This window comes from Synechococcus sp. MU1642, from assembly GCF_020514115.1.
GTDB lineage: Bacteria > Cyanobacteriota > Cyanobacteriia > PCC-6307 > Cyanobiaceae > Parasynechococcus.
In genome coordinates this window covers 1-56,281 of the sequence record NZ_VTKZ01000001.1, presented here as the reverse complement: position 1 = coordinate 56,281, position 56,281 = coordinate 1, and the positions used below count along the sequence as shown (strand labels likewise).

Annotated in this window: 57 protein-coding genes and 1 pseudogene (1 of these 58 cut by a window edge); 37 read left to right on the top strand and 21 right to left on the bottom strand. The window is 62.2% G+C overall.

The window, feature by feature from the left end; genetic code table 11:
• Both crtL and gyrA read right to left on the bottom strand, forming a co-directional pair.
• On the bottom strand, positions 1–243 hold the beginning of the coding sequence (crtL, locus tag FZZ85_RS00295) for a lycopene beta cyclase (protein ID WP_226411082.1). It extends 996 nt beyond the left edge of the window; 243 of the gene's 1,239 nt are visible here — the first part of the coding sequence; its start codon is at positions 241–243; its stop codon lies off the left edge, out of view.
• Positions 244–245: 2 nt separating this feature from the next.
• Entirely contained in the window at positions 246–2,867 is a 2,622-nt protein-coding gene (gene gyrA / locus FZZ85_RS00290) for a DNA gyrase subunit A (RefSeq protein ID WP_226411080.1), read from the bottom strand.
• A 72-nt stretch (positions 2,868–2,939) separates the two neighbouring features.
• On the opposite strand from gyrA, the gene FZZ85_RS00285 reads away from it, so the two are divergent.
• The 5 genes and pseudogenes from FZZ85_RS00285 to rsmD all read left to right on the top strand — a co-directional run.
• Positions 2,940–3,503: a CAAD domain-containing protein gene (locus tag FZZ85_RS00285; protein WP_226411078.1), complete on the top strand. Its 564-nt coding sequence runs from the start codon at positions 2,940–2,942 to the stop codon at positions 3,501–3,503.
• A gap of 49 nt (positions 3,504–3,552) precedes the next feature.
• Positions 3,553–4,716, top strand: a complete 1,164-nt coding sequence (locus FZZ85_RS00280) for a GuaB3 family IMP dehydrogenase-related protein (protein ID WP_226411076.1) — start codon at positions 3,553–3,555, stop codon at positions 4,714–4,716.
• Positions 4,717–4,896: 180 nt separating this feature from the next.
• The gene (trxA, locus tag FZZ85_RS00275) at positions 4,897–5,220 is read left to right on the top strand and encodes a thioredoxin (RefSeq protein WP_006851354.1); all 324 of its coding nucleotides are present in this window, start codon (positions 4,897–4,899) and stop codon (positions 5,218–5,220) included.
• A 26-nt stretch (positions 5,221–5,246) separates the two neighbouring features.
• Positions 5,247–5,888 carry an imidazole glycerol phosphate synthase subunit HisH gene (gene hisH / locus FZZ85_RS00270; RefSeq protein ID WP_226411074.1) on the top strand — a complete coding sequence of 214 codons (642 nt, stop codon included), beginning with the start codon at positions 5,247–5,249 and terminating at the stop codon, positions 5,886–5,888.
• A pseudogene (rsmD, locus tag FZZ85_RS00265) lies at positions 5,885–6,421 on the top strand (16S rRNA (guanine(966)-N(2))-methyltransferase RsmD); the annotation flags it as partial. The gene hisH and the pseudogene rsmD, both read left to right, overlap by 4 nt.
• A gap of 13 nt (positions 6,422–6,434) precedes the next feature.
• On the opposite strand, the gene petG reads toward rsmD, so the two are convergent.
• Complete coding sequence (petG, locus tag FZZ85_RS00260; protein ID WP_071823076.1) at positions 6,435–6,551, bottom strand: cytochrome b6-f complex subunit V; 117 nt, start codon at positions 6,549–6,551, stop codon at positions 6,435–6,437.
• Between the two features lie 56 nt (positions 6,552–6,607).
• Here petG and FZZ85_RS00255 point away from each other — a divergent pair, with 56 nt between their 5' ends.
• From FZZ85_RS00255 to FZZ85_RS00195, 13 genes are all read left to right on the top strand, one after another.
• On the top strand, positions 6,608–7,021 hold the full coding sequence (locus FZZ85_RS00255; RefSeq protein ID WP_226411072.1) for a c-type cytochrome: 414 nt from the start codon (positions 6,608–6,610) through the stop codon (positions 7,019–7,021).
• Between the two features lie 9 nt (positions 7,022–7,030).
• Positions 7,031–7,777, top strand: a complete 747-nt coding sequence (locus FZZ85_RS00250) for an RNA methyltransferase (RefSeq protein WP_226411070.1) — start codon at positions 7,031–7,033, stop codon at positions 7,775–7,777.
• Positions 7,778–7,805: 28 nt separating this feature from the next.
• Positions 7,806–8,948 carry a serine hydrolase gene (locus FZZ85_RS00245; protein ID WP_226411068.1) on the top strand — a complete coding sequence of 381 codons (1,143 nt, stop codon included), beginning with the start codon at positions 7,806–7,808 and terminating at the stop codon, positions 8,946–8,948.
• A gap of 2 nt (positions 8,949–8,950) precedes the next feature.
• Entirely contained in the window at positions 8,951–10,306 is a 1,356-nt protein-coding gene (locus tag FZZ85_RS00240) for a DUF3370 domain-containing protein (RefSeq protein WP_226411066.1), read from the top strand.
• A 20-nt stretch (positions 10,307–10,326) separates the two neighbouring features.
• Complete coding sequence (gene bchI / locus FZZ85_RS00235; RefSeq protein WP_226411064.1) at positions 10,327–11,415, top strand: magnesium chelatase ATPase subunit I; 1,089 nt, start codon at positions 10,327–10,329, stop codon at positions 11,413–11,415.
• A gap of 18 nt (positions 11,416–11,433) precedes the next feature.
• Positions 11,434–11,898, top strand: a complete 465-nt coding sequence (gene ruvC, locus FZZ85_RS00230; protein WP_226411062.1) for a crossover junction endodeoxyribonuclease RuvC — start codon at positions 11,434–11,436, stop codon at positions 11,896–11,898.
• Positions 11,895–12,443 (top strand): 5-formyltetrahydrofolate cyclo-ligase, encoded by a 549-nt coding sequence (locus tag FZZ85_RS00225; RefSeq protein WP_226411060.1) that lies wholly within the window; start codon positions 11,895–11,897, stop codon positions 12,441–12,443. Before ruvC ends, FZZ85_RS00225 begins: the two co-directional genes overlap by 4 nt.
• Positions 12,444–12,454: 11 nt before the next feature.
• Positions 12,455–12,898, top strand: a complete 444-nt coding sequence (locus tag FZZ85_RS00220; protein ID WP_226411917.1) for a hypothetical protein — start codon at positions 12,455–12,457, stop codon at positions 12,896–12,898.
• A 7-nt stretch (positions 12,899–12,905) separates the two neighbouring features.
• Positions 12,906–13,328, top strand: coding sequence for a SufE family protein (locus FZZ85_RS00215; RefSeq protein WP_226411058.1), 423 nt, complete (start codon positions 12,906–12,908; stop codon positions 13,326–13,328).
• A gap of 75 nt (positions 13,329–13,403) precedes the next feature.
• Positions 13,404–14,711 (top strand): homoserine dehydrogenase, encoded by a 1,308-nt coding sequence (locus FZZ85_RS00210; RefSeq protein WP_226411056.1) that lies wholly within the window; start codon positions 13,404–13,406, stop codon positions 14,709–14,711.
• A gap of 164 nt (positions 14,712–14,875) precedes the next feature.
• Complete coding sequence (locus tag FZZ85_RS00205; RefSeq protein ID WP_370631085.1) at positions 14,876–15,049, top strand: hypothetical protein; 174 nt, start codon at positions 14,876–14,878, stop codon at positions 15,047–15,049.
• 89 nt (positions 15,050–15,138) lie between these two features.
• Entirely contained in the window at positions 15,139–16,698 is a 1,560-nt protein-coding gene (locus tag FZZ85_RS00200; protein ID WP_226411915.1) for an ABC transporter substrate-binding protein, read from the top strand.
• On the top strand, positions 16,698–17,717 hold the full coding sequence (locus FZZ85_RS00195; RefSeq protein ID WP_226411052.1) for an ABC transporter permease: 1,020 nt from the start codon (positions 16,698–16,700) through the stop codon (positions 17,715–17,717). The genes FZZ85_RS00200 and FZZ85_RS00195 overlap by 1 nt, the downstream gene beginning before the upstream one ends.
• Here FZZ85_RS00195 and FZZ85_RS00190 read toward each other — a convergent pair.
• Positions 17,711–19,357, bottom strand: coding sequence for an alpha/beta hydrolase (locus tag FZZ85_RS00190; RefSeq protein WP_226411050.1), 1,647 nt, complete (start codon positions 19,355–19,357; stop codon positions 17,711–17,713). The genes FZZ85_RS00195 and FZZ85_RS00190 overlap by 7 nt on opposite strands.
• Positions 19,358–19,362: 5 nt before the next feature.
• Here FZZ85_RS00190 and FZZ85_RS00185 point away from each other — a divergent pair, with 5 nt between their 5' ends.
• Complete coding sequence (locus FZZ85_RS00185; RefSeq protein WP_255615912.1) at positions 19,363–20,652, top strand: MFS transporter; 1,290 nt, start codon at positions 19,363–19,365, stop codon at positions 20,650–20,652.
• 169 nt (positions 20,653–20,821) lie between these two features.
• On the opposite strand, the gene ychF is transcribed toward FZZ85_RS00185, so the two are convergent.
• On the bottom strand, positions 20,822–21,913 hold the full coding sequence (gene ychF / locus FZZ85_RS00180; protein ID WP_226411048.1) for a redox-regulated ATPase YchF: 1,092 nt from the start codon (positions 21,911–21,913) through the stop codon (positions 20,822–20,824).
• Between the two features lie 51 nt (positions 21,914–21,964).
• Between ychF and FZZ85_RS00175 the strand changes: the two genes are divergently transcribed.
• The 4 genes from FZZ85_RS00175 to FZZ85_RS00160 are packed head-to-tail and all read left to right on the top strand — an operon-like array spanning position 21,965 to position 27,907.
• The gene (locus tag FZZ85_RS00175) at positions 21,965–23,131 is read left to right on the top strand and encodes an efflux RND transporter periplasmic adaptor subunit (RefSeq protein WP_226411046.1); all 1,167 of its coding nucleotides are present in this window, start codon (positions 21,965–21,967) and stop codon (positions 23,129–23,131) included.
• Positions 23,132–23,155: 24 nt separating this feature from the next.
• Positions 23,156–26,116, top strand: coding sequence for a DNA polymerase I (polA, locus tag FZZ85_RS00170; protein ID WP_226411044.1), 2,961 nt, complete (start codon positions 23,156–23,158; stop codon positions 26,114–26,116).
• A gap of 46 nt (positions 26,117–26,162) precedes the next feature.
• Positions 26,163–27,644, top strand: a complete 1,482-nt coding sequence (cysS, locus tag FZZ85_RS00165; protein WP_226411042.1) for a cysteine--tRNA ligase — start codon at positions 26,163–26,165, stop codon at positions 27,642–27,644.
• A 35-nt stretch (positions 27,645–27,679) separates the two neighbouring features.
• Positions 27,680–27,907, top strand: coding sequence for a hypothetical protein (locus FZZ85_RS00160; protein WP_226411040.1), 228 nt, complete (start codon positions 27,680–27,682; stop codon positions 27,905–27,907).
• Between the two features lie 20 nt (positions 27,908–27,927).
• Here FZZ85_RS00160 and FZZ85_RS00155 read toward each other — a convergent pair whose 3' ends face one another.
• Entirely contained in the window at positions 27,928–29,247 is a 1,320-nt protein-coding gene (locus tag FZZ85_RS00155) for a sodium-dependent transporter (protein ID WP_186495848.1), read from the bottom strand.
• A 79-nt stretch (positions 29,248–29,326) separates the two neighbouring features.
• Between FZZ85_RS00155 and FZZ85_RS00150 the strand changes: the two genes are divergently transcribed.
• Together FZZ85_RS00150 and FZZ85_RS00140 are read left to right on the top strand one after the other, a co-directional pair.
• Positions 29,327–30,574: a 1-deoxy-D-xylulose-5-phosphate reductoisomerase gene (locus FZZ85_RS00150; RefSeq protein WP_226411038.1), complete on the top strand. Its 1,248-nt coding sequence runs from the start codon at positions 29,327–29,329 to the stop codon at positions 30,572–30,574.
• A gap of 587 nt (positions 30,575–31,161) precedes the next feature.
• Positions 31,162–32,307, top strand: coding sequence for a fatty acid desaturase (locus FZZ85_RS00140; RefSeq protein ID WP_226411034.1), 1,146 nt, complete (start codon positions 31,162–31,164; stop codon positions 32,305–32,307).
• Between the two features lie 35 nt (positions 32,308–32,342).
• On the opposite strand, the gene FZZ85_RS00135 is transcribed toward FZZ85_RS00140, so the two are convergent.
• Genes FZZ85_RS00135 through FZZ85_RS00120 form a run of 4 tightly spaced genes read right to left on the bottom strand, consistent with a single transcriptional unit; the run spans position 32,343 to position 36,239 of the window.
• Entirely contained in the window at positions 32,343–33,374 is a 1,032-nt protein-coding gene (locus FZZ85_RS00135) for an alpha/beta fold hydrolase (RefSeq protein ID WP_226411032.1), read from the bottom strand.
• Complete coding sequence (locus FZZ85_RS00130) at positions 33,374–34,795, bottom strand: NAD(P)(+) transhydrogenase (Re/Si-specific) subunit beta (RefSeq protein WP_226411030.1); 1,422 nt, start codon at positions 34,793–34,795, stop codon at positions 33,374–33,376. The genes FZZ85_RS00135 and FZZ85_RS00130 overlap by 1 nt, the downstream gene beginning before the upstream one ends.
• Positions 34,795–35,091 (bottom strand): NAD(P) transhydrogenase subunit alpha, encoded by a 297-nt coding sequence (locus tag FZZ85_RS00125; RefSeq protein WP_226411028.1) that lies wholly within the window; start codon positions 35,089–35,091, stop codon positions 34,795–34,797. Before FZZ85_RS00125 ends, FZZ85_RS00130 begins: the two co-directional genes overlap by 1 nt.
• Entirely contained in the window at positions 35,091–36,239 is a 1,149-nt protein-coding gene (locus FZZ85_RS00120; RefSeq protein WP_226411911.1) for a Re/Si-specific NAD(P)(+) transhydrogenase subunit alpha, read from the bottom strand. Before FZZ85_RS00120 ends, FZZ85_RS00125 begins: the two co-directional genes overlap by 1 nt.
• Positions 36,240–36,355: 116 nt before the next feature.
• On the opposite strand from FZZ85_RS00120, the gene FZZ85_RS00115 reads away from it, so the two are divergent.
• Complete coding sequence (locus tag FZZ85_RS00115; RefSeq protein ID WP_226411026.1) at positions 36,356–36,934, top strand: EF-1 guanine nucleotide exchange domain-containing protein; 579 nt, start codon at positions 36,356–36,358, stop codon at positions 36,932–36,934.
• A 33-nt stretch (positions 36,935–36,967) separates the two neighbouring features.
• On the opposite strand, the gene FZZ85_RS00110 is transcribed toward FZZ85_RS00115, so the two are convergent.
• Positions 36,968–37,144, bottom strand: a complete 177-nt coding sequence (locus FZZ85_RS00110) for a hypothetical protein (protein ID WP_226411024.1) — start codon at positions 37,142–37,144, stop codon at positions 36,968–36,970.
• A gap of 198 nt (positions 37,145–37,342) precedes the next feature.
• Here FZZ85_RS00110 and FZZ85_RS00105 point away from each other — a divergent pair, with 198 nt between their 5' ends.
• From FZZ85_RS00105 to trxB, 3 genes are all read left to right on the top strand, one after another.
• Complete coding sequence (locus FZZ85_RS00105; protein ID WP_370631103.1) at positions 37,343–38,698, top strand: DEAD/DEAH box helicase; 1,356 nt, start codon at positions 37,343–37,345, stop codon at positions 38,696–38,698.
• A 30-nt stretch (positions 38,699–38,728) separates the two neighbouring features.
• On the top strand, positions 38,729–39,043 hold the full coding sequence (locus FZZ85_RS00100; RefSeq protein ID WP_226411022.1) for a hypothetical protein: 315 nt from the start codon (positions 38,729–38,731) through the stop codon (positions 39,041–39,043).
• Positions 39,044–39,150: 107 nt separating this feature from the next.
• Entirely contained in the window at positions 39,151–40,533 is a 1,383-nt protein-coding gene (trxB, locus tag FZZ85_RS00095; RefSeq protein ID WP_226411019.1) for a thioredoxin-disulfide reductase, read from the top strand.
• Positions 40,534–40,545: 12 nt separating this feature from the next.
• On the opposite strand, the gene infA is transcribed toward trxB, so the two are convergent.
• A complete protein-coding gene (infA, locus tag FZZ85_RS00090; RefSeq protein WP_006041809.1) occupies positions 40,546–40,815 on the bottom strand; it encodes a translation initiation factor IF-1 in 270 nt (89 codons plus the stop codon).
• A gap of 201 nt (positions 40,816–41,016) precedes the next feature.
• Here infA and FZZ85_RS00085 point away from each other — a divergent pair, with 201 nt between their 5' ends.
• Positions 41,017–41,664: a pseudouridine synthase gene (locus FZZ85_RS00085; RefSeq protein ID WP_226411017.1), complete on the top strand. Its 648-nt coding sequence runs from the start codon at positions 41,017–41,019 to the stop codon at positions 41,662–41,664.
• Here the strand turns inward: FZZ85_RS00085 and FZZ85_RS00080 are convergent.
• Genes FZZ85_RS00080 through FZZ85_RS00060 form a run of 5 tightly spaced genes read right to left on the bottom strand, consistent with a single transcriptional unit; the run spans position 41,612 to position 44,972 of the window.
• Positions 41,612–42,424, bottom strand: coding sequence for a methyltransferase domain-containing protein (locus tag FZZ85_RS00080; RefSeq protein WP_226411015.1), 813 nt, complete (start codon positions 42,422–42,424; stop codon positions 41,612–41,614). The two genes, FZZ85_RS00085 and FZZ85_RS00080, sit on opposite strands and share 53 nt — an antisense overlap.
• Positions 42,424–42,639 (bottom strand): hypothetical protein, encoded by a 216-nt coding sequence (locus FZZ85_RS00075; RefSeq protein ID WP_011364934.1) that lies wholly within the window; start codon positions 42,637–42,639, stop codon positions 42,424–42,426. Before FZZ85_RS00075 ends, FZZ85_RS00080 begins: the two co-directional genes overlap by 1 nt.
• Before the next feature lie 53 nt (positions 42,640–42,692).
• Positions 42,693–43,655, bottom strand: coding sequence for an NAD(P)H-binding protein (locus FZZ85_RS00070; RefSeq protein WP_226411013.1), 963 nt, complete (start codon positions 43,653–43,655; stop codon positions 42,693–42,695).
• A gap of 56 nt (positions 43,656–43,711) precedes the next feature.
• Positions 43,712–43,813: a cytochrome b6-f complex subunit PetM gene (petM, locus tag FZZ85_RS00065; protein ID WP_011364936.1), complete on the bottom strand. Its 102-nt coding sequence runs from the start codon at positions 43,811–43,813 to the stop codon at positions 43,712–43,714.
• A gap of 28 nt (positions 43,814–43,841) precedes the next feature.
• Complete coding sequence (locus FZZ85_RS00060; protein WP_226411011.1) at positions 43,842–44,972, bottom strand: N2,N2-dimethylguanosine tRNA methyltransferase; 1,131 nt, start codon at positions 44,970–44,972, stop codon at positions 43,842–43,844.
• A gap of 37 nt (positions 44,973–45,009) precedes the next feature.
• Between FZZ85_RS00060 and FZZ85_RS00055 the strand changes: the two genes are divergently transcribed.
• Together FZZ85_RS00055 and ilvN are read left to right on the top strand one after the other, a co-directional pair.
• The gene (locus FZZ85_RS00055) at positions 45,010–45,975 is read left to right on the top strand and encodes an alpha/beta fold hydrolase (RefSeq protein ID WP_226411009.1); all 966 of its coding nucleotides are present in this window, start codon (positions 45,010–45,012) and stop codon (positions 45,973–45,975) included.
• Positions 45,947–46,477, top strand: a complete 531-nt coding sequence (gene ilvN, locus FZZ85_RS00050; RefSeq protein WP_226411007.1) for an acetolactate synthase small subunit — start codon at positions 45,947–45,949, stop codon at positions 46,475–46,477. Before FZZ85_RS00055 ends, ilvN begins: the two co-directional genes overlap by 29 nt.
• Positions 46,478–46,479: 2 nt before the next feature.
• On the opposite strand, the gene FZZ85_RS00045 is transcribed toward ilvN, so the two are convergent.
• Positions 46,480–47,151: a peptidylprolyl isomerase gene (locus FZZ85_RS00045; protein ID WP_226411005.1), complete on the bottom strand. Its 672-nt coding sequence runs from the start codon at positions 47,149–47,151 to the stop codon at positions 46,480–46,482.
• A 4-nt stretch (positions 47,152–47,155) separates the two neighbouring features.
• Positions 47,156–47,692, bottom strand: a complete 537-nt coding sequence (locus FZZ85_RS00040; RefSeq protein WP_115009215.1) for a photosystem I assembly protein Ycf4 — start codon at positions 47,690–47,692, stop codon at positions 47,156–47,158.
• Positions 47,693–47,880: 188 nt separating this feature from the next.
• On the opposite strand from FZZ85_RS00040, the gene psbD reads away from it, so the two are divergent.
• The 5 genes from psbD (at position 47,881) to cysK (ending at position 54,094) form a co-directional block, all read left to right on the top strand.
• Positions 47,881–48,936 carry a photosystem II D2 protein (photosystem q(a) protein) gene (psbD, locus tag FZZ85_RS00035; RefSeq protein WP_006851499.1) on the top strand — a complete coding sequence of 352 codons (1,056 nt, stop codon included), beginning with the start codon at positions 47,881–47,883 and terminating at the stop codon, positions 48,934–48,936.
• Positions 48,920–50,308: a photosystem II reaction center protein CP43 gene (gene psbC / locus FZZ85_RS00030; protein ID WP_226411002.1), complete on the top strand. Its 1,389-nt coding sequence runs from the start codon at positions 48,920–48,922 to the stop codon at positions 50,306–50,308. The genes psbD and psbC overlap by 17 nt, the downstream gene beginning before the upstream one ends.
• A gap of 109 nt (positions 50,309–50,417) precedes the next feature.
• Positions 50,418–51,560 (top strand): PLP-dependent aspartate aminotransferase family protein, encoded by a 1,143-nt coding sequence (locus FZZ85_RS00025; RefSeq protein WP_226411000.1) that lies wholly within the window; start codon positions 50,418–50,420, stop codon positions 51,558–51,560.
• A complete protein-coding gene (locus tag FZZ85_RS00020; RefSeq protein ID WP_226410998.1) occupies positions 51,557–53,011 on the top strand; it encodes a PLP-dependent transferase in 1,455 nt (484 codons plus the stop codon). Before FZZ85_RS00025 ends, FZZ85_RS00020 begins: the two co-directional genes overlap by 4 nt.
• Positions 53,012–53,107: 96 nt before the next feature.
• Positions 53,108–54,094, top strand: coding sequence for a cysteine synthase A (cysK, locus tag FZZ85_RS00015; protein WP_226410996.1), 987 nt, complete (start codon positions 53,108–53,110; stop codon positions 54,092–54,094).
• 70 nt (positions 54,095–54,164) lie between these two features.
• Here the strand turns inward: cysK and queA are convergent, their stop codons facing one another.
• Both queA and FZZ85_RS00005 read right to left on the bottom strand, forming a co-directional pair.
• Entirely contained in the window at positions 54,165–55,265 is a 1,101-nt protein-coding gene (gene queA / locus FZZ85_RS00010) for a tRNA preQ1(34) S-adenosylmethionine ribosyltransferase-isomerase QueA (RefSeq protein WP_226410994.1), read from the bottom strand.
• Positions 55,266–55,277: 12 nt separating this feature from the next.
• The coding region (locus tag FZZ85_RS00005) for a dihydrolipoamide acetyltransferase family protein (RefSeq protein ID WP_226410992.1) at positions 55,278–56,281 on the bottom strand (1,004 nt) is incomplete at its 5' end.

Sequence of the window (56,281 nt, the reverse complement as noted above, 5' to 3'; positions counted from 1 at the left end):
CTGAGCCGTTGATCCGCCTTCACCGAAATAACTGACGGTGTCACTCCAGCGGTGCTCCAGCAGCTGCTCGAGACCCAACGCTTTGAGTTCATCGGTCCAGATGCCGTAGGTGTTCGGCCATGAGTTGTCGATCGAATCGGGGGCGATGCCAGCAACAGCCACACCCCGTTGGTTCAGCTCCGAAGCGATGCAGAGGGCAGCAGGACCGCCGCCCAACACCAGCACATCCACCGGCTCAGCCAAGGTCAGCTGTCCTGTGCGCTGCTTTCAGTGTCACTCGAATCGGTGTCGTTTGACGTGTCGTCGTCAGCAGAGTCGTCGTCCGCTTCCGGCGGCACCAGCACCACCTTCAGCAGACGGTCGCCCTTGTCGAGCTTCTGCAGACGCACGCCCGTTGCCGCACGGGATTGCTGTGGAATGGCATCGGCGCTGGTGCGCACGATCACCCCCTTCTCGCTCACCAGCAACAACTCCTCACCGGCACCGAGCACGCTCAGCCCCACCAGCTCATCAGCTTCGGTGCGGAACTTCATCGCCCGCAGGCCCATGCCGGCCCGCTTCTGCAAGCGGAACTGCGTCACTGGCACCCGCTTGCCCAGCCCCGAGGCCGAAGCCACGAGCACCCAGGGGCCTTCACTGGCGGCATCCTCTTCATCGTCGGCGCTGGCGGCCACCTGATCGGCGAGTTCCACGGGCAGCACATCCATGCTCACAAGGGCATCGCCATCGCGCAGGTTCATCGAACGCACGCCGCGGGCGGTGCGGCCCAGGGGCCGCAATTCCTCGTCACTGAGGCGGAAGTGAATGGTCATCCCGGCTTTGGAGCCGATCAAGACGCTGTCGCCAGGCACCGCCAGGCGCACCCAGGTGAGGGCATCGCCTTCCTCCAGGTTGATGGCGATCAGACCATTGGAACGGATGTTGCTGAAGGCCGAAAGCCGGGTGCGCTTGATGAAGCCTCCAGTGGTGAGCATCAACAGATCGGTGTCGTCGCTGAACTCCGACACCGGGATCAAGGATGTGATCGCCTCTTCCCGGGGAATCGGCAACAGCTGCACCACCGGCGTTCCTTTAGCAGCTCGGCTGCACTGGGGCACGCGGTAGGCGGGCAGGGCGTACGACACACCGCGGTCGCTGAACAACACCAAGGTGTCGTGGTCGTTGCAGCTGATGAACAGCTTCACCGCATCTTCACCCTGGCTTCGGGTGCCTGCCTTTCCGCGGGTGCCGCGGCTAGTGGCTTCAAATTCGCTCACCGGCATCCGCTTTAGGTAACCGGTCTCAGTGAGCAGCACCACCGAACGTTCATTAGCGATCAGGTCGATGTCGGATAGGCCACCACCGAGGTCAAGGATTTCGGTGCGGCGAGGCGTCTGGTAGCGATCCTGCAGTTGACCGAGCTCGTCCTGGATGATTCCGAAGACCCGCTCACGCCGGCCAAGGATGTCCTTGTAATCGGCGATCTTGGTGACCAGATCCTCGTGCTCGAGCCGGATCTTGTCAGCTTCCAGAGCCGTCAGACGACGCAGCTGCATCTGCAGGATTGCATCGGCCTGGATGTCGGAGAGGCCATGGCGCTCCTGCAGCTGTTGCCGCGCCGTGGCCGTATCGGGAGCAGCCCGGATCAAGGCAATGATCGGATCCAGCTGATCGAGCGCCAGCAGCAGGCCCAGCAGAATGTGGTCACGTTCTTCGGCCTTGCGAAGTAAGTAGCGGGTGCGGCGCTCGATAGTCTCGACACGGAAGTCGAGGAACACCTCGAGCATCTTGCGCAAGGTGAGTAGGACTGGCTCGCCGTTCACCAGCGCCAACATGTAAGCGCTGAAGTTGCTCTGCAATGGGGTGAGCTTGAACAGGTTGTTCAGCACCACCTGTGGGTAGGCGTCACGACGCAGTTCCACCACGATCCGCATGCCATCGCGGTCGCTTTCGTCGCGGATGTCGGAAATACCCTCGAGCTTCTTGTCGTTGACCAGCTCTGCAATGCGCTCAATCAGCGCCGCTTTGTTGGTCTGATAGGGCAACTCCGTAATGATCACAGCATCGCGATCGGGGCGTCCTGGCACCTCGAGCGTTTCAATGTTGGCCACTCCGCGCATCGTCACCGAGCCACGGCCGCCCAGGTAGGTCTCGCGGATGCCTTCCCGCCCCAGGATCTGACCACCGGTGGGGAAATCCGGGCCAGGGATCAACTGGATTAACTCCTGATCGGTGACCTCCGGGTTCGCGATCAACGCGAGTAAGCCATCAATCAGCTCATTTAGGTTGTGAGGCGGAATATTGGTCGCCATCCCCACGGCGATGCCCGCTGAACCATTCAGCAGCAGCTGCGGGATCCGAGCAGGAAGCACGGTTGGCTCCTGCTGCGAGCCATCGAAGTTATCGGCGAAATCAACTGTCTCCGCCTCAATGTCTTCCAGGAGGCTGTCGGTGGTCAGCGCCCGCAACCGCGATTCTGTGTATCGCATGGCCGCCGGTGGATCGTTGTCCACCGAGCCGAAATTGCCGTGCCCGTCAATTAGAGGCATCGACATGGAGAAGTCCTGGGCCATGCGCACCAGGGCGTCGTACACAGCGGTGTCGCCGTGGGGGTGATATTTGCCGAGCACTTCGCCCACCACACGGGCGCACTTGCGGTAAGGCCTGTCGCTGGTGAGGCCCAGCTCGTACATCGCGTACAGGATTCGGCGATGCACCGGCTTGAGGCCGTCGCGGGCATCGGGCAGTGCCCGACCCACGATCACGCTCATCGCGTACTCCAAGTAGGAGCGCGACATCTCGTTGCGTAGGTCTGTCTGAATAATCCGATCGTCGGAACCGCCGGGACCGCCGGGACCGCCGCCGCCAGGCCCCAAAGAATCCGTCATACGTGCTTCAGACGTCCTCTATCAGTCTATCTCGGACAGTGGAAGCAACTGAAAAGTCCGGATAAAATCCCGATGCTTTCCACTGACGTGATGGGTCCTGTAGACGAGCCGCGCCCTGAAGCCAAAATCCCAGGCAGCGACCCCACGCCAACACCAGAACCCACTCCTGCGCCGACACCGGAGTCTGAACCGACTCCGACACCCATTACTGCCCCAACACCCGAGCCCACTCCATCGCCCACGCCCGACCCGGTGATCGCCTCCACCGTGTCGATTCCTGCTCAAGAGAGCACCGATCAGGACGGCGGCCAATTTGAGGGTGGCGAATGGGAGCTACTGGTGGGCAAGGTGAAGGACTGGCTCGAGCAAAGCAATCTGGGTGAGCTCTGGACTAAGGCCCAGCTTCCGCTGCGGGTGGTTGGCGGCTTGATCGTCTTCAGCCTGGTTTCGACGGTTTATACCGGTGTGCTCAACACCATCAACAGCATCCCTCTGGTTCCAGGCCTACTGGAGCTGGTCGGCGTGATCTGGTTGGTGAACTTCGCCCTACGCAACTTGATTCGCAACAGCGATCGGGACAACTTCATCAAGGGTGTCCGCTCCACCTGGAGCCGTGTGACAGGCCGATCAAGCTGAGACGATCATCCCGATTGGTAGCTTGATCTGACTTTATTGAAGTCGCGCGGTGGACATTCAGCTCGGACGCTCCAAGACCGTTCGCCGGGCCTACGGAATCGATGAAATCGCTCTGGTGCCTGGGGGTCGCACGGTGGATCCCGAGGTCACCGATACCCGTTGGACCTTAGGGGGCATCAAGCGCGAGATCCCCATCATCGCCAGCGCCATGGACGGCGTGGTGGACGTGGGCATGGCCGTTCGCCTGTCCCAACTGGGCGCCCTCGGCGTGCTCAACCTTGAGGGTGTTCAGACCCGCTACGAAGATCCCAATCAGGTGCTAGATCGCATCGCCGCCGTAGGCAAGGACGACTTCGTCCCGCTGATGCAGGAGATCTACAGCCAGCCGGTTCAAGAGACGCTGATCCGCAAACGGATTCAGGACATCAAGACCCAGGGAGGCATCGCTGCCGTCAGCGGCACACCGGTGGCCGCCATGCGTTTCGGCAAGGCCATTGCCGAAGCCGGAGCCGATCTCTTTTTTGTGCAGGCCACCGTGGTCTCAACGGACCACACCGGACCTGAAGGCCAAGAAACCCTGGATCTGAAAGCCCTTTGCCGCGACATGGGCGTTCCCGTGGTGATCGGCAACTGCGTCACCTATGACGTGGCCCTGCAGTTGATGCGGGCAGGCGCAGCCGGCGTGATGGTGGGCATTGGACCCGGTGCCGCCTGCACCTCCCGTGGGGTTCTCGGCGTGGGCATTCCCCAGGCCACGGCGGTTGCCGACTGCGCCGCCGCTCGGGCCGATTACGAAAAGGAAAGCGGTCGCTACGTGCCGATCGTTGCCGACGGTGGCATCGTCACCGGCGGTGACATCTGCAAATGCATCGCCTGCGGCGCCGATGCAGTGATGATCGGCTCCCCCATCGCCCGTGCTGAGGAGGCTCCCGGCCGAGGCTTCCACTGGGGCATGGCCACCCCAAGCCCGGTGCTGCCCCGCGGAACCCGCATCAATGTGGGCTGTACCGGCAGCATCGAACGCATCCTCCGAGGCCCGGCCAAATTGGACGACGGCACCCATAACCTGCTGGGCTGCCTAAAGACATCCATGGGCACTCTGGGAGCCCAAACCATCAAGGAGATGCAGCAGGTGGAGGTGGTCGTGGCACCCTCCCTCTTGACGGAGGGCAAGGTCTACCAAAAGGCCCAGCACCTCGGAATGGGCAAGTAATGCAGGGCTAAATTAGGAGTGTGCGGGCTTCGGCCCACACACTCCTCACACCCCCCGGCCCGGCGCGATCGGGCTTTCACTCTTTTTCGAGAGCGACTGTCACAGATCCCTTCTCGGCAGACAAGTGCTGTGTTTTCGCTTGAAACCGTTGCTAAATTCTCTCTAAATTCCCCTGCTCATATGTCCAGCGCTGCTGCTGTCACCGACGCATCCTTCGAGCAGGACGTGCTCCAAAGCGACGTGCCCGTCCTCGTGGACTTCTGGGCACCCTGGTGCGGACCTTGCCGCATGGTGGCTCCGATTGTTGAGGAAATCGCCAAGGAATTTGACGGTCAAATCAAGGTGTTCAAGCTCAACACCGACGAGAATCCCAACGTTGCCAGCCAGTACGGCATCCGCAGCATCCCGACCCTGATGGTGTTCAAGGGCGGGCAGAAGGTGGACACGGTGGTAGGCGCTGTTCCCAAGGCAACCCTCTCAGGCACCATCTCCAAGTATCTCTGAATCCTTCTCCAGAACAGATCAACCGGTTGAGTCTGAACCTCGGGTTAATCGATTACGGCATGGGCAATCTCCACTCCGTGGAGAAATGCCTGAAGCGACTTGGTCAAGGCTGCTCATTGATTCAGCATGTCGATGATCTGGAGGGCATTGATGCGCTGATACTGCCCGGTGTCGGCGCCTTTGATCCAGCCATGACCAACCTCAGGGCCACGGGTCTGGTGCCCCATCTGCTGCGCTGGGGGCAAGAGGACCGTCCTTTGCTTGGCATTTGCCTTGGCCTGCAGCTGCTGTTCGAGCAGAGCGATGAAGGCAACGATCCAGGCCTGGGGCTTCTAGCCGGACGGGTGGAACGCCTGCCCAGCAAAAGCGGCGAACGCATCCCCCACATGGGCTGGGCCCAGTTGAAGCATCACGGCAACTGTCCGCTGCTCAGCAGCAAAGCCCCCTCGGAATGGGTTTATTTCGTGCACAGCTACGCCGCTGTTCCCACCGATCCGAATGACCTCAAGGCCTCGGCCCCCTTCGGTGATCAGAAGGTCACCGCTGTTGTCTGGCGGGGCCGAGTTGGCGCCTGCCAGTTTCATCCGGAGAAGTCGTCCGATGCCGGAGAACAGATGCTCAAGCGCTGGTTGATCTGGCTTCGCAACGGGGCTGACCCCTTCCCATGAGCGGGGGAGGGCAACTGCGTCTCAGTGGTGGTCGACGTCTGCTGAGCCCTGGGGGACGCACGGCTCGGCCCACCACCTCGAGGGTGCGCGAGGCCGTCATGAACATCCTCGCCCCGCACCTGCATGATTGCCGCTGGCTCGACCTCTGCAGCGGCAGCGGCGTCATGGGCTGTGAAGCACTGCAGCGGGGTGCGAGCTGTGTGGTGGCCGTTGATCAAGATCCGCAGTGCATCCGCATCTGCCGCTCCAACCTCACTGCGGTGGCAGCAAGCCTTTCACCGACCCCGGAGATCCGCACCGAACGGCGGGAAGTGATCGCATGGCTGCGCAAAGCGTGGAGGCAGGACCCATTCGACATCATCTACTTCGACCCCCCCTACGACCAGGGCCTTTATGAACCCTGCTTTCTCGCCCTCGCCCATGGGAATTGGCTTCACCAGGACTCGCTGGTTGTGTGTGAACATCGCTCCAATATCAACCCTGTACCGGGCTCAGGTTGGACGGTTCTGGATCGGCGCCGCTACGGCATCAGCAGCGTGCTGATGCTCAGCCCCCCAGAGCGCTGCCACCACGGCGGTACTGGTTCCATGCCGCAACAAAAAGACCCATCAGCGTGACGGGGATCAGACCCAGAACGATGCCGCAGAGCAGAGGTTCGATCATTGCGTCGCGTCAGCAATCAGAATTGAGCAGAATTCTCTCATTGGAACTCGAGGTCTGTGGTCCAGCCGTCACGAATTGCGGCCGAATCGGCATCAGCTGATGAAAATGATTCGAGCGATCGGGGTCGCGGCCTGATCGCAGCCCTTGTGGTGTCGGCTGCCACAGCCTGCATGGTGCTGGTGCTCTGGGTTCTGGGGAACGCCCAGCAGGACCCCTACATCAAGGCCAGCCTTGAATTACAAGGGGCCGTTGACCACGGCGGCCAGCTGTTCCGGATCAATTGCGCTGGTTGTCATGGTCTTGCCGGCCAGGGGTTGGTTGGCCCGCAACTTCAGGGCGTCAGCAACCAGCTCAAAGACCCTGTTCTGGTGCACCAAATCATCAGCGGCGAGACTCCACCCATGCCGAGCTTTGAGATGGAACCTCAATCGATGGCCGACCTGCTTGCCTACCTGCACACCCTCAGCTGAGCCGCTGCTTTGAATGCCATCGTCGTGCTGGTCGAGCCGGCCGGCCCACTCAACATCGGAAGCGTGGCCAGGCTCTGCGCCAATTTCGGGGTGAGCGAACTGCGGCTGGTGGCTCCGCGATGTGACCATCTCAGCGAACAGGCACATAAGATGGCCGTGCACGGGCAGGCACTGCTTCAGTCCGCCGTGGTGGTGCCCGACCTACTGACGGCCATCAACGATTGCCGCCGCACCGTGGGCAGTTGCGGACGCCTCGACCATGGTGAGATTCCACTGCAAACACCGGAGCAGGCCCTGGGTTGGTTGCTGGCCAGCGATGGCAGCGACTCCAGCGCTGACGCCCCCGTGGCCCTGGTCTTCGGACGAGAAGACCGCGGGCTCAGCAACAGTGAGCTACGGCTCTGCCAACGGGTTCTCTGCCTGCAAAGCGGTGAGGCCTATCCCTCGCTGAATCTGTCCCACGCCGTAGCTGTGGTGCTGCATGAGTTAGCCCGACTCAACAGCGGCACAACCGAAAGCCGCAGCATCGAGCCCCCATCGCCGGACCCGGCAGCGGCCAAAGCACTGTCAGCCTTACTGGACGACGCAACCGACCTGCTGCTGGAAGCCGGTTTCCTGCTGGAGCACACCGCCGCCGCACGTATGGCCAAGGTGCGGGATCTGCTGCAACGCGCCACCGTGCACGCCGAAGAAGTCGCTCTGCTGCGGGGGATGGTGCGCCAACTGCGCTGGGCCATCCGAGCCAACCGCCCCTAATCTCTGCCGAACATTCACGGCTGAAAGGTTGAGCAGCAGTCGTTCGTCACGTCGCTCCGCCGGTTGGAGAGGCCCGGCCCAACTCATCCTGCGGCTGGTCTTGATGGGGGTGGGCCTGGGACTGCTCACCGGCACAGGCCTGCGGCTGCTGGCCCCGCGCGTTCAACAGCAGAAGATCTCACTGCCCAGCTGGCTGGCCGATCAAGCCTTGATCACCACGCTGCTAGGCGAGGCCGTGGAGCCGCCCGGAGCTGAAGACACCGCAAAACATAAGAAGAATGCACCTGCCGTGGCGAAGGGCCTCAAGCAGGCACGCTTTGCCCCCAGACAGGAAATCAAGGCGCTGTCGCAGAGATGGGTGGAGCTGGCCGCGCAACAAACCGATCTGGAGGCCAGCGCCTACATGTTGATCCTTGACGACGGACGCTTTGCGGCCATGCAGGCCGAGCGCCCGATGGCCGCTGCCAGCTCGATCAAGACGCCGATCCTGCTCGCGGTGCTGGAGCTACTGGATCAGGGAACGCTTCAGTGGAACGAACCGCTCACTCTCACCGAAGAGCTGGTGGGGGGAGGGGCCGGTTGGATGGCCTCCCGGCCCCTGGGCAGCCGCTTCCCAACCTATGAGGTAGCGACGGAAATGATCCGGGTTAGCGACAACTCCGCCACCAACTTGATGATTGCTCGGGCGGGGGGAATGGACAGGGTCAATTCCCGCTTTCAGGAGCTCGACCTCCCCTCCACCGTGGTGAACAACTGGCTACCAGATCTCGACGGCACCAACACCACCAGTGCCCGGGATCTCAGCCGGGCCATTGCCCTGGTTGATAGCGGTGAGCTGCTGGCCCCCCGTAGCCGGGATCTGTTTCGCGAGGTGATGGGGACGTCGATCACCAACACGCTGCTCCCCACAGGCCTGATGCGCGGCCTCGGTGGAGCGCAGGGGGCAACTGACGCGAGCCTGGCCCGCAAGGGATACCGCGTGTACAACAAAACCGGTGACATCGGCATCGCTTATGCCGATGCCGGGCTGATCGAACTCCCCGACGGCAGACGTGCTGTGGCGGGATTTCTGGTGGAAGGCCCCTTCAACGACCCCCGATCCACCGAACTAATCCGTCAGCTCGCCGCCGCCATGGCACCGCACCTCAAATCCACCCCTGTCCCGCCTTAACCATGAAGCTCGCCCCGCTGTTGTCTGCTGCCTGGCTGACCGTGATGGGAATTCCCGGCGCTGCGGAGGTGATTGAGCGACAGCAGAGCGTTCGCCCCTTACCGGGAGCCCTCGACAGCGTATTGATGGTGAACGACAACAACCCCGAACTGATCGAGGACGACGGCATCTTGATCTCGACCTTCCCCGATGGGGAGGCGGCGTCGGTTCCGGTGGTGCTGAACGGTCGCTTTGACTTGTTCAGCCACCACGTGTACGCAGGTGATGCGGAGGGCAGCCCCAGCTCAACACTGTGGCTGGCGGTGCTCGCGGCTCCGCTGGGGAACGACGCTCCTGTAACCCTGCAGCTGCTCTCGGGCAGCACCTCTCTCTCTCAGGCCACAACACCCGGCCAGACCCAGGCCCCCTTCTTGCCTTTGCCGAGCCTGATGCCAGAGACCACCGACGTGGTGGCGGCAGGACCCGGCAGCCGCGTTGCCGGAGATCTGTTGGCCGGTCGCAGCGCAGCGGAACTCGCCAAGCGCCGCTGGACCCTGGCTCCAGGCTCACCCACACAGCTGCTGCTGTTGCCCATACCCGTGGCCGGTCTCGACCCCCTGCTCAACGGCCGCAACCTGCAACTGCGCTTCAACAGCTCCGGGCCGGTGGCGATGGCCATCCTGGCCGCCCATGGCAACGACGGTAATCCTCCAAGCGAGCAGCACTGGCTGCAGCTGCTGAAGGACCAGCACATGAGCAGTAAGGAGCATCAACCCACCCCACGGGGCAGCAAGGGGAAGATCATTTATTCCCGGGTGAGCGGTGTTCAGGTCGGCAGCAGCTGGCGGGCGCGCATCACCGACCCGGGCAGCTCGGTGCTGGCCGCACCCAAGACCCCCATCTCCTGGCCGATCAGCAGCCTGGAGCGCGGCACCCTCGCCACCAACCAGGTGCAAACGGCGGAGCTCAAAAGCTTTTATCCCGGCACCGCCTGGGCTGCCCATGGCAACTACGGGGTGGAATACGACCTCACCCTGCCGCTGGAAAACAACGGCCCAGCCGCAGTGACACTGCAGTTGTCGCTGGATTCGCCCCTAAAAGGCAACGGCCAAGCCTCTTTCCTGCGCTTCCGCGATGACCTCAATGGCCCGGTGATGTTCCGCGGACCTGTGCAGACAACGGGCCTGGAAGATCCAGAGGGTGTTCCCAAGGGACGCCAGACCCAGCACCTGGTGCTGCGCCAGGGGCAGAAGGGGCCGTCCTTGGGACAGCTGATGCTCAAACCAGGGGAAGCCAAGCAGGTGCGCGTTCGGCTGGTCTATCCGGCTGATGCCACACCACCCCAGGTCATCACCGTGCAGCCTGTGAAACAATCCTGAGCACGCCTAGAGAATTGCTCGTGACTGCACCCCGGAAGCGCAGGGTCTTCCCCTTCACTGCGGTAATCGGTCAAGAAGAGATGAAGCTGGCACTGCTTCTCAACGTGATCGATCCGCGCATCGGCGGCGTGATGATCATGGGGGACCGCGGCACCGGTAAATCCACCACGATCCGTGCCCTGGCCGATCTTCTGCCGGACATCGACGTTGTGGCCGGCGATCCCTACAACAGCTCTGCCAGCGATCCCGACCTGCAGAGCAGTGAGGTGCGCGAGCGGATGCAACAGGGGGAAAGCCTGAGCACCGAACCGCGGCAGGTGCCGATGGTGGACCTGCCCCTCGGTGCGACGGAAGACCGCCTATGCGGCACCATCGACATCGAGAAAGCCTTGAGCGAAGGCGTGCGCGCCTTTGAGCCCGGTCTGCTGGCCAAGGCCAACCGTGGCCTGCTCTATGTGGATGAGGTGAACCTGCTCGACGACCACCTCGTCGACGTCCTCCTTGATTCAGCAGCCTCCGGCTGGAACACGGTGGAGCGGGAAGGCATCTCCGTGCGCCACCCCGCTCGTTTCGTCTTGATCGGCTCAGGCAACCCCGAGGAAGGGGAACTCCGCCCCCAGCTGCTCGACCGTTTCGGCATGAGCGTGGAAGTGCGCACCGTGCGGAATCCAGAGCTGCGGGTGCAAGTGGTGGACCAGCGCACCGCCTTCGACAGCGATCCCGATGGCTTCAGCACCGCCGTGGAGGGAAATCAAAACGCCCTGCAACAACGGGTGGTGGAGGCCCAGCAACGCCTCGATCAGGTGACCATTGATGAGGATCTGCGCCTGCGCATCTCCGCCGTCTGCGGCGAGCTCGATGTGGATGGTCTGCGGGGTGACATCGTCACCAACCGTGCCGCCCGAGCCCTGGCCGCCTTCGAAGGGCGCACGGAAGTGACCGAAGATGATGTGGCCCGCGTGGCCTCCTGCTGCTTACGCCACCGGCTGCGCAAGGACCCACTGGAACAGGTGGATTCCGGAGACCGGGTGGTGAAGGTCTTCTGCAAGGTGTTTGAGCGCAGCGAGAGCAGCGACCGCGCTGATTTCGAACTGGCCCTCGCCGCCTGATCCCCCCACAATCAGTCCATGCGGATCCTCGGCATCGACCCGGGCCTCGCCCGGGTGGGCTACGGGGTGATAGACATCAATGACGGATGCCAGCGCATGCTCGATTGCGGCATCATCCAGACCGATTCCGGTCGCTCCGATGGGGATCGCATGGTGGAGATCGCTGGCGACCTACGCCAGCTGATTCGGGTCTGGCGCCCGGAACTGGCGGCCGTGGAGAAGTTTTTCTTCTACCGATCCAGCAACACCATCAACGTGGTACAAGCGCGCGGCGTGGTGGTGATGACCCTGGCCCGCTTCAAGATCCCAATGGTGGAGTTCCCTCCCATGCAGATCAAACTCGCCGTGGCGGGGTTCGGCCATGCCGAGAAGGATGAAGTGCTGGAGGCGGTGATGCGCGAGTTGAATCTGGATGAACCACCCCGACCGGATGATGCGGCCGATGCCCTGGCGGTAGCGCTGACGGCCTGGTTGCAGCGATGAGCAGCAAGCCAACCCTGCGCCGTCACTTCAAAGCCCAGCGTCATCTGGGAGAGGCGGCCACGCGATCCATCCAAGACGCCGTGGCGGCCCTGATCGGCCAGTCCCACCTCAGCAACCGCCATGTGGGGATCTACTGGCCCCTGCCGGGGGAGGCGGATTTACGGCCGCTGCGGGATGGCCCCCATCCACCCTTCGCCTTGCCGGTGGCCGATGGCTGCGGCCGACTCATCTACCGGAGCTGGGGTGAGGACCCGCTTCACCCCGATGGCTGCGGCATTCCTGCTCCTGCCGCGGGAGATGCCCTTGGGCCGGATCAGCTGGCGCTGCTGCTGGTGCCGGCGCTGGCGGTCGATGGCGCTGGAATCCGCCTGGGCTACGGCGGTGGGTATTACGACCGGCTCAGGACTGATCCCGCTTGGGCAGCCGTGCCGGCCTGGGTGGTGCTGCCCTCAACATGCATTGCGGCCGAACCGTTGCCCCGAGAGTCCTGGGATGTTCCATTTACCGGCTGGATCACGGAGCAGGGTGCTGGTCGGCCCGCTTGAGGGGCCGCATCATGGGCACCATTGATCGCCCTTCCATGCTGCGTCTGCTGGCTCCACTGGTTCTGCTGAGCTCGGTGCTGCACGGCGCATTGCTAGCTCCCGCCAAGTCCCATCAGATCGAAAGCGCTCTGCACTATCTCGATGGAGATCTGCAACTGAGCAGCAACTTTTCCAACGGTGAACCCACCCAAGGGGCCGTTGTTCGCCTGCTCAATGCCGATGGCACTCCAGGGCAGGAACTGGGCCGAACCAATACCGAGGGACGCCTGAGCATCGATCTCAGTAGCGTGAGCAACGGCACCGTTGACCTCCAGGTGGACGGTGGCCCAGGCCACCGCGACTACCTCGAACTCCCTGTTCAAGACGGCGAAGTTGATCTTAACAAGGTGGTCGTGTTCCCCTTCAGCCTGGTGATGGTGGGGCTGCTGGTTAGCGTGCGACGTCGAAACGACTGAGCCCCGCATGGCCACCAGCACCGGCAGTGATGCCCTCGACCGGATGGTGGAGCGCTTGGGCGGCACCGCCGATTCAAAACGCCGCTACGAGTACGTGCTCTGGTTGGCCAAGAAGCTCGCTCCCATGCCGGTCGAGGAGCAGACCGACGACATCAAGGTGAAGGGATGTGTGTCGCAGGTGTTTGTGCGGGGTGCCCTCGATGAGGGGGTGATGCGCTGGCAGGGCGACTCCGATGCGCTGATCACCAAGGGACTGCTGGCGTTGTTGATCCAAGGACTGGATGGATTGACGCCTGCCCAGGTGCAGGCGGTGGACCCGGCCTTCATTGCGGCAACAGGCCTACAGGCCAGCCTGACGCCCTCCCGCGCCAATGGCTTCCTCAACATCCTTCTGGCCATGCAGGAGCAGGCACGTCAGTTGGGGAACTGATCGGGAAGAGAACAGAAGCAAAGTCACGTCAATACATAGAGTCGCTCGCAAACGTTCCAACACGGATCACAGGGGATGGCAGGAAAGGTCGGAGTGGGTCTGCTTGGGCTGGGCACGGTTGGCGGTGGGGTGGCCTCGATTCTCCAGACCCCCAGCGAACGCCACCCGCTGGTCGGTGAGCTTGAGCTGATCCGTGTTGCCGTCCGCGATCTGAATCGTCCCCGGCCCGCGGCCTTGGACGAAAGCCTGCTGACCACCGATCCATCGGCGGTAATCCAGGACCCGGCGGTGGACGTGGTGGTGGAAGTTATCGGTGGTCTGGAGCCGGCCCGTAGCCTGATTCTCCAAGCGATTGCAGCCGGCAAATCCGTGGTGACCGCCAACAAGGCCGTGATCGCGCGCCACGGTCAGGAGATTGCTGAAGCCGCGGCCGCCGCCGGGGTGTACGTGCTAATCGAAGCTGCCGTTGGTGGCGGCATTCCCATCATTGAACCGTTGAAGCAGTCTCTGGGCGGCAACCGCATCAACCGCGTCAGCGGCATCATCAACGGCACCACCAACTACATCCTCACCCGAATGGCAGAGGAGGGGGCCGCCTATGACGCGGTCCTTAAGGATGCCCAGGAGCTGGGCTATGCCGAAGCCGATCCAGCAGCGGATGTGGATGGTCTTGATGCAGCCGACAAAATCGCGATCCTGGCCACCCTTGCCTTCGGCGGCAGCGTGGATCGCGCCGCGGTTCCCACCGACGGCATCAGCGGCCTGCAGGGTGTGGATGTGGAGTACGCCAACCAACTGGGCTACGGCGTGAAGCTGCTGGCTGTGGCCGAGCGAATGGCCGACAGTGGCGATCCCCTGCCGCTCTCCCTGCGCGTGCAGCCCACCCTGGTTCCCAAGGACCACCCCCTGGCCGGAGTGAACGGAGTCAACAACGCCATCCTTGTGGAAGGAGACCCAATCGGCCGGGTGATGTTTTACGGCCCCGGCGCTGGTGCTGGACCAACGGCTTCTGCGGTGGTGGCCGACATCCTCAACATCGCCGGCATCCGCAAGGCCAGTGACGGGTCTGGGAAAGTGGACCCCCTCCTAGCAGCAAGCAGCTGGCGACCTTGCTCCCTCGTCGATTCAGGCGACATTCGCCAACGCCACTATGTGCGTTTCAAGACAAAAGACGCGCCTGGCGTCATTGGCAATGTAGGCGGCTGCTTCGGCCAACGCAATGTCTCCATCCAGTCGATTGTGCAATTCAACGCCAGCGACGCCGGAGCCGAGATCGTTGTGATCACCCATGAAGTGAGCCAAGGCCAGATGAATGAAGCCCTCGAAGCGATCCAGGCCCTGCCGGAAGTTTCGGGCCTTGCCGCTCACCTCGGCTGCCTCTAAGGAGTCCTCCAGCCCTAGCAGCCGCACCCGAGCATGCGTCAGAGTGTCAAGATCTTCCACTGCACAGGTCTGAATTCTCAGATGTGTGCTCAAAACGGTTCATGCAGAACCTCACTCGATCGAAACCGGGTCAAGGTTGTTCCATAGAAGAGGGGTTCAGTCCGATGTCTGTTCACCAGGGAGACTGCGTCAACCTTGACAGTGACGACGACACCTATCAGGTGATCGGTGTGGATGGCGACCACGACCGGTGCTGGGTGCGCCGCTGGCCTCTTCAGAGCAACGCGGGCTCACCAGTGTTCGAAATCTCTCTAGAGAGGATTCGCCAGGTCGGTTAACTCCCTGTTGAATAGGCCGATCTGTTGATGGTTGAGGCCCGTTGAAGCGCATCGATCGCCCCACGAGATGGACGTTCGGTGGCGCACTGATGGCCCTCGCCCTAGCCCTCGCCCAGGTGGGGTGTCAGGCACCGCCCCCCACCAGCCGCATCACAGTGGCCTCAGCGGGGCGGATCAGCTCCCTGGATCCAGCCCAGGCCAGCACACTCAGCGCCATACAGCTGATCAGTGCCTTGGGGGATCCGCTGTATCGCCTGAAGCGGGATGGCTCGCTGGAACCCAGGTTGGCGGCATCGGCTCCCGTTCTGAGTGATGCCGGTCGCACCGTCACGATTCACCTGCGCACCGATGTGCGTTTCCACGACGGAACGCCGTTTAATGCGGCAGCCATGGCCTTCAGCCTGCGGCGCTTCCTCAGCATCGGGACCCTCAGCTATGTGGTGGGTGATCGCATCGCTTCGGTGGAGGAAGCCAACAGCCACACCCTGCGGCTGCGCCTCAGTCGCCCCTCCACATCACTGCAGGGCCTGCTGACGTCGATCAACCTCACCCCCATTTCACCGACGGCTTACAGCAACCACCAGGACCGCTTTCTGCACGAACGCTTTGTTGGAACAGGCCCCTACAAGCTGAGCCGCTTCAGCGAACATCAGCAACGCTTGGAGCCCTTTGCCCAGTACTGGGGTGAAGCACCGCGCAACGACGGCCTCGATCTGATCACGCTGAGCAACTCCACGGCGCTGTACGGGGCGTTGCTCAGTGGCGAGGTGGATCTGCTGCTCTCCGCCTCGATCGACGAAGACCAGCGCCACACCCTGCATAAACGGGCGATCGCGGGGGATCTGCACGAGTCAGTGGGTCCTGCGATGGAGATCGGCTACATCACCCTGCTGAGCAACCAGGAGCCGTTCCAGGACCCCAACCTCCGGCGGGCCCTGGCCGTCAGTCTCAATCGAAAGGAGATCAGTGAACGGGTGAGCTACGGGCTGCGCCATCCGCTGCGGGCGCTGGTGCCTCCCAGCCTTGCCGGCGGCGCGATGGCCCCATGGCCCGAACACAACCCCGAGCAGGCCCGCGAGCTGCTCCAAGGAGCGGGCTACTGCAACGGCAGCCCGTTGCGCTTTCCGCTCACCTTCCGCTCCAACGTTCCCGCCGACAAACTGCTGGCCCTCACCTGGCAGGCCCAGGTCCAACGGGACCTCTCCGACTGCCTGGTGGTGGATCTGGATGGCGTCGAGTCCACAACCATCTACCGCCAGCTGGGGGAGGGTACCTTCAAAGCCGTGATGCTGGATTGGAGAGGCAGCTACCCCGATCCGGAGGCATATCTGACGCCGCTATTGAGCTGCACCTCAGTGGAGGGCGAGACCTGCATTGATGGAGAAGCAGCGATCAGCGGCAGCTTCTGGAGTGCCCCCGGATTGCAGACCGCCCTGCTGAAATCCGACACGCTGACGGGCGATGCTCGCCGCACCGCCCTGGAACGTGTGGACCATCTCTCTGCCAACGCTGCCGCCTACATCCCCGTCTGGCTGGATTCACCTCGGGCCTGGGCCCAGCTGAACCTCAACCCTCCACAATTTGATGGCAGTGGTCAGTTGATGCTCTCTGAACTGGAGCGTGGGCACGAAGGAGCGACGAACAACTGATGGGACGCGCCCGAGACCTCGCGCGCTATAGCGCCACCCGCCTCGGCCTGGCACCGTTGATGTTGTGGCTGATTGCCAGCCTGGTATTCCTGTTGCTGCGCGTTGCCCCAGGGGATCCCGTGGATGCAGTGCTTGGCAGCCGGGCTCCCGCTGCCGCCAAAGCCGCCATGCGCGCTCGGCTAGGCCTAGATCAGTCGTTGCTCGATCAGTACCTAGGATTTCTAAAGGACTTGATCCACGGCGATCTGGGGCAAGCTCTGATCAACCAGGAGCCGGTTCGAACCATCATCGGCAAAACCCTGCCTGCCAGCCTGGAGCTGAGCGTCATCGCCCTAGTTATCGCCGCTGTGGTGGGACTGAGCATTGGCTTCAGCGGCATCGCACGGCCCGAGGGAAAGATTGATCTCGGAGGTCGCCTCTACGGATTGGGCACCTATGCCCTGCCGCCGTTCTGGGTGGCCATGCTGGTTCAGCTGGTGTTCGCCGTCAGCCTGGGCTGGTTGCCTGTGGGCGGGCGATTCCCGCCCAGCCTTCTCCCCCCCGAGGGCAGCGGATTTTTCCTTCTCGACAGCGCTCTTCAGAACAACTGGGCCGCCTTCCGAGGCACCGTGCGTCACCTGATCCTGCCCGCAGGAACACTGGCCCTGCTGCTGAGTGGCACCTTCACGACAGCTCTGCGACTGAACCTGCGACGCACCTTGCGCGGCGACTACGTGGAAGCGGCACGCAGCCGCGGCCTGAGTGAGCGCCAGGTGATCCTTCGCCACGGACTACCCAATGCCTTGCTGCCTGTGCTCACCATCGCTGGCATCACCGTGGCCTCCTTGATCGGTGGGGCCCTGCTAATCGAGGTCACCTTTTCCTGGCCAGGCATCGCCCTGCGGCTACAGGAAGCCATCAACCAAAGGGACTACCCCGTCGTTCAGGGCATCGTGGTGGTGATCGCCGCCTTGGTGGTGCTGGTGAGTGTTGCCGTTGACTTGCTGGTGGCCGCCCTCGATCCGCGGGTGCGCTACTGATCCAGCAGTTGCAAGGCCGGGCGACGGCCCAAGCGATGCCAGCGCGTCTTGGAACTGGCTTCCATGAGGTGAACAGCATCGTTGCGGGGTGACTCGGAGCTCAGGGCATCGAGGAAACGGATGACTTCATGGGCAATCACCCGTTGAACGCTGAGAGGATTGACCCCCACCAACTCTTCGCTGAGCTGGAAGAGGTCGTCCCCCTCTGACGCCTTGCCTTGGCCATCCACACGAATCGGCGAGAAATGACTGGCCCCCTCAACCACCACCACCCGGCTGGAGGGATGCTTCGACAATCCAGCCAAAAGAGGCAGCTGCTCGTCCAAAGGAGGGGTGATCAGATCGAGCGTCCCACCCACCATCAGCATGGGAATCGGCAACGCCTTGTTGGAGGGGTGCGGCCAGATCAAACCGCCAAAGCTGTTGAGACCCACCACCGCCCGGGGCTGCGATGCCATCGCGTTGACCTCCAGCGCGCGGCCTGCCGCCAGTTCGCACTGGAGTAATTCCGAGAGGTTGGTGAGGGGCAAGCCCACCAAGGCACCTTCACAGCGCTTCCCCATCCCGGGCACCAGCACCGCGCCACCGGCCAAGAGACCCGTCAAGGCACCCAGGGAATGCCCCATCAGCACCACCTCGGTCCCAGGGATGTTCAATTCGCCCCGTCGTTGCGCGTCCAGCACCGCCGCAAGATCAGCCAACCGCTCACGGAGTGCTGCGGCGCCGTCAAACGACTGACGCCCATCAAGCAACGCCTGGACGGCGGCGGCGTCACTGCCGGGATGCTCAAGCAACGCCACAGGCCAGCCCGCCTGCATTAGCGAACGCGCCAGCCAATGGAAGTGGTTGGGGTCCCCGCCCAACCCCGGCATCATCAAGATCCAGATTCGATCCTCGCGGGGTGACTGGGGGATCCAACGTTCCACCAGCAATGGACCTGGACGATGGTCCACCGCAAGCGTTGACTGACGGGGCGATTCTGCCGAGATAAAACTCTCTGTCCCATTGAGGGACTGCAGGCCGGCCTCTTTTTGAGCCAAAGCCCGCATCAAGGTCTGGTGTCGCTGCAGATCCAGCCGCCAGCGGGTAGCGGCAGCCACCAGCGCATCCAAATCAAGACGCAGCTGCTGGGTGGGCAAAGCTTCCAACACATCCAGCGTCGAAACGATTTCCTGCCGTTCGAGCAGCTCCTCCAGAGTTGAGAGCACTAGCGAACGATCGATGCGCTGTCCGTCCTCCACTCGAATTAATTCCCCCAGCGCGTCCAGAAGCGGACCAGCCCCCCAGCTGCTCAGCAGCTGACTCCCGAAGCTGCGCCGGGAGAGAATCGGTGCCTTGAGCAGACGAATCAGCCCCTGCCGACTCTCTGGCGCGAGAAGACCCATCCAGGTGGACAGCTCCGATCGCGATAGCTGCACTGGATCAGCCGTCGGCGAGCGCACAAAGGCACCGAGCTCTTCTACCGAAACCGGAAGAACCACGCCGTCGATCTTGACCTCCACACGTTCTGTGGAGCCAACAGGCCACGGTGTAGACGTGCTGAGCAGCAGACTGCCCAAGAAGCCCATCGCGATGGATCGTCCTGTTAAGCGTCCGCGCAGCAACGCCTGACCCTCTGCGGTGGTGGAACCAGTTTCCATCACCGCTGAAAAACGTCACCCGACTGAGGTTTCTGGCATCTATCGGTGCCGGCGGGGTGATGTTCATGACGCCGCTGATCTTTCATGCGATCGACTTCTCAGCGCGTGAAGTGGGTAGCGGCCTGGCGGTCTCGGCGCTGATTGGCACGGTGGTGCGTCTGCTGAGCGGTGCACTGCTCGATCGCGGCATCCCCTGCTCCTGGCCAGTCAGGGGAACAACCCTTTTGGCCATTGGGGCCGATCTGATCCTGCTGCAGGCCGACAACTACAACAGCTACCTACTGGGACAACTGCTGCTGGGCTGTGCAGCGGGTTTGTACTGGCCTGCCATCGAATTGGCCGTTCCCTTGAGTTGCGGCAACCTGCCTTCCGGACGGGGCTACGCCCTCGTGCGCAGTGCCGATGCTCTCGGCATTGGCATTGGCACTCTGATCGGAACCGCTGCCGCCACTCTGGGAATGCTGCGGACGGTGTACAGCGTTGAAGCGTTGTGCATGGGCGCTGTGTTGGTGCTGATCAGCCTTGTTCCCCTCCAGGACAGTCCGCCCTTCCGCAACCTCAGCGGCAATAGCCCAGAGCCGGATGGTCCACGGCCAACGCCCCGGCTGCCTTGGTTGCTTCCCCTCCTGCCAGTGCTGCTGATCAGTGTGGTGGCCACCGGAATCCTGGCCCTTCAACAGAGTGCACTTCCCCTCGATCTGGTGCGCGGCGGGTTGTTGCGACCGGCTTTGAGCGAAAGCCATAGCAGTGCCCTGATCGCCCTTCAATTGACGTTGCTGGTGAGCCTGCAGTGGCCGGTGGGCCGTTGGCTGTCAGAGCGCAGCGTTGCCTTCGGGCTCGGCTTGAGCCTTGCAGGATTCAGTCTGGGCTGCAGCTTGCTTGCCCTGTCCTCCCTGTTCGAAAACGGAACTGTCTTAGTGCTAACAGCCTTGCTGCCGATGGCCTTCGCCCAGGCCGCTTTCCTACCCACGGCCACAGAAGCCGTCATCGAAGAGACACCACCACAACACCGTGGATTGGCGATGGCACTGTTTTCCCAGTGCTTCGCCATCAGCGCCATCGTGGCTCCCCTGGCTGGAGGAGCCTTGTTGGATCTTCAGAACAATGGCCTTCTGCTCTGGCTGTCGATGGGTGGGGCCTGCCTGGTCGTGCTCCCCACCCTGCGCAGCCTCAAGCCGCGCTACAGGGCAACGGCAACCGCTGACGCTGCACTCAACCAGGAACCGCCAGCAACGGTCGCCAGGACTCATGGCTCTGTTGGATCAGCTGAAACGAGGAGAATGACTCAGCACTGAAGGACCGTGACGCAGGCCAGGCAGACCATCCCCTTCAGAGCCAACGGCTCCAACTAATCGTGCATGCCGGCACGCACAAAACAGCCTTCACCTACATCTAGGAACGGCCACACCGCTGAAACGACTGATCCGGATGACGATCGGCACATAAGACGTGCACCGGTCGTGATCAAACGTTGAAGAGAAACTCCATCACATCGCCTTCATCAACCACATACTCCTTGCCTTCACTGCGTAGCCAACCCTTATTGCGTGCTTCCACCAGTGAGCCTGCTTCCAGCAGCTTCTCCCAACCGATGGTCTGAGCGCGGATGAAGCCTCGTTCGAAATCGGTGTGGATCACACCGGCAGCCTGCGGAGCTGTCATCCCGGCTTTGAAAGTCCAGGCCCTAGTTTCCTTTTCACCGGTGGTGAAGTAGGTGCGCAGCCCCAACAACCGATAAGTGGCCCGAATCAGGCTTTGCAGACCGCCTTCCGTCACCCCGAGACCTTCCAAATAATCAGCGATTTCCTCATCTCCCAGTTCCACCAGCTCTGCTTCAACCTGGGCCGAGATCCGCACCGTTTCGGCCCCTTCCTTGGCGGCCAGTTCAACCACCTCGGTGCAGAAAGCATTGCCCTCAGCCAGGTCGTCCTCACTCACATTGGTGGCGTAGATGATCGGCTTGGCGGTTAACAGCCCCAAGGGCTTGATCATCGCCACTTCTTCATCGCTTAAGTCGACGCTGCGGGCCGCACCACCGTTCTCGAGCACCGCCTGAATCCGCTCAAGAGCAGCGTCTTCCACCTGCGCCTCCTTGCTGGTGCGCATCTGCTTCTTCAGGCGCTCCCGGCGCTTCTCGATCTGGGCCAGGTCAGCCAGACCCAGCTCCAGGTTGATCACCTCCGCATCACGGGACGGGCCCACGGTCCCAGAAACATGGATGACGTCGTCGTCCTCGAAGCAACGAATCACGTGAACGATCGCGTCCACCTCGCGGATGTTGGCCAGAAACTTGTTGCCCAGACCTTCACCCTGGCTGGCACCTTTCACCAGTCCAGCAATGTCCACAAACTCCATCCGGGTTGGAATTGTGTCCTGGCTCTTGCTCAGTTCCGTGAGCCGGTCCAATCGCTCATCAGGCACCGCCACGGTGCCGACGTTTGGCTCGATCGTACAAAACGGGAAATTGGCAGCCTGCGCTTGTGCGTTGGCGACCAAGGCATTGAACAAGGTGGACTTGCCCACATTGGGCAATCCGACAATTCCGGCTTTGAGCATCGGCGGAATCTACCGGCCAACGGCGAGACTGTTGTGAAGTTTTGTGGGTCCATGTTGCAGTCCTTGCGCTCCCCTGCGTCCCCATCGCCTGAAGCAGAACTGGCCTCAGTGGCAAAAGCACGATCCAGACGGCCCAAAGCCGCGATGGTGGGATTGCTCGTGCTGGCCCTTTGCGGGGGTGGGCTGCTGCTGCGCTACGGACCCTGGAGCAACCGTCAACGGGATCTGAAGCCCTTCACCACCACCGCTGAACGCGGCGTGCTTTCTGGGGTGATCACTGCCAATGGCGAACTCCAGGCCCAGCAGAAAGTGAATGTGAGTCCGCGCAAGCAGGGTCTGCTGGCTCAGCTGAAGGTGGATGAAGGAGATGTGGTGGGAAAAGAGCAGGTACTCGCGGTGATGGATCGCGGCGATCTCGATGATCGGCTGCAAGAGATGCAGGCTCTGCTGCGCCAGGCCGAAGCCAATTACCAAAACAAGAAGGAGGACTTCGAGCGTCGCGACCAGCTGTATTCAAGCGGCGCGATCAGCGCTGATGACTTCAGTGATGCGCGCTTCGAATTGCTTGCCCGACAGGCGGGCCTGGTAGCAGCCCGAGAACGGGTGGAGCAACTGGAACAGGAGAGCCGCGAAAAAACGATCCGTGCCCCCTTCTCAGGGACGATCACAGCTCGCTACGCCGAACCGGGGTCGTTTGTGACCCCCACCACCGCCGCCTCGGCCACAGCCGGTGCCACCAGCGCCTCGATCGTTGAGCTTTCGCAAGGTTTGGAGGTGAGGGCCCGCGTTCCGGAAAGCGACATCGGCCGAATCGTGACCGGCCAGAACGCCGAAATCCGGGTGGATGCCTTCCCCGATGAGCGCTTCCAGGGAACGGTGAATGAAATTGCCCCCCGCGCAGCAAAAGAGAACAACGTCACCTCCTTCGAGGTGAGGCTGAACTTCGTCAACCCGCAGAAAGAACTGAAGATCGGCATGACCGCCGACATCAATTTCCAGACCGGGCGCAGTGCACCAAAAATCCTGGTGCCCACGGTGGCGATCGTGATGGAGGACGGCAAACCTGGCGTGTTGTTGGTGGATGACAAGCAAAAACCACGTTTCCAGCCGGTGGAACTAGGCAACAGCAGCGGCGACCAGACTGCGATCCTGAACGGTCTCGAATCAGGCACTCGCGTGTTCATCGATCTGCCCCCCTGGGCTGATCGCCGCGATTGATCCACCCACGTCTCCACCGAAGTCATGCCCGAGGCCACCGCCAAGCCCCTCCTGCTTCTTGTGGATGGCCATTCCCTGGCATTCCGCAGCTTCTACGCCTTCAGCAAGGGAGGGGAAGGGGGTCTGGCGACCAAAGACGGCCGGCCCACCAGCGTGACCTACGGCTTTCTCAAGGCCCTGCTGGAGAACAGCAAATCCCTGAAGCCCGAAGGTGTTGCGATCGCCTTCGACACGGCCGAACCCACCTTTCGCCACAAGGCTGATGCCAACTACAAGGCCCATCGGGATGTCGCACCTGAGGTGTTCTTCCAGGACCTCGAACAGCTGCAGCAGATCCTCGAAACGCACCTGCAGCTCCCCCTCTGCATGGCACCGGGTTACGAAGCCGACGATGTGCTGGGAACCCTTGCGAACCGGGCGGCCGACTCGGGATGGGGCGTCCGGATCCTCTCGGGAGACCGCGACCTGTTCCAGCTGGTAGACGACAGCCGCGACATCGCGGTGCTCTACATGGGCGGCGGGCCCTACGCCAAAAGCAGTGGTCCAACGCTGATCCGCGAAGAGGGGGTGCTCGGCAAGCTCGGCGTAATGCCCGACAAGGTGGTGGACCTCAAGGCCCTCACCGGTGACAGCTCCGACAACATCCCCGGCGTGCGTGGTGTTGGACCGAAAACAGCCATCAACCTGCTAAAGGACAACAGCGACCTCGACGCTGTGTACGCCACCCTCGAGCAGGTGGAAGCGGAAGGGCCGCAAGCAAGTCGGGGAGCCATCAAAGGTGCACTGAAAGGGAAGCTGCGCGCCGACCGCGACAACGCTTACCTGTCGCGCAAGCTGGCCGAGATTCTCGTCGATGTTCCCCTGCCCAAGGAACCCAGCCTGCCGTTGTCGTCGGTGGATGCCGACGGCCTGAGCAGTTGCCTGGAAGACCTCGAACTCAACAGCCTGCTGCGCCAGGTGGGCGGCTTTGTGGCGGCTTTCTCCGAAGGAGGCTACGGGGCCAATGCGGAGGCCGCTACAGCTAAGACCCCCCGCCGCTCAGCCACCACAGAACCGGCAGCTGCAGAGGCCGCAACCGAGCCGACAACCCAAGACGACGTGGGGCTGCCGGCCCTGAAGCCGCAGCTGATCCAGACCGAAACGGCCCTGGACGCCCTGGTGCAAAGACTGATGGCCTGCACCGACAGCAGCCTGCCTGTGGCCTTCGACACCGAGACCACCGACCTCAACCCATTCCGCGCCGAACTGGTGGGCATCGGCATCTGCTGGGGAGAGGCCCTGGACGCACTCGCCTACATCCCGCTGGGTCACAAAGGCAGTGAAGACAGCAGCCCGGAGCAGCTGCCCTTGGAAACCGTGCTCACCGCCCTCGCCCCCTGGCTGGCCAGCAGCAACCACCCCAAGGCTCTGCAGAACGCCAAATACGACCGCTTGATCCTGTTGCGGCATGGCGTTGCCCTGGAGGGCGTCGTGATCGACACACTGCTGGCCGATTACCTGCGGGATGCCGCGGCCAAACATGGTCTGGAGCTGATGGCCGAACGGGAGTTCGGCTTCCAGCCCACCGCCTTCACCGATCTGGTGGGCAAAAAGCAAACCTTCGCCGATGTACCGCTGGAGCCCGCCAGCCTGTACTGCGGCATGGACGTGCACGTCACCCACCGCCTCGCCCTGCTGCTGCGACGTCAGCTGGAGACCATGGGCCCCCAACTGCTGCCATTGCTGGAGCAGGTGGAGCAGCCGCTGGAACCGGTGCTGGCCCGGATGGAATCCACCGGAATCCGCATTGATGTGCCCTATCTCCAGGGCCTTTCCGAGGAGATGGGCACCACCCTGCAGCAGCTGGAATCCGACGCCAAAGCAGCCGCTGGAGTGGACTTCAACCTGGCCTCACCCAAGCAGCTGGGGGAGCTGCTGTTCGACACCCTTGGCCTGGATCGCAAGAAATCCCGGCGCACCAAAACCGGCTTCAGCACCGACGCCACCGTGCTGGAAAAGCTCGGCAACGACCACCCGGTGGTGCCCCTGGTGCTGGAGCACCGGGTGCTCAGCAAACTCAAGAGCACGTACATCGACGCCTTGCCGCAGCTGGTGGAGGCTGAAACCGGGCGGGTCCACACCGATTTCAACCAGGCGGTGACGGCAACGGGGCGGCTGAGCAGCAGCAACCCCAACCTGCAGAACATTCCGGTGCGCACCGAGTACAGCCGGCGGATCCGCAAGGCCTTCCTGCCGCAGGAGGGCTGGACCCTGCTCAGCGCTGATTACTCCCAGATCGAGCTGCGCATCCTCACCCACCTCTCGGGAGAAGAGGTGCTGCAGGAGGCCTACCGCAGCGGCGACGACGTGCACGCGCTGACCGCCAGGCTGCTGCTGGACAAGGACGAAGTCAGCCCGGACGAGCGTCGGCTCGGCAAAACGATCAACTTCGGTGTGATCTACGGCATGGGAGCCCAGCGCTTCGCCCGGGAAACCGGCGTGAGCCAGAGCGAAGCCAAGGAGTTCCTGGCCAAGTACAAGCAGCGCTACCCGAAGGTGTTCGCCTTCCTCGAGCTGCAGGAGCGGCTCGCCCTCAGCCGCGGTTACGTGGAAACGATTCTCGGCCGCCGGCGGCCGTTCCACTTCGATCGCAACGGCCTGGGGCGGCTGCTGGGCAAGGACCCTCTGGAGATCGACCTGGATGTGGCCCGCCGCGGTGGCATGGAGGCGCAGCAACTGCGGGCGGCTGCCAACGCCCCGATTCAGGGTTCGAGTGCCGACATCATCAAAGTGGCGATGGTGCAGCTGCAAGACGCCCTGCAGCGTCAGGGCCTACCGGCCCAGCTGCTGCTGCAGGTGCACGACGAACTGGTGCTCGAGGTGGCACCGGACGCCCTGGACGCCACCCGAGAGCTGGTGGTGCGGACCATGGAACAGGCCGTTGAACTGAGTGTTCCCTTGGTGGTGGAGACCGGCGTCGGCGCGAACTGGATGGAGGCGAAATAAGCGCAGCCGAACAGGCCGTAGCCTCATCCTGAGCTCCTGATCAGCTGTGTCCCTGCGCTTCACCAACAGCCTCACCAGCCGCACCGAAGCGTTCGAGCCCATCACCGCGGGCAAAGCCAGCATTTATTGCTGCGGCGTGACGGTCTACGACCTCTGCCACCTGGGCCATGCCCGCAGCTACATCAACTGGGATGTTCTGCGCCGTTATCTGATCTGGCGCGGGTACGACGTCACCTACGTCCAGAACTACACCGACATCGACGACAAGATCCTCAACCGCGCCAATGAGGAGGCCGTCACGATGCAGGCGGTGAGCGAACGCAATATCGAAGCGTTCGAGGTCGACATGGGGCGTCTAAATATTCTGCCGGCCGACCGAATGCCTCGGGCCACCGGCTGCATCGAAGGCATCCAGACACTGATCAGCGAACTGGAATCCAAAGGAGCCGCCTACAGCTCAGACGGTGATGTCTACTTCGACATTTCGAAGGCCAAGAACTACGGCAAGCTCAGCGGCCGCGACCCCAACGACCAGCAGCAAGGAGCCAGCGGTCGAACCGCTGATGGAGAGGAAAGCCGCAAGCGTCATCCCTTTGATTTCGCCCTGTGGAAGGGGGCCAAAGCCGGAGAACCCAGCTGGGAATCCCCCTGGGGGCCAGGCCGCCCGGGCTGGCACATCGAATGCTCAGCGATGGTGCGCCAGGAACTGGGGCAAACCATTGACATTCACCTCGGTGGCGGAGATCTGGTGTTCCCGCACCACGAAAACGAGATTGCTCAATCGGAAACCGCCAACGGCACAACCCTGGCGAAGCTATGGATGCACAACGGCATGGTCAATGTCGGTGGCACCAAGATGTCCAAATCGCTCGGCAACTTCACCACCATCCGCGCCTTGCTGGACAGTGGAATCTCGCCGATGACCCTTCGCCTGTTTGTGCTGCAGGCGCACTACCGCAAACCGCTTGATTTCACCGCCGAGTCCCTTGAGGCCGCAGCCACCGGCTGGAAGGGTCTGAATGCGGCCCTGAGCCTTGGCGATCGCCACGGCGAGAGCCTTGGCTGGAGCATCGCCGCACCGCTCACAGAGGGCGCCATGACCGCCAACGGAGGTCCAGCCGACACCGCTCTGGTGGAGTTCGAACAACGCTTCATCAGCGCCATGGACGATGACCTGAACAGCTCGGGCGGACTGGCCGTGCTGTTCGATCTGGCCAAGCCCCTGCGGGCCCTCGCCAACCGGCTGGAACGGGGGGAAGACGCCGCCCTGCCTGAGCCGGAGTTGAAGGATCTGGAGGGGCGTTGGCAGCTGCTGCGACACCTGGCGGCGGTACTGGGACTGCGCTCGGAAGCGGAAGCCGCCACCAGTCTCGACGACGGCGCCATTGATGCAGCCATTGCGGCGCGCAAGGCAGCGAAAGCAACCAAAGATTACGCGGAGGCCGACCGGATCCGGGATGAGCTCGTCGCCCAAGGGGTGGAGCTGATCGACAAACCCGGCGGGGTGACGGAGTGGATCCGCGCCTGATCCCGGCAAACTGAACCCCGATCCTGTTGCTCCCCATGCTCTGGCTGAAGAAGCTGAACTTCATGGAAACCGCCAAGCTCGAGATGGAGCTGATGAAGGCCCTCGATGCCGGCGAGGATCTTGAGGCGAAGCTCGCGGCTCAGAAGCAATTGGCCGCGTCCACGGGCGACGCGGAGCAAGCCTGGAAAGCAGAGGTGTGGGACAAGATGCTGCAGAGGATTCGCAAGATGGAATCCATGCTCGATTCTTCGGATCAGCCGTAGGCACTCGCCAGGCGAATGCTTCAGCTGGGGATCAGATCAACCACGCTGATCACCAGACCAACGGCGATCACCGGCGGCGAAATCCAGCGCAGCATCACCAGCAGAAAGCGCTGCAGCCAGATCGGACTCCCCGAATGGCTGAGCTCCTCCTGAAAGCGGGCGGGGAGCACCCAACCCAGTAACAGGGCCAGGAGCAAGCCTCCCAGAATCAGCAGCAGGCCCCCAAACACGGAATCCATCCAGCCGAGAACCTCCATTGAGGTGGCCGCTGGAAGACCGGCCACAAAGATCAACGCCGCGGACACCCAGACGGCCCGGGAGCGGCTCCACCCCAGGCGATCGATCAAACAGGCCACCGGCACCTCCAACAGCGACACCGCTGAGGTGATCGCTGCAATCAGGGCCAGCGCAAAAAAGAGCACCGCCACCAGCTGACCTGTGGCGCCCAGCGAACCCAGGCCCGTGGGCAGCGCGATGAAGATCGTGCCCAGGGTTGAGCCACTGATCACATCCTGGAGGCCAAAGCTCATCACCACAGGGAAGGTGACCATGCCGGCCAGCAAGCCCACAGCAGTGTCCATCCCCACCACCGCCACGGCTTCCCGCGGCAGGTGGGCGCGCCGGCTCAGGTAGGCCGAATAGGCAAGGATGCAGCCGATGCCCGTGCCAATCGAGAAGAAGGCCTGGGTGAAGGCATTGCGAATCGTGGTGGGGTCCTGCAGCTGGCTGTTGTCCCAGCGGAGCAGGAAGGTGCGATAGCCCTCCGAAGCCCCATCAAGACCAGCGGCCCAAACCGCAAGGCCAATCAGCAGCACAAACAACAGCGGCAGCCCCCAGCGGGACAACCGCTCAATGCCTCCGCGCACGCCGGCCGCCACCACAGCAGCAGTCGCCACCAGGCTGAGCAGCTGGCCGATCAAGGCGGAGCGGCCGCCACTGAGGCCGGCGAAAAAGGCTTCCGCTGAAGCGATATCCGCCGGGAGCCCCTGGGTGAGGGTCTGCACCAGCGTGGCCCCGGTCCAGCCCATCAACACGGCATAGAAGGCCAGGATTCCACTGGCCGCCAGCACGAACAGCCAACCCATCGGCTGCCAACGGCGACCGGCGGCCGCCACTGGCGCGAGCAGGGGGCTTTGGCCGGTGCTGCGCCCCAGCACCATTTCGGCCACCAGCACCGGCAGACAGACCAACAGCACAATCACCACGTAGAGCAGCAGGAAGGCGCCGCCACCTCCCTGGGAGGCGCGATAGGCAAAGCCCCAGAGATTGCCCAGACCCACGGCACTGCCTGCAGCCGCCAGGACAAACCCCAGGCCCGATCGCCACTGTTCCTTCGCCATGCGATCTCCACAAGCTGTCCGCCAGCTTGCCAGCGTTCAACGGTCCTGGTGGGAGACTTGTTGCAACTGCCGGAACAGCATGAAAGCCATCAGCGTGCTGGGATCCACCGGTTCGATCGGCACCCAGACCCTCCAGATCGCTGAGGAGTTTCCGGAGCAGTTCCGCGTTGTGGCCCTGACGGCCGGCCGCAACCTGAAGCTGTTAGTTGACCAAGTTCAGAGGCATCGCCCTGAGGTGGTGGCCCTGGCCGATGCCGATCTCCTGCCCGAACTGCAGGAGCGTCTGCAGGACGCCGGCGTCACAGGCGCCGATGCACCCCAGCTGGTGGGAGGTGCTGACGGTCTCAACGTTGCTGCCGCCTGGGACAGCGCCGACCTGGTAGTGACGGGCATTGTTGGTTGCGCCGGTCTGTTGCCGACCCTGGCGGCGATCCGCGCCGGCAAAGACCTGGCTTTAGCGAACAAGGAAACGCTGATTGCAGCCGGCCCCGTGGTGCTGCCGGAGCTGAAGAAGAGCGGCAGCCGTCTGCTGCCGGCGGATTCGGAGCACTCGGCAATTTTCCAGTGCCTGCAGGGAACCCCCTGGGCTGAAAACGCACGCCTCTCCACCGGCGTGCCCACACCGGGACTGCGGCGGATTCAGCTCACAGCCTCCGGCGGCGCCTTCCGCGACTGGACGGCCGCCGACCTTGAAAAGGCCACCGTGGCTGATGCCACCAGTCACCCAAACTGGAGCATGGGCCGCAAGATCACCGTGGATTCCGCCTCCTTGATGAACAAGGGGCTGGAGGTGATCGAAGCCCACTACCTGTTCGGCCTTGATTACAACCACATCGAGATAGTGATCCATCCCCAGAGCATCATCCATTCGATGATCGAGCTGGCGGATTCGTCTGTGCTGGCCCAGCTGGGCTGGCCCGACATGAAGCTGCCCATCCTCTACTGCCTCAGCTGGCCGTCACGCCTGGAGACGCCATGGCGGCGACTGGATCTCACGGAAGTTGGTCAGCTCACCTTCCGGGCCCCCGATCCCGCCAAATACCCCTGCATGGAGTTGGCCTACGCCGCTGGACGGGCCGGCGGCACCATGCCTGCGGTGATGAATGCTGCAAACGAAGAAGCCGTGGCGCAGTTCCTCGAGGAGAAGATCCACTTCCTCGACATCCCCACAGTGATCGAGGCAGCCTGCGAGCGGCATAAACCCGATCTAATGGCCCAGCCCCAATTGGACGACGTACTGAGGGTGGATCAGTGGGCGCGAACCGCCGTGCGGGAACAGGTGAACCGCGGTATCACCCGTTTGCCCATGGGAGCGCTCGCCGCTTAGGCATGCAACGGGTCAGCCATCACCTACTGCTCTGCGCAACCGCCACCAAAGCCAAATGCTGCGATACAGCGCTTGGGGCACAAACCTGGAATGAACTGAAGAGCGTTGTTCGTGAACTGAATCTCGAAAACACGGAACGCCCGGAGGGGATTGTTCTGCGCAGCAAAGCGGACTGCCTCAGGGTTTGCGAACGAGGGCCCATTCTTTTGGTCTGGCCAGACGGGATTTGGTACTCCGATGTTTCACCCGACCGGATCAAAAGAATCGTTGAACAGCACATCATTGGCCAACAACCTGTCGAAGAATGGATTTTAAAAAGAACACCTTTCGAGAAAACCAACGATCTCCCTGCAGGCAAGATATAACAGCAAATAAACCCAGCAACGCAATGCCGAAAGGTTCAATCCACTTTTTAGAAATGGCACTTCGAGCAAAGGGGCTTGAAATTCAGCCTGAATTCTGAACAACAAAATCAGAACAATTGCCTTTAGCCCCTGTAGAGCAACAGCTCCCACGGACCGCAGCTCGAACAATTATGATGGAATTCTTAAGCGCCAACCATTGAGCGCTTGTCTTGAGGCTTCCATTTGGCATTTGCAACATCGATCCGACCAGCAAATACAGCCCCTGAAGACAGCGCTGATTCAATCACCTATCCCAACAAAGCTGAGCTGCTCAGCGCCTTGCCAGCAGAGCTCTCCAAGCTGAGTCCGGCGAAGTCATGGTCCAGTCTGGCCATGTCCGTTGGCCTTTCGCTGCTGGCCATTGGCATTGGGACCCGAGTTCCGCTCTCTGCAGCCGCCGCCCCCCTCTGGCTCCTCTACGGCGTGATCACCGGCACCATTGCGATGGGCTGCTGGGTGATCGCCCATGAATGCGGACATCACGCTTTCCACCCCAACCGCCGGATTGAAGGCGTTGTGGGTTTTGTGCTTCACAGCATTTTGCTTGTGCCGTACTACAGCTGGGCCCATAGCCATGCAGTGCATCACGCCCACTGCAATCACCTGGAGCTAGGAGAAACCCACGTCCCTCCGCGGTCAACATCGCCGATGGGACAAACCACCGAGCGGCTCAAGAGGGATTTGAATCCCACCCTCTTCGGGATCATTTCTCTCTTCAATCACCTCGTGATTGGCTGGCAGCTTTATCTATTTCTGGGCGCCACTGGCGGCGAAGATTACGACTCCCCCACCTCTCATTTTTGGAACCGCAAGCGGAATATCAACGGCAAACGCCGCCTTTTCCCTAATTCATTCGGCAAGTGGATGGTGCGATCCAATCTCGGATTGCTCGCCATGGTTGTCCTGTTGATCATCGCCTCAGTGCAGTTTTCCCTGCTCCGGGTGCTGTGCATCTATGGCCTGCCGTACCTGGTGATCAACATGTGGCTGACGACCTACACCTGGCTGCAACACACCAACACCGATATCCCTCACTTCTCCAATGAGACCTGGACTTGGTCGAAGGGAGCACTGCAAACGGTTGATCGTCCCTACGGGCCAATCCTCAACCTGCTGCACCATGGAATCGGCTCAACCCATGTGTGCCATCACATCAATTCATCGATTCCGCATTACAACGCCTGGCGAGGAACTCAAGTTCTGAGGCAAAGGTTCCCTGAGCTAGTGCGCTACGACTCAACCCCGATCCACAAAGCACTGTGGAGGATTGCAACACGCTGCGGTGGCGCCGTTTACCAGAACCCCACTGATCAAGCTTTCTATTACTGAAGAGCAGAAAGCCTGCATCCAGATGGGATCACGGCTTAGCCAGCAACAACATCCCTGAGCCAGGCCGCCGCCAGCTGATCCCCCCAGCAGCCGTCACGGCCATGGAAGCCGTTATGCCCTCCCCGAGGTGTGAACAACGTGCGAATCGCAGCCTCCGGCGGCAGCACCTCAGCAAGATCAATCGCAGAGGACGCAGGAACCCAGGGATCATCCAGGGCCTGCAGCAGCAAGGTGGGCGGCATCGCTTTGCAGGCAGGCACCAGATGCTGCAGGGGTGAGGCTTCGCGGTAGTAAGCCTCCACATCCGCAAACCCCCAGCGGGGAGCCGTCACGGCACTATCGAAATCACGGATCGAACGGGGGGGTGTCGCTTGCAATTTGATCTCCTCGTCGTGGCTCACCCCAAAGGGATCCGCCAAGGTCTGACGCACCAATCGCTTGAGCAGCCAGCGTTGGTAGACCCGATTGCGCGGTCGCTCGATCGAGGCGCTGCAAGCGGCCAGATCCAGGGGACTGCTGGCACAGAAGACGCCATCAAGCACGCCAGGCGAGGCCAGAGCAGCATTGAGAAGCATCGTGCCGCCCAGGGAGATGCCCGCTCCCAGCAGCGGTCGACCCGCCGCCAACATGCGCGCCCGGGCAATCACAGGCAGCAGATCGCTGTTGCAACGAGCTGCGTAGGTGCCACCCGCCAGATGCCGGCCTGGATCCGCACCGCGCAGATTCAGCCGCAACACGGCGAAACCCGCAGCTTGCAGCGCTACCCCCATCCGCCTCAGGCCTTCCCGAGAACTGGATCCCCCCAGGCCATGGAGCAGGAGAACCAAACCTCTGGGTTCCCCTTCCGGCTGATCGAGCAGGGCAAGCAATGACCCTGCAGCCGCAGCTCCACTAGGCAGGGCTGGCACGGGGATTTCAATCGGTACCCCTTTATCGTGGGGAAGATCCACCTCGCGCAGGGTGTCGCGGAGGGTTTGCAGGTCACCACCGACCCAGGGCCAGCGCTGCTCAAACGACGGAACCCCCAGCCGCTCGCGCAGCTGGGGGTTATCCACGCCGGGCCCCATCACTTCTTGCCCAGGCCCAGATCCTTCAGTTCCACCAGGAGATCGCCGAGCACCTTCTTGGCATCACCGAACAACATCGAGGTGTTGGCTAACTCGAACAGATCATTCTTGATGCCGGAGTAACCAGCGCTCATGCCCCGTTTCACCACGAACACCGTGCGGGCGTCCTGCACATCAAGAACGGGCATGCCGTAGAGCGGCGAATTGGGGTCGCTCTTGGCCTGGGGATTGACCACATCATTGGCACCCAGCACCAACACCACATCGGTAGCGGGGAACTCGGGATTGATTTGATCCATCTCCTGAAGCTGCTCGTATGGCACATCCGCCTCAGCCAGCAGCACGTTCATGTGACCCGGCATGCGGCCAGCTACCGGGTGAATGGCGTAGGAAACATCGATGCCCGCGCTTTCGAGCACGCGAGTCACTTCCCTGAGCGTGTGTTGAGCCTGAGCCACGGCCAAGCCATAGCCCGGAACAATCACCACCCGTTCAGCAGCCTCAAGGGTGAGGGCGCATTCCTCAACACTGCAACTGGTGATGTTGGTGTATTCACCACCGCCACCTCCGGTAGCCGCCGTGGCTCCAAGGGCGCCACCAAACAGCACAGACACCAGGGAACGGTTCATGCCATTGCACATCACCTGGGTGAGGATCAGGCCCGCAGCACCAACCATGGCGCCTGCCACGATCAACAACTGACTGCCCACCACGAAACCGGCAGCCGCCGCAGCCACACCGGAATAGCTGTTCAGCAGAGAAATCACCACGGGCATGTCGGCGCCACCGATCGGCAGCGTCACCCCGATCCCCAGCAGGCCAGAGGCCACCACCACCAGCCAGAGGCCAGTGCTCGAATCAGCGTTGCGCAGCATCTCAACAGCACCAACCAGGGATCCCACCGCCAGCGCGATGTTCACGGCATGGCGCGCCCTGCTCTGCATCCAGTCCGGCGTGGACAGCCAACCCTGCAGCTTGGCCATGGCAACGATCGAACCAGTGAAGGTGATCGCACCCACGAAAACGGACACAACGATCGACACAACGGCCACGGGGCCTGCCGCTTCAAGGACCGCCGGGTAAAGCGCCGCAGCCAAGGCCACCAACAGCGACGACATGCCACCGCAGCCGTTGAAGAGGGCAACCGTCTCCGGCATCGACGTCATCGGCACCCGTTGGGCGGTGATGACACCGAGCACACCCCCCACCAACGTTCCGGCAATGATCCAGGTCCAGGCGGCGATGCTGATGCCGCTGGTGCCGAGGTAATTGAGCAACAGACCAAACACCGCAAGGCCCATGGCCAGAGCGGCCAGCTGGTTTGCACCCCGGGCAGAACGCACCTTGGAGAGCCCCTTGATGCCAAGTGCCAGCAACAGAACCGCAACCAGCTCGATCGCGTATTTGAGAAGGTCAGTCATCAGCGGTTCTCCTTACGAGCAGGCTTGCGGCTGAACATGGCCAGCATCCGATCGGTCACGAGGAAGCCCCCGATCACATTGAACAGGGCAAAGCCCAGCGAAATGGAACCCAGCAACAACACAACGGTGTTATCGCCAGCCTTGATGATGGCGGTGAGCGCTGCCAACACGGTGATGCCCGAGATGGCATTGGCACCACTCATCAAGGGAGTGTGCAGGGTGGGGGGGACCTTGCCGATCAACTCCAGCCCAAGCAGGCTGCCAAGCAGGAGAACCCAGAGAAATTCAACAAACATCAGTTGGAACCTGGGGTAAGAACATCGCCACGACGGATGCTGCCGTCCTGGGCAATCAGACAACCGACGATGAGTTCATCCTCGGGATCGAGGCTGAGGACGCCGTCTTTCAAGGTGGGCTCCAGCAGAGCCACAAGGTTGCGGGCGTAAAGCGCACTAGCGTGATTTGGAACGCTGCAGGGCAGATCGTTACCACCGATCAGCTTCACACCCTTGCGATCCACGGTCTGGCCAGGAACGGTGTCGGCACAGTTGCCGCCCTGGGCTACGGCCAGGTCAACCACCACCGCACCGGGGCGCATCCGATCAAGCATGTCTTCGCTGATCAGACGCGGAGCGCGACGGCCCGGCACCTGGGCGGTGCAGATGGCCACGTCGGCCTCTGCCAGCTGATCGGACAGCTGCTGACGCTGGGCCGCCAGGAAGGCGTCGGAAGCCTGTTTGGCATAGCCACCGGATTCCGAGGGCTTCTCGTCCATCTCTGGGGGCTCGATGAAACGTGCTCCTAGGGATTCGACCTGTTCCTTCACTGCAGGCCTGATGTCACTGACGTACACCACTGCACCCAGACGTCGCGCTGTGGCCACCGCCTGCAGCCCTGCCACACCTGCTCCGAGAATCACCACCTTGGCTGGCTGAACGGTGCCCGCTGCCGTCATCAGCATCGGGAAGTAACGGTCCAGCGCGGCGGAGGCCAGCAGCACCGATTTGTAGCCAGCGATGTTGGCCTGGGAGGACAGCGCATCGGCAGACTGCGCCCGGCTGATCCGGGGCAAAAGCTCGAGCGCCATTGCGGAGAGGCCGCTGCGCTTAAGGGTGGCTGTCAGCTCTTCGTTGGCGTAGGGGGAGAGCAGACCAACCACCAGCGCTCCTTGGTGCAGGCGGGCCAGAGTGGTTGCGCTCGGTGTTTGAACACAGAGCAAAACATCGGCCTGGTTCCATGCCGATGTGTCTCCCAACTCAATGAGATCTGCGCCTTGCTCGGCGTAGGCCTCATCGAGGTATCCGGAGGGGGTACCTGCTCCGCGTTCGACTAAGACGCTGCAGCCCAACGAAATAAATTTCTTGACCGTGTCCGGTGTTGCCGCGACACGGGTTTCTCCCGGTGTCGACTCCACCGGTATAAGAAGTCTGGGCAAGGCGAACACAACCACCAACCCAGCACAGGGTAGAAGGTCGCCTTCTCGAGATCGAGGAAACTTCCTGAAGAACGCAAAGAGCTTCTGTCGTTCTTGCTACGTGAAGTGCACCCTCTGTGCTTCCAATGGGTATCAGCGCAATCGAGTGTCCCGACGGTCTCTGTCACAGCCACCACGGTGGCCATGCCGTCGAACGGGAAACCATGCAGTCCACCCTCCAGTTGCACGGCAAAGGCTGGTGTGAACGGCTGGCGGAGCGGATCTATGAAATCTCGGTCGACACCTTTTCGCAAAGCGTGATGCCGAGCCTGCACACAGCCGGCTGGCAGCGGCGACATCTCGACTGGGAGTTCAAGCTCAACGAAGGCGAAAGCGAGCCTGACCGCACCCTGGTGGACGGGATGATCAACGCCACGGAAAGCTTCTTGCGCAGCAGCGAAGTGCACCGCCTGTTCATCCAGGAACTCGTGCAGGGCACCTTCGCGGAAGCGGAAAACGATGACCTACGCATTAAGGCTGTGCGCACCCTGGTGGAAACCGAAATCGTGGCGATGATTGAGGAACGGAAAGAAGAGCTGCTGGATCGGCTCGCTCAACAGCTGCTGGATTCAGCCAAGGGGGATTTCACTGCCGCCCGCACCGCCTCAGAAGAGGCCTTGATGGAAGTGGAGCACCTGGTGGTCAACCACGCCGAAGCGCTCTGAAGCAGGGGCGCTTATCCAACACCTGCTGCCGGCTCAAACGATCGGCAGCACTTCCTGTTCGAGGCCCACGGCCCAAGTCACCTCACCGCGGCGGTGCAGGACGCGTGCCCGAAGAATCAAGGGATCGATGTCGCAATCGAGTTCCCAGCAGCCATCGAGTTGGTCGCGCTGCTGGTCGAGGGGGCTGCTGAAAAAACGACGTTGGGCCATGGCGATGGGCGGGACCCGATCCCGATGGAGCTAATGGCCGGACAGTAGAGATGCCACAGCGCAAAAGAATGGTTAAAAAGACTCATCTTCCCGAGAGGTGATATCTCAGTTGTCAGCTTCAACCTCCCGGGAACGCACAATGCCGAGCTCAGCCGCTCCCCCGTCCAACCCCGGCAGTGGCAGCAACAGCTGATCCAGCTGCTGCGGCGCAGGCTCGAGCTTGAGGCCAGCAGCCGCGACCTGTTGGTGTTTGCAGGCCCAGGGGCAGGCAAAACCCTCGGGGCCTTGCTGGGATTCCGCACCATGCGCGATCAAGGCCGGCTGGACCATTTCATGGTCTTTTGCCACCGAACCTCAATCCTCAATCAATGGAAATCCGCCGCGGCGCGTCTTGGCTTGCGGCTAGAGGAGTGGCCCTGCCCGCCGGAGCAAAGCCAAGACGCTGATGGCTTGTTGGTGACTTATCAGGGTGCCGGTCGCCAGCGCGAGGCTCTGGGAGCACGGCTCGCGCAATGGGGCCTGAGCGCCTGCATGGCGATCGCCGATGAGGCCCACCATCTCGGCGTCAATCCTGACGAGCCGGACGCCACCGCCTGGGGGCACACCTTTCTCGAGATGACCAGCAGCCTGCGGCTGCGCCTGGGGCTCACTGGAACCCCCTTTCGTGCCGACAACCTGGCGTTCTGCGCCGCCCGGCGAATCCGCGTGCGGCTGGATGACGGTGGGTGGGTTGAGCAAATTCGTCCAGATCTCTGCGTTGAACCCAGGGACTTGATCGCCGCCGGGGATGTGCGCCCCCTGGAGTTCCGCTTTCAGGACGGCTGGGTGGAACACAGCCGCGAAGGACAACCCGACCGCGACGTCTCCCCCATATCGGCTGAACAACGTGAAAGCTGGCGCGCGCGCAACCTACGTCGCGCCATCCGTCTGGCCGACAGCAGCAGCATTGGCCAGCAGGTTCTGCTGCGCGCCCAGCAGAAGCTGAATCAGTTGCGCGAGCGGCAGCCGCAGGCTGCTGGCCTTGTGATCGCCCGCGATATCAGCCACGCCGAGGCCATCAGCCGAGTGTTGATTGACGACGGCAACCGGGTGGAGTTGATCCATTCCCAGAGCCCCCAAGCAACGGAGCGCTTGAACGCCTTCCAAAGCGGTAACGCCGATTGGCTAGTGAGCATCGACATGTGCGCAGAAGGCTTTGATGCGCCACGTCTACGGGTGGTGGCCTACCTGACCACCGTGGTGACCCGAAGCCGCTTTGTGCAGGGCATCACCCGGGCCGTGCGGATGACGCCCGAACTGGCCGCCCGCGAAGCCATTCCCAGGGAAGCCTCCTTCGTCTTTGCGCCAGCGGACCCACTGCTGATGGACTATGCCCGCTCATGGTCGGTGGCCGAGCCCTACGTGCTTCGGCCTCATGAGCAGGATGCCGAGGACAAGCATCTGGAGGTTGGAGCCTGGCGCGGACCAAGCCTTCCCCTGGAAGCGGTGGAGGACGGAGCCGGCGCCGTCATCCGACTGAAAACGCCCGAATTGCCCACTTTTTTGCAGCGCTGAGCACAGCATTGGCCAGAGGAAAATGCGAATTTGTGCGAATGGACAGCCGAAAGGGCCCCCCGATCCGCCAACCTGATCTACATCGAGGAGATAGTCATGGACGCCGCAATGGAACGCCGGATCGTCGTTGCAACGGGCTGGGCATCCACTCGCATCGCAGTCCTGGACAAGGAAGAGCGCTATGAAGACAGTTATGCGATATCGCAAGAATTCTGTGAATGGATCACATGCATTGGCGAAAACGTTGAGATGCTTGAGGCCAATGTTTTGACTGTTCCGCGCAACCCAAGCAAACGACGCCCGATTCACGACCCCACCTCCAACGACTCACAAGTTGAAATCTGAATATTTTCTGAAATTCTTCTGAAACCCACTCATCCTTTTTTGAACCTTTTCTCACGCAGACTTCCGACAGGCCTCTAGAGTTAACTCATAGTCAGTTCGCTTAAGCGGTGGGTCAGACCGGTAACGATCACATCGAAAATCTGGTCATCGTTGGCTCAGGGCCAGCCGGTTACACAGCTGCTATCTATGCAGCACGAGCCAACCTGCAACCGCTTCTGATCACTGGATTTCAACGCGGCGGAATCCCTGGCGGTCAGTTGATGACCACCACCCATGTTGAGAATTTTCCGGGCTTCCCTGACGGTGTGCTCGGCCCCGACCTGATGGACTTAATGAAGTCCCAGGCGGTGCGGTGGGGAACCCACCTGCTGGAAGCGGATGCCGACAGCATTGATCTCAGCGCCAAGCCCTATTGCATTGAGGTTGAAGGACAGACCATCCGCACCCACGCCCTGGTGATTGCCACCGGCGCCAGTGCCAACCGTCTCCAACTGCCCTCGGAGGAAACCTTCTGGAGCAAAGGGATTAGCGCCTGCGCGATCTGTGACGGCGCCACACCTCAGTTCCGCAATGAGGAACTTGCCGTGGTGGGCGGCGGCGACTCCGCCTGTGAAGAGGCGGTGTATCTGACCAAATACGGAAGCCATGTGCATCTGGTGGTGCGCTCCGACAAACTCCGCGCCAGTGCCGCCATGGCTGATCGGGTGTTGGCCAACAAAGCGATCACGGTGCACTGGAACAGCGAGATCGATGACGTGAGCGGGGACGACTGGATGCAGTCGATGACCCTGCGCAATCGCGTTGAGGGCATCTCAACCACCCTCTCCGTCAAAGGCCTCTTTTATGCCATCGGACACACCCCAAACACCGATCTGCTTCAGGGGCAATTAGATCTGGACGGGAAGGGTTACCTGACAACTGAACCGGGACGTCCGGAAACGTCCATGGAAGGCGTCTTCGCGGCCGGGGATGTGGCCGATGCCGAATGGCGACAGGGCATCACCGCAGCTGGCAGTGGTTGCAAGGCGGCCTTGGCAGCGGAGCGCTGGCTGAGTCACCACAACCTGGCCACTCGGGTGCAGCGTGAGCAGGTGGAGCCGGCGGTGGCGGAACGTCCTGTGAATGTAGACGTAACCACAGAAGCCACCTACGACCCCCAAGGGCTGTGGCAGAAAGGAAGCTTTGCCCTGCGCAAGCTGTACCACGACAGCGCCAAGCCTCTTCTAGTGATTTACACCTCACCCAGCTGCGGGCCTTGCCACGTGCTGAAACCCCAGTTGCAGCGAGTGATTCAAGAACTTGATGGATCCGCCCAGGCCGTTGTCATCGACATCGAGGCCGATCAGGAGATCGCTGAACAGGCCGGAGTCAATGGCACACCCACTGTGCAGCTGTTCCACAACAAGTCCATGATGAAGCAGTGGCGCGGCGTAAAGCAGCGCAGTGAATTCAAAGCTGCCATTGAGGCTTGCCTTCAGGCTGCCGCCTGAGGGCAGCGGCCCTTAGCGACGGCGCGGTCCGCCGGGGCGATTGCCGCCGGGACGACCGCCAGGAGCACCGGCATTGCGCTCGCGGTAAGTGATTCGGCCGCGGGTGAGGTCGTAGGGGCTGATCTCCACTAGGACCTTGTCACCAGCAAGCAATTTGATCCGGAACTTGGTGAGCTTTCCAGCGGCTCTGCAGAGGCATTGGTGACCAGCAGGCTGCTCGAGGGTGACCAGATAGAACCCGTTGCCCTGTTCCTTCTCGATCACGCCCGAGGTTTCGATCATGCGCTGGTGGCCAGTTCTGTCTCGCTGGAGTCAGTTTAGAAGGCCACTTGCACCCCGCAGAGAGAACACAGCCCTTAGGCTCCAACGCCGACACACATCCTCCAGCCGTGATTCTCCCCCCGTTGAGCCTGGATCTCGGCCTGCTGCTGATCTCCATTGGCGTGGTCAACCTGTGGAGGATGCGCGAAAACGCAAGCTGACTTGACGACGCTGCTGCTGAACAAGCCCTTCGGGGTTTTGAGTCAATTCACGCCGGAAGAGGGAAGCCGCTGGCGTTGTCTGAGCGACTTTGTTGATGTGCCAGAGGTGTATGCCGCAGGACGCCTCGACGCCGACAGCGAGGGGCTGCTGATCCTCACCAACAACGGCCGACTGCAACAGCGCCTCACTGACCCTCGCTTTGGCCACTGGCGCAGCTACTGGGCGCAGGTGGAAGGAACCCCCAACACCAAGCAACTCCAACAGCTTCGCGATGGGGTTGTGGTTCAGGGGCGCCGCACCTTGCCTGCGAATGTGAACTGGCTTCAGGGTCAGGAGCAACCGCAGTTGCCCGACAGAACCCCTCCAATTCGTTACCGCGCTGCGATTCCCACCAGTTGGCTGCAGCTGTCCCTCACCGAGGGGCGCAACCGGCAAGTGCGCCGGATGACAGCTGCTGTTGGCCTACCAACGTTGCGATTGGTGCGCTGCTGCATCGACCTGATGGATAACGGTCCACCGCTGGACCTCGCGGGCCTTCAACCCGGTACTTGGCGTGCGGTGACGGCTGTCGAACAGGAACGGCTGACCCGCCTGATCAGCAGCAGCTCGAGCGCTGGGCCTCGGCGGGGAGGACGCCGACGAGGGTGACCGCCCGGAATTTAATGTCTTCCACCACACGCCAGGGCTGCTCACTCCGATCGGCGTAGCGAACTTGCTCAAAGCCAAGAGCTTCAAAGGCCTCCATGAAGGCCTCCTCTTGCCAGGCGCCGCTGATGCAGCCGCTCCAGAGATCCGGGTCCTGCTGCAACCGCAGGGGCACCACCTGATCGCAAACGATGTCGCTGATGGCGACGCGACCACCGGGGACCAGGACCCGGCGAATGTTGGCCAGAAGCCTGTCCCGTGCCGACGGGTTCACCAGGTTGAGCACACAGTTGCTCAGCACCACATCGATCGAACCATCAGCGATTAGGGGTTCACCTGTTGCCGTGAGGGCATCCAGGGCTTCGATGGCTCCATCAACAAAACGGACGTTGTCGAAGCCCACGGCTGAGGCAACAACCGGGATCGCTTCACGCGACAGGGCCAGCATGTCGGCGTTGCGGTCCACACCGATCACATGGCCGGATGCCCCGACGATTTGGCTACAGATGAAGGCGTTTTTGCCGCTGCCGCTGCCCAGGTCGAGCACGCAGTCCCCCTGCTTCACCCAACGGGTGGGATCACCACAGCCGTAATCACGGTCAATGACAGCTTCCGGAATCACCCTGAGCAGGGCAGGGTCGAAGCCGACCGGGGTGCAAAGGCAGGCTTCCTGCTCTTGGGCAGCAGCTCCATAGCGGGCTTCAACCGCCTGGGTTTGATCCAGAGACTGCGGCACTGGGGACGAACAACACGACTCCGCCATCAGCCGATTGCCTCCTGCAACTCACGCACCACATTCCACTGGCCGTACCAGTAGTTGGCCTCTGCCCGTCGGTCGGGATCAGCCATACCATCCACCGCATCGGGGCCCACCGACTTCCATAGCTCATGGCCGCAAACGCGGTTGAGGCCCTGTTCCGCCTCATCCGACAACAACTGCAGACGCCGCTGCAGATTTTTGAGCTGAGCGACAGCCATAAGGAAGGGATTAGTTAAGGCGATAGTACAAAAGAACCAAGAGGGATCAAGGTTCAGAAAGGCAGCTTTTTCTTCGCGTCCTTGTCAAGATCGGCTTCCATTTCGCGCAGGCGCTTCAGGATCGTGTCGTAGTACTCGCCGATGTAGCCCTCCATGTCCGTGGCCTCCGAGGCCTCAAGACCGAAGGCTGCATAGCTGTTTTGCATGGGGGCATCCAGGGTCTGACCGCTGCCGGTGACCTCAGCGAAAGCCAACCTCTCTGCCACGTTGACGGCGGGTTCAAAGAAGGACGCCACCCCCTGCATCAGGTTGATCAAGAAGGGCTGCACCCGGAACACACGGGCTGTCTTGCCACTGCAGCGTTCACAGAGCTGCACAAGCTCACCGGTGTTCCAGGCCTTGGGGCCTACAACCGGGTAGGTGCCGCGCACGGTCTCCTCCCGCTCGAGTGCCGCGACGGCAAAGCGGGCCATGTCCTGAGTGTTCATGTAGGCAATGGCCGTGGGGCTGCCACTGACCCACACGGTCTGGCTCTCCAGAACAGGAATGGCGAACTGACTGATCACCCCCTGCATGAAGGCGGCACCCTGCAGAATCGTGTAATCGAGATCCGAGGACTCCAGCAGCTTCTCCGTGCAGGCCTTGATGTCCATTAAGGGAACGTCGCGGTGCTGATGCGCACCCAACAGCGAGAGAAAAACAAAACGCTTCACCCCTGCCCGTTCACAGGCACGAAGCAGTTCGAGCTTTCCGTCCCAATCCGTTTCGTAGATGCTGCGAGGATCGTTGGGGCGACTGGTGGATGCATCAATCACGGCATCCATGCCCTCGAGGGCGTAATCGAGGCTGTCGGGTTCCAATAGGTCGCCCCGGGTCAGCTCACAACCCCATTCCTGAAGGAAGGCAGCTTTACGGGGCGTCCGCACCATGCAGCGCACTTGGTGGCCGGCATCAAGAGCACGACGGGCGATCTGTCGTCCCAGGGTGCCGGTGCCACCCACCACAAGCACTTGCATCGACGCCTTCCTTACGAAGAGGCGAGCCTAATGGCCCCCGCTTCGAAGCGACTGCTTCAGTCGTCGCCCTGCAGTTTCAGCAGCAGAGCACCACCAGCGAGGCCGACGGGAATCAAGACCCAGAAGATCGCAGCAGTTCCAAAAATCTCAGCAGCCATGTTCTGGGCAAAGCGATCACCCGCCCATTTAAATCCCTTCCCCCCGCAGGCTGGTGCAGATCTGTAACAGCTGCGGTAATTCAGCATCGGTTCGCACCTGCCCTGCCATGACGCCGCTGGCACTGGCGCGATAGCCCGCGGCCTGGAGCGCCTGCACCAATGGCCCCAGAGCTGGCGGCCCACCGATGCCCAGCCGCCGGGCCAGCTCATCTGTGGGCCAGACCGTGGGGCGATCTCCAGGATCCGCCTGCAGGCGCTGCATCAGCCGAAACGTGGCGGGGCTGATCTGCTGACGTCCCAGCTGTTGAGCATCGGCAAGCAGATGCTGCAACAGCTTCTGCTCCTGCAAGGGACCGATCCACAACGGGCCGCTGATGCTCCACCGCCCCTGTCCAGCTGCGCACTCACAGGCCGGCCAGCCGCTGAGCTTGAGCAGAGGCTGCACCCGTTGGGCACCACAGCTTTCGCAACGGGCCACAAGCCCAAGCTTCTTTTCATCGCCTGCTGGGATCTGGCGCCGCAGGCGCAGGGCCAGACGAAAGGTGCGGCCTTCACTGAAGCTGAACAGCGGCTGCAGTCCGCGCCCCAGCATCCAGGCTTGCCGCGCCACCAGCCCGATCTGCTGACGCAGGGCCATTTCCCAGCTGGAAGGGTGGGCGCGAGCGGCGGCTCCAAGGCTGCGGATTGCACCCGGCCGGTCATGGCCAGTGGGGGACCGGCCATCCGTGGAGGCCAGAAACAACAGGCCGTCGAAGCGAAGGGCCTGGAGCGCCGGCTGAATCAGAGGCCCAGGAGAGCCGAAGGCATCAAGGTCGATGAAATCGAACCAGTGGCGCTGAACAATCGAGCGGTGCAGCAGTAGGTCTGCGGCATCAGCCGTGAGCCGCGTTGAACAGCCCAGCCCCTGCACATTGGCCTGGATCAGGGGCAGCCGATCTGGATCCCCATCGTTGATCCAGAGCTGTGTCTCAACGGCCGGGTTGCCCAGCGCCTCCACCCCCCAGCGCAGGGCCCGGATCCCACAACCGGCCATCAGATCAAGCCAGCGCAGGGGCCGCGTGGCGTGAAGAATCTGGTGACGGGCAAGCAACACCGACAGGTCCCGGGCCGGACGCGACTCAGGCCTGAAAAAGCCTCGGCCAAGGCTGAGCTCAGCCAAACCTTCGCGATAGTGATGATCGGTTGAGGTCAGAAGGGTGCCACCTGCTGCTGTCCAGACTGCCGAGTGGGGTGTCCAGAGCACCTGGCCGTGGAGGGGCTGGCCCTGCCACTGGCGGGTCAGCGGCCCTGAAGCGGGCCCTGCCCTGCTGCTGTTGCACGGTTTCGGCGCTGCCAGCGGACACTGGCGCCACTGCGCGCCGCGTCTGGCTGATCAGGGCTGGCGGGTCTACAGCCTGGACCTGCTGGGATTCGGCCAATCCGCTCAGCCGGCGCGGCCGATGGACAACCGGCTCTGGGCACTACAGGTGTGCGCATTCCTCGATCAGGTGGTGCAGGGGCCAGCGGTGGTGATCGGCAATTCCCTAGGGGGCCTAACAGCGCTCACCGCCGCGGTGTTGGCACCGAACCAGGTGCGGGCGGTTGTCGCCGCGCCCCTACCGGACCCTGCCCTGATTCAACCGCTGCCGAAACGACGGGCTCCCTGGCGGCGGCGTTGGCAGCGGCGCCTAATCGGACTGGTGCTGCACTTGCTTCCGCTTGAGCTTGTGGTGCCCTTGATCGCACGCACTGGCTTACTCAAAACCGGGCTTCAGGGGGCCTACTGGCAGTCGATCCAATCCGACTCGGAGCTGCTGCAGCTGATCGCCCGTCCTGCCCGGCGCCCTACAGCCGCCCGGGCTCTGCGGGGCATGAGCCTGGGCATGGCCAACCGTCCACGTGGCGCTACAGCCCCTGCACTGCTCGAACAACTGCAGGCACCCATGCTGCTGATCTGGGGCCGCCAGGATCGGTTTGTGCCCCTGGCTATCGGCGAATCCGTGGCCGCCAGTTACTCCGAACTCGAGCTGAAGGTGCTGGATCGCTGCGGTCACTGCCCCCACGACGAAGCGCCCGATCGCTTCCTGGCTGTGTTGTTGCCCTGGCTGGACCGTAACTTGGGAGGACCAGACCGGCAGGGGACAACCAGCGGCGATGAAACACACCCTTTCGGTGGTGGTTGAGGACGAATCCGGCGCACTCAGCCGGATAGCAGGACTCTTCGCCCGACGCGGCTTCAACATCGACAGCCTGGCGGTCGGCCCAGCAGAGGCCGAGGGGCAGTCGCGCCTGACCATGGTGGTGGAGGGCGATGACCAGACGCTCCAGCAGATGACCAAACAGCTGGACAAGCTGGTGAATGTGCTTCAGGTCCTCGACCTGACCCAGCGCCCGGCCGTGGAGCGGGAACTGATGCTGCTCAAAGTTTCAGCACCGGCAGCATCCCGGGGCGCAGTGATCGAACTCGTTCAGGTGTTCAGGGCCAAGGTGGTGGACGTGGCCGATGAAGCCCTGACCCTGGAAGTGGTGGGGGATCCCGGAAAACTGGTGGCGCTTGAACGGTTGATGGCCCCCTTCGGCATCCTGGAAATCGCCCGCACCGGCAAGGTAGCCCTTGAGCGAGCCTCAGGCGTGAACACGGAAATGCTCAAAGTGTCTCCAAGCCAGAACCGCGTGCCGGCCTGAGTTCACTGATTTAATGCAGCACCGGTAATGCGATCCCCTTGCCGGATCGCATCCACCACTTCCATGCCATCCACGACACGTCCGAAGACGGCGTAACGACCGTCGAGTTCCGGCAAGGGACGCAATGCCACATAGAACTGAGCGCTGGCCGAGTCAGGAGCCTGGGAGCGGGCCATTGCCACCGCCCCACGCTCATGGGGCAACTCCAGACCATCAAGTTCGGCAGGGTTGGTGCTGACCCTGCTGTAACGGGGCTGCGGCTCGGATCGGAACTTGATCTCAAGCGGGATCATCCGCGCCTGACCGTTATCTGGATCCACAAAGCTGCCAGTGCCGAGCTGCCCCAGGGGAACCGATCTATCACTGGATTGTGGATCGCCCCCCTGCACCACGAAGGGGACGGGCTCGCGAACAACGCGGTGGAACATCGTTCCGTCATAGGTGCCGCGCCGCACCAGATCAATGAAATTGCCGGAGGTGAGGGGAGCGGCATCGCCGTTCACTTCAATTGTGAACTCGCCCTGGCTCGTCTGCATGGTGACGGTGGCCAGCCCCTGCAGGCAGGCCGCCTGAGCATCGGCACAACCCGTCACCACCGAAGCGCGCGGGGATGGGCTGCAACTCACCAACAACGGGATGAGCAGCAGCAAAGTCCAGGAACGAAGACGACGCATCGGATCAAAGGCCCTCAAGGTTGACGCCCAGAAAGCGAGCCAGTTCAGCACCGTCCTTCTCCAGCTGCGCCAAAGGGAGCGGTTCACCAACGCGGGTGAGCGGCATGTCGCGGCGTCCCTGGATTCTCAGGGCGACACGGCGGCGCGCATTGAAGCCATCGCGCACCTCAACCTTCACCGCCTTGACGTCTTTAAGAGGAATTTCCACCAGAACGGGTTTGCGAAAACCACGTCTACTAATGGTCACCACGCCGGCATCCTTGTCGAAGCGATTGCTGCCGCCACCAACGTTCACAGCGATCACATACCAGAGGTAGGTGGCCAGCAAGGCCGCAGCAAGGCTGTACAAGCCCATCACCAGGCCCTGGGGGACAAACACCAGCGCAGCGGGGTGCCCCAGAGGGAGCAGGTCGCGCCCGAGGTAACTCGACAGCGAAGCCAGGAGGAAGCCCACGCCCCCAATTGTGACGGCCGAGGCCACCAGAAAATTCGAGAGACGACGGGAGCCGAGCACAGGTTGCTCAAGCACTGCTGCGGACATGAGCCAGCCAGAACGAAGCGCCATTGTGACCGCAGAAAGGCCCCGACGACGGAATAGGAAAAAATCCCTAAGAAACAGAGCGATACAGCGGGTTTCAGCTCACGCAAATCAGCCCCGCAGGTCGAGTGAAGATTGTTAAGGTCGCGGCGTATCCCACAGCCTGCGGCTTTCCGCACCGTTCACTTCTCATGACGATCGCTGTAGGACGCGCGCCACAGCGGGGATGGTTTGACGTCCTCGATGACTGGCTCAAGCGCGACCGCTTCGTTTTTGTCGGCTGGTCCGGCATCCTTCTTCTCCCAACGGCCTATCTGGCCATCGGTGGCTGGCTGACAGGCACCACCTTTGTCACCTCTTGGTACACCCACGGCATTGCCTCCTCGTACCTGGAAGGTTGCAACTTCCTCACCGCTGCTGTGTCTACCCCCGCTGATGCGATGGGCCACAGCTTGCTGCTGCTCTGGGGCCCTGAAGCCCAGGGCGACTTCGTTCGCTGGTGTCAGCTCGGCGGCCTCTGGGCCTTCGTGGCCCTGCACGGCGCCTTCGCACTGATCGGCTTCATGCTTCGTCAGTTCGAGATCGCTCGTCTAGTCGGCATCCGCCCCTACAACGCCATCGCCTTCTCCGGCCCTATCGCGGTGTTCGTCAGCGTCTTCCTGATGTACCCCCTCGGCCAGAGCAGCTGGTTCTTCGCACCCTCCTTCGGTGTGGCTGCGATTTTCCGCTTCCTTCTCTTCCTCCAGGGCTTCCACAACTGGACCCTGAACCCCTTCCACATGATGGGCGTTGCCGGCATCCTCGGCGGTGCACTGCTCTGCGCCATTCACGGCGCCACCGTGGAAAACACCCTGTTTGAGGACGGTGAGCAGGCCAATACCTTCAAGGCGTTCGAGCCCACTCAGGAAGAAGAGACCTATTCCATGGTCACCGCCAACCGCTTCTGGAGTCAGATCTTCGGTATCGCCTTCTCCAACAAGCGCTGGCTGCACTTCTTCATGCTGTTTGTGCCTGTGATGGGCCTGTGGACCAGCTCCATCGGCATCATCGGCCTGGCCCTCAACCTGCGCGCCTATGACTTCGTGTCACAGGAAATCCGCGCTGCAGAAGATCCCGAATTTGAGACCTTCTACACCAAGAACATCCTTCTGAATGAAGGTCTGCGTGCCTGGATGGCACCGGCTGACCAGCCGCACGAAAACTTCGTCTTCCCTGAAGAGGTTCTGCCCCGTGGTAACGCTCTCTAATCCCGGTCTTGGCGCCACTGGCGGCAAAGACCTCTCCTCCACCGGGTATGCCTGGTGGTCTGGCAACGCCCGTCTGATCAACCTGTCCGGCCGTCTGCTTGGTGCCCACGTGGCCCACGCTGGTCTGATGGTGTTCTGGGCCGGCGCAATGATGCTGTTCGAGGTGAGCCACTTCACCTTCGACAAGCCCATGTATGAGCAGGGCTTCATCTGCATGCCCCACGTCGCCACCCTTGGCTACGGCGTGGGCCCCGGCGGTGAGGTCACTGATCTCTTCCCGTTCTTCGTGGTCGGTGTTCTGCACCTGATCAGTTCCGCCGTGCTCGGCCTCGGCGGCCTCTATCACGCCCTGCGTGGTCCTGAGATTTTGGAGAATTATTCCTCCTTCTTCTCTCAGGACTGGCGTGACAAGAATCAGATGACCAACATCATTGGTTATCACCTGATTCTTCTGGGCGTCGGCTGCCTGCTTCTGGTCTTTAAGGCCATGTTCTTCGGCGGCGTCTACGACACTTGGGCCCCCGGTGGCGGTGACGTCCGCATGATCACCAACCCGACCCTCGATCCGGGTGTGATCTTCGGCTACCTGTTCCGCGCTCCCTTCGGTGGCGAGGGTTGGATCATCGGTGTGAACTCCATGGAGGACATCATCGGTGGCCACATCTGGCTGGGTCTGACCCTTATTTTCGGTGGCATCTGGCACGCCATCACCAAGCCCTTCGGCTGGGTGCGTCGCGCCTTCATCTGGAACGGTGAGGCCTACCTGAGCTACAGCCTTGGCGCTCTGAGCTTCATGAGTTTCATCGCTTCGGCCTACATCTGGTTCAACAACACCGCCTATCCCTCCGAGTTCTGGGGCCCCACCAACGCTGAGGCATCCCAGGCTCAGAGCTTCACCTTCCTGGTGCGTGACCAGCGCCTCGGCGCCAACATCGGTTCCGCCATGGGCCCCACCGGCCTTGGTAAGTACCTGATGCGTTCACCCACCGGTGAAATCATCTTTGGCGGTGAAACCATGCGCTTCTGGGACTTCCGTGGTCCCTGGCTGGAGCCCCTGCGTGGCCCCAACGGTCTCAGCCTCGACAAGCTGCAGAACGACATTCAGCCCTGGCAAGTGCGCCGTGCGGCTGAGTACATGACCCACGCTCCCAACGCCTCGATCAACTCTGTGGGCGGCATCATCACCGAGCCCAACTCGGTGAACTACGTGAACCTTCGCCAGTGGCTGGGTGCAACGCAGTTTGTGCTTGCCTTCTTCTTCCTGGTTGGTCACCTCTGGCACGCCGGCCGCGCTCGCGCTGCTGCTGCTGGTTTCGAGAAAGGCATCGACCGCAAGGCTGAGCCTGTGCTCGGCATGCCCGACCTCGACTGATCCTGAGGTTCAATCCAAGCGATCGTCATCAACCCCCGCCATACGGCGGGGGTTTTTTATTGGGATGGAAGAGGCGATTTCTTAGCCTGTCCGAATCGATGGATCGTCCGTGAACACAGGTCTGAACACCCGGGTGATCCACCACGGCGACAGTTTTGCGGGAGACACCGGCACGGTGATGCCGCCGATCTTCCCCACCAGCACCTTTGCCCATGGCAACGCTGGCGGGTTCGACTACACCCGCTCCGGCAACCCCAACTTCCGCATCCTGGATGGGGTACTCGCCTCGGTTGAAGGCTGCGACCACGCCACCGTGTTTGCCTCCGGCGTCAGCGCCATCACCGCTGTGGTCTCCCAACTGAAACAGGGCGATCTGGTGCTCTGCGAAGAGAACCTCTACGGCTGCACCGTGCGTCTGTTCGAGCAGGTGTTCGCCAAATTCGGATTGAAAACCGCTTGGGTGGACTTCACCCAGCCGGCCGCACTGGAGCAGATCCAAGCCCAGAAGCCAGCGATGGTGTGGCTTGAGAGCCCCACCAACCCACTGCTTAAGGTGATCGACCTGGAGGCGGTCTGCGCCCTCACCCAAGCCCTCGGCATCCCCGTGGTGGTCGACAACACCTTCGCCACCGCCCTGGTGCAGCGCCCCCTGGATCTGGGCGCCACCCTCTCGCTCACCAGCACGACCAAATACATCAACGGCCACTCCGATGCCCTCGGTGGAGCCGTGTGCACCAACGATCCCGAGTGGCACAAGAAGATGGTGTTCTCCCAGAAGGCCCTGGGACTGCAGCCCTCACCCTTTGATTGCTGGCTGATCACGCGAGGCATCAAGACCCTGCCGCTGCGGCTCAAACAGCAGATGGCCAATGCCGCGGCCCTGGCCGATCAACTGGCGGGGCACGCCAAAGTGAACTGGGTGCGTTATCCGCACCGCAGTGATCACCCGCAGCATCAGGTGGCGACCCGTCAAATGCGCGCCGGTGGAGCGATCGTGACGGTGAGCTTCAACGCCAGCCAGGAGCAGACCTATGCCCTCTGCAAACAATTGCGCTGGTTCACCATGGCTGAAAGCCTGGGTGGCATCGAAAGCCTGATCTGCCACCCCGCCACCATGACCCACGCCGCGGTGTCAGCCGAGGTAAAAGCCAAGCTGGGCATTGACGACGGCCTGGTGCGCTTCTCGATGGGCTGCGAAGACCTCGCCGATCTGCAGGCCGATCTTGACCAGGCCCTGGAGCTTCTGGCGTGAGTCCCCGCAATCTGCTGAGCGATCCGGCCTGGCAGGGCTCTGATCTCGGCCGTCCCCTGCCCGACTCCCCCCATGCGGTGTCTGTAGCGCTGCCGCGCTGGCGCGATGTGATCGCCTACGAGGAAAAGGATCCGGCCTGCCGCGATGCCCTGCAGACGATCTATCCCCGCTTCGGCCTGCATCCGCTGATCCGAGAACTGGTTCAGCCATCGGAGCTTGCAAGCACCACTGTCTGGCCCTACCCAACCGAAGCCGCTGCCCTGGCAGCCCTGGCCCACTGCCAACGCAAGGCACCGGACGGCCACTGCGAGTTGATCGTCATTGCAGGCGTGTCCTGCCTGCGCAGCGATGCAGCGGCCAGCCCCCATGCCAAAGCGTTCTGGCAGCACACCGGCCTGGGGCTCTCCTCCCGCCAGGCAGCCATCGCCTTGGGGAAAGAGGCGGCCCCCAGCAGTGAATCCGGCGAAGCGGCCCGCGGGGTTATTCGAGAGCGCCTGGCTGGCATCCATGGCGTCGATGCCCAACAGATCAGCCTGCATCCGGCGGGAATGGCCGGCCTGCATGCAGCGCTCAGCGCCATCCAAACGCTGCGGCCGAGTCGTCCCACGCTGCAGCTGGGCTTTCCCTACGTGGATGTGCTGAAGCAGCCGCGCGTGGTGTTTCACGGTGGCGAGCTGTTGCAACCGCAGACCCTCACCGAGGTGGAAGCGGCGCTGGATCGGCTCCAGCCGGCGGCGGTGATCGTGGAGCTGCCGAGCAATCCGCTGCTGCGCTGCATGGACCTGCCAGGCGTCTCGGCCTTGGCCCGCAACCGCGGCATTCCGGTGATTGCCGATGACACGATCGGCACCGGCATCAACCTCAATGCCGTGCCCTATGCCGATCTGATCTTCACCTCACTCACCAAGAGCTTCGCGGGCCGCGGTGATGTGATGGCCGGCAGTGTTCTGGTGAGTCCGCAGTCGCCCTGGGCGGCCTCCCTGCTGAAGGCGGTTCCCAGCATCACCCCGCTAAGCGATGCCGATGCCATCGCCCTGGAGATTGCCAGCCGGGATGTGATCCAGCGGGTGCCACAACTAGATGCCAACGCTCTGGTGCTGGCGGAACGGCTCGAGGCCCACCCAGACGTGCGACGGGTGCTGCATCCGAAAAGCTGCCCCAACTTCCGCGCTTTGATGCGAAGAGGAGCTGGCCATGGCTGCCTGCTCTCCTTTGAACTGAAGGGTGGCCAAGAGCAGTCCAAGCGGGTTTACGACGTGCTTCGGATCAGCAAAGGGCCCAGTCTTGGCACCGATTTCAGCCTGGTGTGCCCGTACACCCAGTTGGCCCACTACGACGAACTGAGCTGGGCAGAACAGTGCGGAGTGCCGGCTCATCTGCTGCGAGTTTCGGTGGGTCTGGAAGACCCCGACGCGCTATGGATGCGGTTTAAGCAAGCGTTTGCTGACTGAGAGACCGGTAAGACTCTGAAAAAGCCCTTAACAACCGGATGAGGAGAGGCTTTTGATCATTAGTTTGTTTACTTCGGGCCCCTCTACATCAGCTCCATGTCCCGCATTTACGACGACAACAGTCAGGCCATTGGCAACACCCCGCTGGTCAAGCTGAACAACGTCACCAAAAACTGCAAGGCCACCGTGCTGGCCAAGGTTGAGGGGCGCAACCCCGCTTACAGCGTCAAGTGCCGGATCGGCGCCAACATGATTTGGGACGCTGAAAAAAGCGGAAAGCTCACCAAAGGCAAGGTGATTGTTGAGCCCACCTCCGGCAACACCGGCATCGCTCTGGCCTTCACCGCCGCTGCCCGCGGTTACAAGCTGATCCTGACGATGCCCGAGTCGATGTCGATCGAGCGGCGTCGGGTGATGGCCGTGCTCGGGGCTGAACTAATCCTCACCGAAGCCGCCAAGGGCATGCCCGGTGCGATTGCCAAGGCCAAGGAAATCGCTGAAAGCGATCCGGCCAAATACTTCATGCCCGGCCAATTCGACAATCCCGCCAACCCCGAAATCCACTTCAAGACCACCGGTCCTGAAATCTGGAACGACTGCGATGGCGCCATTGATGTGCTTGTGGCCGGCGTCGGCACCGGTGGCACCATCACCGGCGTCTCCCGCTACATCAAAAATGAAGCGGGCAAGGCGATCGAAGCCGTGGCCGTTGAACCGACCAACAGCCCGGTGATCACCCAGACCATGAACGGTGAAGCCGTCAAACCCGGTCCCCACAAGATTCAGGGCATCGGTGCTGGCTTCATCCCCAAAAACCTCGACCTCTCCGTGGTCGACAAGGTGGAGCAGGTGACCAACGAGGAGTCCGTAGCCATGGCTCTGCGCCTGGCCCAGGAGGAAGGCCTGTTGGTGGGCATCTCTTGCGGTGCCGCCGCTGCCGCAGCGATTCGTCTGGCGGAAAAAGATGAGTACGCCGGTAAAACCATCGTGGTGGTGCTGCCCGACTTGGCTGAGCGTTACCTCTCCTCAGTGATGTTCGCCGAGGTGCCGACCGGCATCATCGAGCAACCCGTCACAGCCTGATCGTTTCCAGCAGGCAGATCTGGAGCCCCGTCCTTGACGGGGCTTTTTTTATGGCATCACCATTAAGGCCTCAACGTGCCGGTGGGCGGGCCTGGGGCTGAACCGCCGCCGCATCAATCCACATGGCATCGCCATAGGAGAAAAAGCGGTAGCTCCTCTCGATCGCTTCGGCATACAGCTTCAGCAGAGTTTCCCGGCCGATCAGGGCACTGACCAACAGCAGCAGGGAGCTTTTGGGCAGATGAAAGTTGGTGAGCAAGGCTTGAGTCACCTTGAACTGATAACCCGGCTGAATCACCAGATCCACCGGCCCTGTGTAGGGCTTAAGAACACCGCCATGCGCGTGAGCGGCTCCCTCCAGAGCTCGAACACTGGTGGTGCCCACCGCAATCACACGGCCTCGGCAAGCCTGCACCGCCTTCACCACAGCGGGGCTGACATCGACCCATTCACTGTGCAACTCCAAGGCGGTAAGGTCCTCCGTTTCAACAGGGCGAAAGGTACCGAGGCCCACATGCAGGGTGATCCGGGCCAGCTCCACTCCTTTCTGCTGCAAGCCCGCCAGTAATTCATCGCTGAAGTGCAACCCCGCCGTCGGGGCAGCCACCGCACCGGGGCGATCGGCATAGCGGGTCTGATAACGCTGACTGTCGCTGGGATCGTGCCGTTCGATATAGGGCGGTAAAGGCACTTCGCCCACGTCATTGAGCAGGCCCTCAATGGTTTCGGCATCCCTGCAATCACTGGGAAACTGCACCACCCTTCCACCACTGGCGGGATCTTCCGCGAGCACCTTCAAGCTGATCGAGGTGCCATCAATCGTGAGGTTATCGCCGGGCCGCATGCGCTTGGCAGGGCGGGCCAGACACAGCCAGCGACCCTCACCCCGTGGCTCCAGCACCAGTAACTCGGACAGCCCTCCCCCGGAACGGCGCACCGCCAGACGGGCCTTCAGCACTCGGGTGTCGTTCACCACCAGCAGATCACCGGGCTGCAGCTGCTTCATCAGATCCCACACCTGGCCGTGAGCTGCTTCCGGTGATGGCTCCCCCTGGGGCGGAACCATCAACAACCGAGCGCTGTGCCGGGGCTCGACCGGAGCCTGGGCGATGCGCTCGGACGGCAGAGGGTAGTCGTAGCTGCTGAGTTGAAGGTCCCTGGGGTCAGGCACGCGAGCGACCGATCAGAGCGCCAGGCTTTCGGGACGGCTCTCGATCAGCGCAGCGAGATCCTTCAGGAATGCTGCGCCGTCTGCGCCGTAAATCACCCGGTGATCCGCCGTCAGATTGACCTGCATCTGACGCTTGACGGCGATGGACCCGTCCTTGTTCGCCACCACTGTTGGGCGTGATGCGGCGACGGCAAGGATGGCCCCGGTGCCTGGGGGGAGGATCGCATCGAAGCGATCAACACCGAACATGCCGAGGTTGGAGAGGGTGAAGGTGCCCGTGGAGTACTCCTCCGGCTGCAGCTGCTTGCTACGAGAGCGCTTGACCAGATCACCCCACTGACGCGACATCTCATAGAGATCGGTGCGGTCGGCATTGCGTAGCACCGGCGTAATCAAGCCACCGTCTTCCATCGCCACCGCGACAGCCACATTCACATCGGCCGGATAGGTCATACCAGCGGGTGTGGTGGCGGCATTCACCTGGGGGTGACGCGCCAGGGTGACGGCCACAGCCTTGGCAAGCAGCGCCGTCATCGTGACGCCTTTGGGCTTCACCTGTTTGTAGAAGGCATCCAGCTTGTCGGTGGTGATGGTGTAGCCGACGCGGAAGCAGGGAACCGCCAGGCTCGCCTCCATGTTTTTGTTCACCGCACCCTGCAGGGTGTTGAAGGCCACGGTCTCGCCGGGCCGCCCGAAGCTGTTGCCAGCCGGAGTGGCTGGGGCTGCTGCTGCTGCTGCGCCTACCGCAGAAGCCGCGGGGGCTGTTCCTTCCGCCACCCGGGGCACGGAGATGGGCTGCCCGGAGGCTTGCTCAACGTCCTCTGCCTGAATCCGGCCATGGGGGCCACTTCCACGCACCGTGGCCAAGTCAACTCCCATCTGGGAGGCCAGCTTTTTGGCCCTAGGGGTCGCCACGATGCGGCCATTGTCCACCACCGGTGCCGACGGTGCTGGGGCGGCGACAGGAGCCGGAGTCGGCGCAGAGGTCGGGGCTGGGGCCTGGACTGCAGCTGGGG

Excerpts from the sequence above, each read along its gene's own strand:
- ilvN (WP_226411007.1), top strand. The coding sequence starts at position 45,947 with ATGAAACACACCCTTTCGGTGGTGGTTGAGGACGAATCCGGCGCACTC.
- FZZ85_RS00115 (WP_226411026.1), top strand. The coding sequence starts at position 36,356 with ATGGGTATCAGCGCAATCGAGTGTCCCGACGGTCTCTGTCACAGCCAC.
- FZZ85_RS00285 (WP_226411078.1), top strand. The coding sequence starts at position 2,940 with ATGCTTTCCACTGACGTGATGGGTCCTGTAGACGAGCCGCGCCCTGAA.
- FZZ85_RS00195 (WP_226411052.1), top strand. The coding sequence starts at position 16,698 with ATGGGACGCGCCCGAGACCTCGCGCGCTATAGCGCCACCCGCCTCGGC.
- polA (WP_226411044.1), top strand. The coding sequence starts at position 23,156 with ATGCCCGAGGCCACCGCCAAGCCCCTCCTGCTTCTTGTGGATGGCCAT.
- FZZ85_RS00190 (WP_226411050.1), bottom strand. The coding sequence starts at position 19,357 with ATGGAAACTGGTTCCACCACCGCAGAGGGTCAGGCGTTGCTGCGCGGA.
- cysK (WP_226410996.1), top strand. The coding sequence starts at position 53,108 with ATGTCCCGCATTTACGACGACAACAGTCAGGCCATTGGCAACACCCCG.
- FZZ85_RS00150 (WP_226411038.1), top strand. The coding sequence starts at position 29,327 with ATGAAAGCCATCAGCGTGCTGGGATCCACCGGTTCGATCGGCACCCAG.
- FZZ85_RS00080 (WP_226411015.1), bottom strand. The coding sequence starts at position 42,424 with ATGGCGGAGTCGTGTTGTTCGTCCCCAGTGCCGCAGTCTCTGGATCAA.
- FZZ85_RS00215 (WP_226411058.1), top strand. The coding sequence starts at position 12,906 with ATGGCCACCAGCACCGGCAGTGATGCCCTCGACCGGATGGTGGAGCGC.
- FZZ85_RS00125 (WP_226411028.1), bottom strand. The coding sequence starts at position 35,091 with ATGTTTGTTGAATTTCTCTGGGTTCTCCTGCTTGGCAGCCTGCTTGGG.
- FZZ85_RS00135 (WP_226411032.1), bottom strand. The coding sequence starts at position 33,374 with ATGGGGCCCGGCGTGGATAACCCCCAGCTGCGCGAGCGGCTGGGGGTT.
- ruvC (WP_226411062.1), top strand. The coding sequence starts at position 11,434 with ATGCGGATCCTCGGCATCGACCCGGGCCTCGCCCGGGTGGGCTACGGG.
- infA (WP_006041809.1), bottom strand. The coding sequence starts at position 40,815 with ATGATCGAAACCTCGGGCGTGATCGAGAAGGAACAGGGCAACGGGTTC.
- ychF (WP_226411048.1), bottom strand. The coding sequence starts at position 21,913 with ATGCTCAAAGCCGGAATTGTCGGATTGCCCAATGTGGGCAAGTCCACC.
- FZZ85_RS00210 (WP_226411056.1), top strand. The coding sequence starts at position 13,404 with ATGGCAGGAAAGGTCGGAGTGGGTCTGCTTGGGCTGGGCACGGTTGGC.
- FZZ85_RS00155 (WP_186495848.1), bottom strand. The coding sequence starts at position 29,247 with ATGGCGAAGGAACAGTGGCGATCGGGCCTGGGGTTTGTCCTGGCGGCT.
- FZZ85_RS00045 (WP_226411005.1), bottom strand. The coding sequence starts at position 47,151 with ATGCGTCGTCTTCGTTCCTGGACTTTGCTGCTGCTCATCCCGTTGTTG.
- FZZ85_RS00160 (WP_226411040.1), top strand. The coding sequence starts at position 27,680 with ATGCTCTGGCTGAAGAAGCTGAACTTCATGGAAACCGCCAAGCTCGAG.
- FZZ85_RS00040 (WP_115009215.1), bottom strand. The coding sequence starts at position 47,692 with ATGTCCGCAGCAGTGCTTGAGCAACCTGTGCTCGGCTCCCGTCGTCTC.
- FZZ85_RS00200 (WP_226411915.1), top strand. The coding sequence starts at position 15,139 with ATGGCCCTCGCCCTAGCCCTCGCCCAGGTGGGGTGTCAGGCACCGCCC.
- gyrA (WP_226411080.1), bottom strand. The coding sequence starts at position 2,867 with ATGACGGATTCTTTGGGGCCTGGCGGCGGCGGTCCCGGCGGTCCCGGC.
- FZZ85_RS00110 (WP_226411024.1), bottom strand. The coding sequence starts at position 37,144 with ATGGCCCAACGTCGTTTTTTCAGCAGCCCCCTCGACCAGCAGCGCGAC.
- FZZ85_RS00075 (WP_011364934.1), bottom strand. The coding sequence starts at position 42,639 with ATGGCTGTCGCTCAGCTCAAAAATCTGCAGCGGCGTCTGCAGTTGTTG.
- FZZ85_RS00070 (WP_226411013.1), bottom strand. The coding sequence starts at position 43,655 with ATGCAAGTGCTTGTGGTGGGTGGCACCGGCACCCTGGGACGACAGATC.
- FZZ85_RS00130 (WP_226411030.1), bottom strand. The coding sequence starts at position 34,795 with ATGACTGACCTTCTCAAATACGCGATCGAGCTGGTTGCGGTTCTGTTG.
- FZZ85_RS00225 (WP_226411060.1), top strand. The coding sequence starts at position 11,895 with ATGAGCAGCAAGCCAACCCTGCGCCGTCACTTCAAAGCCCAGCGTCAT.
- FZZ85_RS00175 (WP_226411046.1), top strand. The coding sequence starts at position 21,965 with ATGTTGCAGTCCTTGCGCTCCCCTGCGTCCCCATCGCCTGAAGCAGAA.
- petG (WP_071823076.1), bottom strand. The coding sequence starts at position 6,551 with ATGATCGAACCTCTGCTCTGCGGCATCGTTCTGGGTCTGATCCCCGTC.
- FZZ85_RS00205 (WP_370631085.1), top strand. The coding sequence starts at position 14,876 with ATGTCTGTTCACCAGGGAGACTGCGTCAACCTTGACAGTGACGACGAC.
- trxA (WP_006851354.1), top strand. The coding sequence starts at position 4,897 with ATGTCCAGCGCTGCTGCTGTCACCGACGCATCCTTCGAGCAGGACGTG.
- FZZ85_RS00220 (WP_226411917.1), top strand. The coding sequence starts at position 12,455 with ATGGGCACCATTGATCGCCCTTCCATGCTGCGTCTGCTGGCTCCACTG.
- petM (WP_011364936.1), bottom strand. The coding sequence starts at position 43,813 with ATGGCTGCTGAGATTTTTGGAACTGCTGCGATCTTCTGGGTCTTGATT.
- psbD (WP_006851499.1), top strand. The coding sequence starts at position 47,881 with ATGACGATCGCTGTAGGACGCGCGCCACAGCGGGGATGGTTTGACGTC.
- FZZ85_RS00240 (WP_226411066.1), top strand. The coding sequence starts at position 8,951 with ATGAAGCTCGCCCCGCTGTTGTCTGCTGCCTGGCTGACCGTGATGGGA.